The organism is Paenisporosarcina sp. OV554 (genome assembly GCF_003058165.1).
Classification (GTDB): domain Bacteria; phylum Bacillota; class Bacilli; order Bacillales_A; family Planococcaceae; genus Paenisporosarcina.
The window spans coordinates 1-50,796 of the sequence record NZ_QBUC01000026.1; the positions used below are offsets into that span (position 1 = coordinate 1).

At 38.3% G+C, this 50,796-nt stretch carries 52 protein-coding genes and 1 riboswitch; of the genes, 44 read left to right on the plus strand and 8 right to left on the minus strand.

Going from position 1 to position 50,796, the window contains the following annotated elements; all coding sequences use genetic code 11:
- The first annotated feature begins 428 nt into the window (after positions 1–428).
- The 5 genes from C8K15_RS16935 to C8K15_RS16955 all read left to right on the plus strand — a co-directional run bounded on the left by C8K15_RS16935 (position 429) and on the right by C8K15_RS16955 (position 6,383).
- Positions 429–1,652, plus strand: a complete 1,224-nt coding sequence (locus C8K15_RS16935; RefSeq protein WP_108587568.1) for a M20 family metallopeptidase — start codon at positions 429–431, stop codon at positions 1,650–1,652.
- A gap of 358 nt (positions 1,653–2,010) precedes the next feature.
- The gene (locus C8K15_RS16940; protein ID WP_108587570.1) at positions 2,011–2,211 is read left to right on the plus strand and encodes a DUF3311 domain-containing protein; all 201 of its coding nucleotides are present in this window, start codon (positions 2,011–2,013) and stop codon (positions 2,209–2,211) included.
- On the plus strand, positions 2,208–3,677 hold the full coding sequence (locus C8K15_RS16945; protein WP_108587571.1) for a sodium:solute symporter family protein: 1,470 nt from the start codon (positions 2,208–2,210) through the stop codon (positions 3,675–3,677). The genes C8K15_RS16940 and C8K15_RS16945 overlap by 4 nt, the downstream gene beginning before the upstream one ends.
- 28 nt (positions 3,678–3,705) lie before the next feature.
- Entirely contained in the window at positions 3,706–5,328 is a 1,623-nt protein-coding gene (locus C8K15_RS16950; protein WP_108587573.1) for an amidohydrolase, read from the plus strand.
- A gap of 14 nt (positions 5,329–5,342) precedes the next feature.
- On the plus strand, positions 5,343–6,383 hold the full coding sequence (locus C8K15_RS16955) for a C45 family autoproteolytic acyltransferase/hydrolase (RefSeq protein ID WP_233260545.1): 1,041 nt from the start codon (positions 5,343–5,345) through the stop codon (positions 6,381–6,383).
- A gap of 268 nt (positions 6,384–6,651) precedes the next feature.
- Here the strand turns inward: C8K15_RS16955 and C8K15_RS21210 are convergent, their stop codons facing one another.
- A complete protein-coding gene (locus C8K15_RS21210; RefSeq protein ID WP_255421137.1) occupies positions 6,652–6,783 on the minus strand; it encodes a hypothetical protein in 132 nt (43 codons plus the stop codon).
- A gap of 495 nt (positions 6,784–7,278) precedes the next feature.
- On the opposite strand from C8K15_RS21210, the gene C8K15_RS16960 reads away from it, so the two are divergent.
- The 7 genes from C8K15_RS16960 to C8K15_RS16990 all read left to right on the plus strand — a co-directional run bounded on the left by C8K15_RS16960 (position 7,279) and on the right by C8K15_RS16990 (position 16,056).
- On the plus strand, positions 7,279–8,514 hold the full coding sequence (locus tag C8K15_RS16960) for a Zn-dependent hydrolase (RefSeq protein WP_108587575.1): 1,236 nt from the start codon (positions 7,279–7,281) through the stop codon (positions 8,512–8,514).
- A 294-nt stretch (positions 8,515–8,808) separates the two neighbouring features.
- Positions 8,809–9,891, plus strand: a complete 1,083-nt coding sequence (locus C8K15_RS16965; RefSeq protein ID WP_108587577.1) for a tartrate dehydrogenase — start codon at positions 8,809–8,811, stop codon at positions 9,889–9,891.
- Positions 9,891–10,631 (plus strand): SDR family NAD(P)-dependent oxidoreductase, encoded by a 741-nt coding sequence (locus C8K15_RS16970; RefSeq protein ID WP_108587579.1) that lies wholly within the window; start codon positions 9,891–9,893, stop codon positions 10,629–10,631. Before C8K15_RS16965 ends, C8K15_RS16970 begins: the two co-directional genes overlap by 1 nt.
- 3 nt (positions 10,632–10,634) lie before the next feature.
- On the plus strand, positions 10,635–12,092 hold the full coding sequence (locus tag C8K15_RS16975) for an aldehyde dehydrogenase family protein (protein WP_108587580.1): 1,458 nt from the start codon (positions 10,635–10,637) through the stop codon (positions 12,090–12,092).
- 1,115 nt (positions 12,093–13,207) lie between these two features.
- Positions 13,208–13,399, plus strand: a complete 192-nt coding sequence (locus tag C8K15_RS16980; RefSeq protein WP_108587582.1) for a hypothetical protein — start codon at positions 13,208–13,210, stop codon at positions 13,397–13,399.
- Positions 13,400–13,730: 331 nt separating this feature from the next.
- Positions 13,731–14,801 carry a dual-specificity RNA methyltransferase RlmN gene (gene rlmN / locus C8K15_RS16985; protein ID WP_108587584.1) on the plus strand — a complete coding sequence of 357 codons (1,071 nt, stop codon included), beginning with the start codon at positions 13,731–13,733 and terminating at the stop codon, positions 14,799–14,801.
- Positions 14,802–15,798: 997 nt separating this feature from the next.
- Entirely contained in the window at positions 15,799–16,056 is a 258-nt protein-coding gene (locus tag C8K15_RS16990; protein WP_108587586.1) for a phage holin, read from the plus strand.
- A 199-nt stretch (positions 16,057–16,255) separates the two neighbouring features.
- Here C8K15_RS16990 and lexA read toward each other — a convergent pair whose 3' ends face one another.
- Positions 16,256–16,876: a transcriptional repressor LexA gene (gene lexA / locus C8K15_RS16995; RefSeq protein ID WP_108587588.1), complete on the minus strand. Its 621-nt coding sequence runs from the start codon at positions 16,874–16,876 to the stop codon at positions 16,256–16,258.
- A gap of 171 nt (positions 16,877–17,047) precedes the next feature.
- Here lexA and yneA point away from each other — a divergent pair, with 171 nt between their 5' ends.
- From yneA to C8K15_RS17025, 6 genes are all read left to right on the plus strand, one after another.
- Entirely contained in the window at positions 17,048–17,365 is a 318-nt protein-coding gene (yneA, locus tag C8K15_RS17000) for a cell division suppressor protein YneA (RefSeq protein ID WP_108587590.1), read from the plus strand.
- Complete coding sequence (locus tag C8K15_RS17005; protein WP_108587592.1) at positions 17,365–18,018, plus strand: YneB family resolvase-like protein; 654 nt, start codon at positions 17,365–17,367, stop codon at positions 18,016–18,018. The genes yneA and C8K15_RS17005 overlap by 1 nt, the downstream gene beginning before the upstream one ends.
- Positions 18,019–18,091: 73 nt before the next feature.
- Positions 18,092–18,325 (plus strand): DUF896 domain-containing protein, encoded by a 234-nt coding sequence (locus tag C8K15_RS17010; protein WP_108587594.1) that lies wholly within the window; start codon positions 18,092–18,094, stop codon positions 18,323–18,325.
- 89 nt (positions 18,326–18,414) lie between these two features.
- Positions 18,415–20,421, plus strand: coding sequence for a transketolase (gene tkt, locus C8K15_RS17015; protein WP_108587595.1), 2,007 nt, complete (start codon positions 18,415–18,417; stop codon positions 20,419–20,421).
- A gap of 136 nt (positions 20,422–20,557) precedes the next feature.
- Positions 20,558–21,013, plus strand: a complete 456-nt coding sequence (gene sirA / locus C8K15_RS17020; protein WP_108587597.1) for a sporulation inhibitor of replication protein SirA — start codon at positions 20,558–20,560, stop codon at positions 21,011–21,013.
- A gap of 78 nt (positions 21,014–21,091) precedes the next feature.
- A complete protein-coding gene (locus C8K15_RS17025; RefSeq protein WP_108587598.1) occupies positions 21,092–21,310 on the plus strand; it encodes a YneF family protein in 219 nt (72 codons plus the stop codon).
- A gap of 27 nt (positions 21,311–21,337) precedes the next feature.
- Here C8K15_RS17025 and C8K15_RS17030 read toward each other — a convergent pair whose 3' ends face one another.
- Both C8K15_RS17030 and C8K15_RS17035 read right to left on the minus strand, forming a co-directional pair.
- Positions 21,338–22,267 carry an alpha/beta hydrolase gene (locus tag C8K15_RS17030; RefSeq protein ID WP_108587600.1) on the minus strand — a complete coding sequence of 310 codons (930 nt, stop codon included), beginning with the start codon at positions 22,265–22,267 and terminating at the stop codon, positions 21,338–21,340.
- An 11-nt stretch (positions 22,268–22,278) separates the two neighbouring features.
- Complete coding sequence (locus C8K15_RS17035; protein WP_108587602.1) at positions 22,279–23,184, minus strand: hydroxymethylglutaryl-CoA lyase; 906 nt, start codon at positions 23,182–23,184, stop codon at positions 22,279–22,281.
- An 82-nt stretch (positions 23,185–23,266) separates the two neighbouring features.
- On the opposite strand from C8K15_RS17035, the gene C8K15_RS17040 reads away from it, so the two are divergent.
- Both C8K15_RS17040 and C8K15_RS17045 read left to right on the plus strand, forming a co-directional pair.
- Positions 23,267–24,454, plus strand: a complete 1,188-nt coding sequence (locus tag C8K15_RS17040) for an acetyl-CoA C-acetyltransferase (RefSeq protein ID WP_108587604.1) — start codon at positions 23,267–23,269, stop codon at positions 24,452–24,454.
- A gap of 17 nt (positions 24,455–24,471) precedes the next feature.
- A complete protein-coding gene (locus C8K15_RS17045) occupies positions 24,472–24,726 on the plus strand; it encodes a YqkE family protein (protein ID WP_108587605.1) in 255 nt (84 codons plus the stop codon).
- 210 nt (positions 24,727–24,936) lie between these two features.
- Here the strand turns inward: C8K15_RS17045 and C8K15_RS17050 are convergent, their stop codons facing one another.
- Positions 24,937–25,839, minus strand: coding sequence for an aldo/keto reductase (locus C8K15_RS17050; RefSeq protein ID WP_108587607.1), 903 nt, complete (start codon positions 25,837–25,839; stop codon positions 24,937–24,939).
- Between the two features lie 70 nt (positions 25,840–25,909).
- On the opposite strand from C8K15_RS17050, the gene C8K15_RS17055 reads away from it, so the two are divergent.
- From C8K15_RS17055 to C8K15_RS17080, 6 genes are all read left to right on the plus strand, one after another.
- Entirely contained in the window at positions 25,910–26,458 is a 549-nt protein-coding gene (locus C8K15_RS17055; RefSeq protein WP_108587609.1) for an NUDIX hydrolase, read from the plus strand.
- Between the two features lie 51 nt (positions 26,459–26,509).
- Positions 26,510–27,028, plus strand: coding sequence for a hypothetical protein (locus C8K15_RS17060; protein ID WP_233260547.1), 519 nt, complete (start codon positions 26,510–26,512; stop codon positions 27,026–27,028).
- 100 nt (positions 27,029–27,128) lie between these two features.
- Positions 27,129–27,593, plus strand: coding sequence for a ferric iron uptake transcriptional regulator (gene fur, locus C8K15_RS17065; protein WP_108587612.1), 465 nt, complete (start codon positions 27,129–27,131; stop codon positions 27,591–27,593).
- A gap of 103 nt (positions 27,594–27,696) precedes the next feature.
- Positions 27,697–28,599, plus strand: coding sequence for a site-specific tyrosine recombinase XerD (xerD, locus tag C8K15_RS17070; protein WP_108587614.1), 903 nt, complete (start codon positions 27,697–27,699; stop codon positions 28,597–28,599).
- Positions 28,600–28,683: 84 nt separating this feature from the next.
- On the plus strand, positions 28,684–29,868 hold the full coding sequence (deoB, locus tag C8K15_RS17075; protein WP_108587616.1) for a phosphopentomutase: 1,185 nt from the start codon (positions 28,684–28,686) through the stop codon (positions 29,866–29,868).
- Between the two features lie 17 nt (positions 29,869–29,885).
- Positions 29,886–31,190 carry a pyrimidine-nucleoside phosphorylase gene (locus C8K15_RS17080; RefSeq protein WP_108587618.1) on the plus strand — a complete coding sequence of 435 codons (1,305 nt, stop codon included), beginning with the start codon at positions 29,886–29,888 and terminating at the stop codon, positions 31,188–31,190.
- A 184-nt stretch (positions 31,191–31,374) separates the two neighbouring features.
- On the opposite strand, the gene C8K15_RS20425 is transcribed toward C8K15_RS17080, so the two are convergent.
- Positions 31,375–31,572, minus strand: a complete 198-nt coding sequence (locus tag C8K15_RS20425) for a hypothetical protein (RefSeq protein WP_158268346.1) — start codon at positions 31,570–31,572, stop codon at positions 31,375–31,377.
- 860 nt (positions 31,573–32,432) lie between these two features.
- On the opposite strand from C8K15_RS20425, the gene C8K15_RS17090 reads away from it, so the two are divergent.
- The 6 genes from C8K15_RS17090 (at position 32,433) to C8K15_RS17115 (ending at position 37,409) form a co-directional block, all read left to right on the plus strand.
- Positions 32,433–32,789, plus strand: coding sequence for an STAS domain-containing protein (locus C8K15_RS17090; RefSeq protein ID WP_108587622.1), 357 nt, complete (start codon positions 32,433–32,435; stop codon positions 32,787–32,789).
- Positions 32,779–33,231, plus strand: a complete 453-nt coding sequence (gene spoIIAB, locus C8K15_RS17095) for an anti-sigma F factor (protein WP_108587624.1) — start codon at positions 32,779–32,781, stop codon at positions 33,229–33,231. The genes C8K15_RS17090 and spoIIAB overlap by 11 nt, the downstream gene beginning before the upstream one ends.
- Entirely contained in the window at positions 33,228–34,010 is a 783-nt protein-coding gene (locus C8K15_RS17100; protein WP_108587626.1) for a SigF/SigG family RNA polymerase sporulation sigma factor, read from the plus strand. The genes spoIIAB and C8K15_RS17100 overlap by 4 nt, the downstream gene beginning before the upstream one ends.
- Complete coding sequence (locus C8K15_RS17105) at positions 34,007–35,461, plus strand: spore germination protein (protein ID WP_108587628.1); 1,455 nt, start codon at positions 34,007–34,009, stop codon at positions 35,459–35,461. The genes C8K15_RS17100 and C8K15_RS17105 overlap by 4 nt, the downstream gene beginning before the upstream one ends.
- A 70-nt stretch (positions 35,462–35,531) precedes the next feature.
- A complete protein-coding gene (gene lysA / locus C8K15_RS17110; RefSeq protein WP_108587629.1) occupies positions 35,532–36,857 on the plus strand; it encodes a diaminopimelate decarboxylase in 1,326 nt (441 codons plus the stop codon).
- Positions 36,858–37,043: 186 nt separating this feature from the next.
- Complete coding sequence (locus tag C8K15_RS17115; protein ID WP_108587630.1) at positions 37,044–37,409, plus strand: GNAT family N-acetyltransferase; 366 nt, start codon at positions 37,044–37,046, stop codon at positions 37,407–37,409.
- Here C8K15_RS17115 and C8K15_RS17120 read toward each other — a convergent pair.
- Positions 37,406–37,867: a DUF309 domain-containing protein gene (locus tag C8K15_RS17120; protein ID WP_233260546.1), complete on the minus strand. Its 462-nt coding sequence runs from the start codon at positions 37,865–37,867 to the stop codon at positions 37,406–37,408. The two genes, C8K15_RS17115 and C8K15_RS17120, sit on opposite strands and share 4 nt — an antisense overlap.
- A gap of 92 nt (positions 37,868–37,959) precedes the next feature.
- Between C8K15_RS17120 and C8K15_RS17125 the strand changes: the two genes are divergently transcribed.
- The 12 genes from C8K15_RS17125 to C8K15_RS17180 all read left to right on the plus strand — a co-directional run bounded on the left by C8K15_RS17125 (position 37,960) and on the right by C8K15_RS17180 (position 50,190).
- On the plus strand, positions 37,960–38,739 hold the full coding sequence (locus C8K15_RS17125; protein ID WP_108587634.1) for a segregation/condensation protein A: 780 nt from the start codon (positions 37,960–37,962) through the stop codon (positions 38,737–38,739).
- Positions 38,732–39,307: an SMC-Scp complex subunit ScpB gene (gene scpB, locus C8K15_RS17130; protein ID WP_146173672.1), complete on the plus strand. Its 576-nt coding sequence runs from the start codon at positions 38,732–38,734 to the stop codon at positions 39,305–39,307. Before C8K15_RS17125 ends, scpB begins: the two co-directional genes overlap by 8 nt.
- A 20-nt stretch (positions 39,308–39,327) precedes the next feature.
- Positions 39,328–40,317, plus strand: a complete 990-nt coding sequence (locus tag C8K15_RS17135; protein ID WP_108587637.1) for a D-alanyl-D-alanine carboxypeptidase family protein — start codon at positions 39,328–39,330, stop codon at positions 40,315–40,317.
- A 97-nt stretch (positions 40,318–40,414) separates the two neighbouring features.
- Positions 40,415–41,149 (plus strand): pseudouridine synthase, encoded by a 735-nt coding sequence (locus C8K15_RS17140; RefSeq protein ID WP_108587638.1) that lies wholly within the window; start codon positions 40,415–40,417, stop codon positions 41,147–41,149.
- 309 nt (positions 41,150–41,458) lie between these two features.
- Complete coding sequence (gene resA / locus C8K15_RS17145; RefSeq protein WP_108587640.1) at positions 41,459–41,995, plus strand: thiol-disulfide oxidoreductase ResA; 537 nt, start codon at positions 41,459–41,461, stop codon at positions 41,993–41,995.
- Positions 41,996–42,007: 12 nt separating this feature from the next.
- Complete coding sequence (resB, locus tag C8K15_RS17150; RefSeq protein WP_108587642.1) at positions 42,008–43,666, plus strand: cytochrome c biogenesis protein ResB; 1,659 nt, start codon at positions 42,008–42,010, stop codon at positions 43,664–43,666.
- Positions 43,663–44,847, plus strand: coding sequence for a c-type cytochrome biogenesis protein CcsB (gene ccsB / locus C8K15_RS17155; RefSeq protein ID WP_108587643.1), 1,185 nt, complete (start codon positions 43,663–43,665; stop codon positions 44,845–44,847). Before resB ends, ccsB begins: the two co-directional genes overlap by 4 nt.
- Positions 44,848–44,940: 93 nt before the next feature.
- A complete protein-coding gene (locus C8K15_RS17160; protein ID WP_108587646.1) occupies positions 44,941–45,657 on the plus strand; it encodes a response regulator transcription factor in 717 nt (238 codons plus the stop codon).
- Positions 45,650–47,431, plus strand: coding sequence for an ATP-binding protein (locus tag C8K15_RS17165; RefSeq protein WP_108587648.1), 1,782 nt, complete (start codon positions 45,650–45,652; stop codon positions 47,429–47,431). Before C8K15_RS17160 ends, C8K15_RS17165 begins: the two co-directional genes overlap by 8 nt.
- 50 nt (positions 47,432–47,481) lie before the next feature.
- Entirely contained in the window at positions 47,482–48,024 is a 543-nt protein-coding gene (gene sigX / locus C8K15_RS17170) for an RNA polymerase sigma factor SigX (protein ID WP_108587650.1), read from the plus strand.
- Positions 48,011–49,246, plus strand: a complete 1,236-nt coding sequence (locus C8K15_RS17175) for a hypothetical protein (protein WP_108587651.1) — start codon at positions 48,011–48,013, stop codon at positions 49,244–49,246. Before sigX ends, C8K15_RS17175 begins: the two co-directional genes overlap by 14 nt.
- A 77-nt stretch (positions 49,247–49,323) precedes the next feature.
- Positions 49,324–49,456: riboswitch (FMN riboswitch) on the plus strand.
- A 155-nt stretch (positions 49,457–49,611) separates the two neighbouring features.
- Positions 49,612–50,190, plus strand: coding sequence for an ECF transporter S component (locus C8K15_RS17180; RefSeq protein ID WP_108587653.1), 579 nt, complete (start codon positions 49,612–49,614; stop codon positions 50,188–50,190).
- Between the two features lie 120 nt (positions 50,191–50,310).
- Here C8K15_RS17180 and C8K15_RS17185 read toward each other — a convergent pair.
- Positions 50,311–50,796 (minus strand): IS3 family transposase (locus C8K15_RS17185; RefSeq protein WP_108587655.1); only part of this gene is annotated, 486 nt, incomplete at its 5' end.

The window sequence follows — 50,796 nt, forward strand, 5'->3', positions numbered from 1 at the left end:
CCATGGCTATATTTGCGGTAAACCTCAAACGAATTATGACCTTAATGAAGGAATCAGAATAAGTAATACAAAGAAAAAGGCGTCATTTCGTTCGAGTTCGAACGAAATGAGCCTTTTAAAGTTAAATCACACTTACAAAATTAAAAACGTAAGTTTTTCAGTGGCCTCTACAATACTAGGGGGCATTTGATGTTTTATAGGTGATGAAATTCAGCTGAAATGGAATCGGCGATCTTCATTTTGGTGGCAGCCATTTATCAGTTAAAAGACAAAGTATTCAAAATGATCCGTTTATTATATTTACTTTTAATGTATTATTGTAATAGTTTACTCTTGTAAGATTTTTCTTTTGTGAGTTTTAAACTTCTTAATAGGAAGTTTATTAAAAAAGGCGTGTTGAATTAAAAAAGAGTGGAGAGGAAGATTGCATGAATACAAGTGTAGAAAACGAGACGTATATGCGTGATCGAGAAGCTGTTATTAACTTAACGAAAGAACTTGTGTGTATCCCGAGTGTTTATCGAGAAAATGATCCTAATGGAAATGAAACGAAAGTTGCGATGTACGTAGCACAGTATTTAAGGGATATCGGAATCAAAACGCATGTCGAGGAAGTCGCTCCAGGAAGGCCGAATGTAATCGGGATTATCGACTCAGGAAAACCAGGAAAGACGCTACTCTTTGAAGGGCATACGGATGTTGTAACAGAAGGAGATCGGGATGCCTGGGAGTTTGATCCTTTTAGTGCACATGTAGCGAATGATCGCATGTATGGGAGAGGTACGAATGACACAAAAGGAAATTTGGCTTGCATGATTACTGCAGTCCACTCCTTACTTCGAGATGAAGAAGAGTTCTCGGGTAAAATCATTCTTTGCATTCCTGTAGATGAAGAGGGCATGATGCTTGGGGTCAAGCATTTCATAAAACAGGGTTGGGCAGATGGAGTGGACGGAGCAATTATTTGTGAGCCTGAGGAGAATAATGTTTGTATTGCACAACGAGGAGCGATGCGTGTAAGAGTGGATGTGTTTGGAAAGATGGCGCACGGAGCAATATCTTGGAGCGGAATTAATCCTAACTGGCGCATGGCCAGACTCATAGTGGAACTTGAAAAACTAGAAAAGAGCGAGCAGACTAGGTTAGGAGAAGATCCTTACTTAAAGTGGCCTTCAATAACGCCGTCCATTATACAAGCACCTGTAAAGGGTGATGCGCAGATAAATGTCATACCGGACCAATGTATGATGACACTTGATATTCGGACTGTTCCTGCTCAGGATCATGCTGAATTATTGGGTAAAATACAAACAATTATTAATAGATTAAAAGAAGAGGATCCAGACTTCAAAGTAGAATTGACGATTTTAGATAATCGACCTTCCACGCTTACTTCGAAGGAAGATCCAGTTGTAACTGCTATTTATGACGCGGTTCAATCAATTACAGGAAAAAAACCTATTTACAATGGAGTTCCGGGAGCGACGGATGGAACTTTTCTTCACATGCATGGCATTCCAATTGTAACGATTGGTGCAGGCGATCGAGATATTCCCCATCAAATTAATGAGTATATCGATATTGAAGAACTGGCCGTGACATCTGCAATTTATAGAGAAGCAGCCCTGCGTTTTTTAAATGCAAAGGAGTAATCGGATTTTCCACAAATTAAGAACATTACAGTGAACTATAGTAAAAAAAAATTGAACTAGTGTCTTTATTAGAAGATTGAAGGCTAAGTTAGAGCGAATATCTAAAAGCCCAAATATACACAGAGCCTATGGGAACTCCCAGGGACTCTCTTCATCCTCCTCGATTGTGTATGTTATTTAGACGACAGATTATAGACAATATGTGTAAAGGGTGAAGAAATGCGTTAACAAAGTGTATGAAGTATATTCTGAATTTTTAAAATAGAATATTATTATCAAAGATTAATAGAAAAATTAAGGAGGTCACTATGTAAGCGTTAACAAGGCAAGATCATTTTAATAAAAGGGGTGAATCAATTTGAAATACATTAAATTATTGATTTTGGTTCCTATTATCGGCTTTTTAGGTTTTTTACCTTTGGCGAACAGGATTGAACCTTACGTCCTAGGGCTTCCATTTTTACTGTTTTGGCTTGTGCTTTGGATGGTGCTCTCGCCAATGATATTAATAATTGTCTATAAATTGGATCCAGACAATAGGGAGGTTGAAACCGAATGAATATATCATTACTCATTATTAGTTTGTTTCTTCTTTTAGCGCTTTATCTCGGAATATCTTCGACGAGAGGGAAAGAGATGAGCATGGAGCAATGGACAGTAGGTGGCCGTGGGTTCGGAACGATCTTCATCTTCTTTCTTATCGCGGGGGAAGTGTATACGACGTTCACGTTCCTCGGAGGGAGTGGATGGACATTTACGAGAGGCGCTGCCGTTTACTACGTACCAGCATATATATTTATCGCTTATGTACTGTCTTATTGGTTCGTGCCGAAGATTTGGAAATATTGTAAGGATAACAAACTTATTACACAGCCAGACTACTTCGCTTCCAAATACAAAAGTCCAGCTTTAGGAATATTAGTTGCGATTGTAGGGTGTGTGGCGCTCGTTCCGTATATCGTTATCCAGTTCAAAGGACTCGGTATCATCGTCTCCCAGGCGTCATACGGGTCAATTTCTCCGACTTTAGCTAGTTGCATCGGGGCTGCAGTTGTCGCCATTTATGTAATGATTTCCGGTATTCATGGTTCCGCATGGACGGCAATCATCAAAGATTTCATGATTTTGATTGTTGTCGTTTTTCTTGGATTGTATATTCCGTTCCACTATTTCGGTGGCATTCAGCCAATGTTTGAAGCAGTTCAAATGGCAAAGCCCGAACTTTTGACACTGCCGGATGCAGGGTTCAGCAATTCGTGGTTCACGTCAACAGTCCTTTTCAACGCTATCGGGTTTTATATACTTCCAACCTCTTTCATGGTCATCCTTTCTGCAAAAAGTGCAAAGAGTTTGCGTAAAAATGCGATTACGTTGCCGTTGTACACAATTCTTCTTATTTTCATCTTCTTTGTCGGATTCGCGGCGATTACAGTGATTCCTGAGCTTAGTGCAGCACAGGGTGACCTTGCGCTACTATCGATTGCGATTAAGACATTTAATCCTTGGGTAATCGGGATAATCGGAGCCGCTGGTTTGCTGACAGCTTTAGTACCTTGTTCTGTCATGCTCATGTCAGCTGCAGCAGGACTTACACAAAACTTGTATAAAGTCATCGTTCCAAAAGCATCGGACAAGCATTTGCTAACAGTTTCTAAATTATTCATTATATTTATCTCGCTAACTGCTCTTTATTTTACGATTACAGGAGGAGAAGCGATGGCAGTTTTGAATATCATGTCCTATAGCTTCATAGTCCAGTTGGCACCAGCGTTGTTCCTTAGTCTTCAAAAGAACAACTTCATTACGAAACAGGGTGCATTTGTTGGTATTTTATCAGGTGTACTAGTCGTTTTGTTCATGACGTTGAAAGGGCTAGGAATCGGTGATTTATTACCGCAGGCTCCTCAATGGATTCAGGATATAAACGGATCTTTCGTTGCACTAACAGTCAATATTCTAATGATGTATGGTGTTACCATTGCTTCAAAGGTATTCGTTTCAGTGAAGCAACCAAGTTTTGAATAAATAGACCAATAGACAGGGGACTACTACCATGAATCGAAAGTATTTATTTGTTGACGGTGAAGTGATAACCGTCAATGCGATAGATGAAATAACCGAAGCGGTCGCGGTGCAAGGACGGTACATCATTGCAACTGGAAGTACTGAAGAGATTTTGAAACTGCAAGATGATGATAGTGAGATCATCAATTTGAACGGTCGGACGTTACTTCCGGGACTCATCGATTCCCATCTCCACATTACGTGTTACGGAACGAATGAGTTATCAATCTCGTGCAAAGACGAATCAGTGAAATCAATAGATAATCTGCTCCAACAATTGAAAGAGCGGGTATCTCAAACAACGGCCGGTGAATGGGTGAGGGCATGGGGATATCATGACAAGAAAATAGCTGATCGTCGTTTCCCAACAAAAGAAGAGTTGGACTCCGTTTCAATGGAACATCCGATTATCGTCGTCCGTGCATGTGGACATATTTCCGCTGTTAACAGTTTTGCGCTTAACGTTGCGTCAATTGATAAGAACACACCTGATCCGGAAGGTGGAAAGATTGATCGGAATGAAAATGGCGATGCAACAGGATTACTTATCGAAAACGCACATATGAAAATGTTCCAAGTGGCCGCATTTACCGATGATGAAATAACAAAGGCTCATGCCGTCGCATCCGGACATTTTCTCAAAGCCGGAATCACATCCATCCATGACGCTACGGGCTACGGAACATCCAATTTGCGTGCTCTTCAAAAGGACACGTTAAACGGAACCATCAAACAAAAGGTTTATGCAATGGCGGGTGCATTGAATGAATCCGAAGCAGTTGTAAAAGCGCTTCTTTCCTCAGGGGTTGTCACCGGTCTGGGCAACGAACGTTTCAAACTCGGTCCTGTAAAAGTATTTCTAGACGGTAGCAGTAGCGGACCGACGATTTGGACAAGGGACCCTTACACGAGCGATCCGTCTAACAACGGTGTCCATTATTTTGAACAGGAACAGTTGGAAGAATTATTCATGCCTGCACATGAACAAGGATGGCAAATTACGGCACATGCACAAGGTGATGCGGCAATTGATATGCTTTTGACGTGTATTGAAAAGGCGAATGAGAAGTTCCCTCGTGAAGATGCACGCCACCGTATTGAACATGCGGGTATCGCAGCTCCGGATTTGATTGAACGAATGAAAGAACAAGGAGTCATCCCGACGCCGAATCCAGCTTTCTTGTTTGAATACGGTGACGGCTATATTGAAAACTACGGGAAAAGGGCGGAACAGATGTATCCGCTCGCGAGTTATTTGGAAGCAGGAGTTCGGGCGGCAATTGCATCTGATTGTCCGGTGACTGACTTCAATCCGATGCGCGGCATTCATAGTGCTGTCACCCGACTCTCTCAAACGGGGCAGATAATTGGAGAGGACAAAACGGTGTCCTTGATTGAAGCGATCCGCATGTACACACTGAACGGGGCATATGCATCATTCAGTGAAAAAGAAACGGGATCACTCGAAACCGGGAAATTGGCGGACTTGATTATATTGGACCGTTCAATATTGAAAGCGAAAACGAATGATATTCCGTCTATCAAAGTCGAGTTTACGATGATTGATGGTGAAGTCGTCTATGAAAATGTTTCAGAAAAAATTCATGTATGACAGGAGATGGGTCATTGAAAACACTTGTGCTTCAGGGCTCATCTTTTGAAATTGGATTGGAACACGGGGAACGAGGGAGAAAAGAAGTTCACCGCAGTTTGGAAACTTATGAGGAACTTTTCAAAGGTTATGCGTCGTTGTCATGGAAAGGAGCGAGAGAGAAAGCCCTCCTGCATTTGGATGCAATTACATTGTACTATCCTGAGTATATCGAGGAAATGGAAGGTATCGCACGCGGGGCAGGAGTGGAATTCGAAGATATCCTTACGCTGAATGCTAGAAGTGAAATTGCGCTGACAAACTCCCCGGACGGTTGCACATCGTTCGCGATTACAGCACCGCGGAGTCGGACAACATGGCTCGCGCAAAACTGGGACTGGAAAGGAGAACAGTCTGACTCCCTGCTATTCCTAGAAATTAGACAGCAAAACAAGCCGGAGATTCAAATGATCACGGAAGGCGGCATTATCGGCAAAATCGGCTGCAATGATGAGGGAGTAGGAGTCTGTTTGAATGCACTTCTTACAAGAACGTGGGAAGCGAAAATCCCAATCCATCTTGGGCTACGAGCGATCCTCGATTCTTCTTCGTTTGAAGAGGCGCTCTCCTCAGTGAATGGTAACCAAATGGCGTCGCCCGCTCACTTCCTGATTGCATCAAAAGAGGAGAAACTTATGGGCGTAGAAGTGTCGCCAATCCTTACGGGGCAGATTGATCCGGAAAACGGGGTGCTATTTCATACGAACCACTTGTGCAACCAGGGCATGAAAAATGCCATTTATGAAACTCCTCTCGCCGATTCCTTACCGCGGCTAAAAGCAATCGAGAGGCTACTATATTCCGTGGGAAGTGATAGTAAGGCCACTGATCTTTTCTCCATATTGGCGGATCACGATAATTATCCGAATTCAATTTGCCGCCATAAAGATGAAGAGAAACTGCGGCACGAAAGAATGGAAACAGTTTTTAGTGTGGTCATGGATTTGACGCATAATAAGTTATCCTATCTTTTGGGTAATCCATGTTTTGAAGTGGATGGAAATGTTAAGAATTGACTGTCCAGAGGGAATTTTTAATTGATTGATTAATAAAACGGAGATTTATGAGTACCGAAAGATTCCGGACGCTGTCTTCTTGGAATGTGCTATGCGACACTGGTTTTTTCTGTTAAGTGATTATGGGGGCATTCGTCACATATTAATTCATAGGGACTAACTTGAAACATCGTGAGTACGTAACGATAGAATTGCGGGTCGTATGGACGGTACTCCGCTGCAACATAACCGAAAGAACGAAAAAGACGATTGAAGTGATGCTGTCACTTCAATCGTCTTTTAATCTTACGGCAGGTGTGCGTTCGTCGCTCCCCTGGAAGGCGGCATCCGTAATAATTAATGGGGTGTCATGTAAATTAGAAATCGTATTACTTTTGTTATAGAGATATATGCGAATCATTTATGTCTTCGCCCCAGGGCATCCCACTGAGTTTTGGAAAGAGTAGATATTTGGTTTGTTTACTCATTAAACTTTTAATGAAAGTCTTATTATTATTTAATCATTATTACATGGAAAGGCAAAGGTAGAACCGATATCATTTGTATTTTCTAACCAACACTCAGATACCGTTTTGCTTTTGTGAAGAATCGTGCTTGGTCTGGACCAAACATGTGACCTTCTCCACGGTAGTTTTTGGTAGCTAGTAAAAGCAATGATAAGTCGATAAGCTCCCATTTCAATTAGACCATAAGGTCAATAAGTGGTGGGTAGTTTTCGGAAGCAAATATCATATAATAATATCTCTTGTTTTACACTTTGTCTGATTATTTATAAGAGTATTTTACTGATTGTTAAGTATCACAATAGCTCATCTCATGTTATTCTAACTTAAATTACTAGTTTTCTCCATTTTAAAATGTCAGAATTTTCAAATTATAATAAGGGGGAATTGCGATGAAAAAATGCAATCATCAACGTTTACAACAAAATCTTGAATTATTTAGTACCTACGGTAGAACGACACATCATGGTGTCACCCGTCTTTCTTTATCTCGAGAAGATATACAAGCACGCATAAAATTTAAAGAAATGTGTGAACACCTTGGTTTAACGGTGACAACCGACGATATGGCGACTATGTATGCAACATTACCAGGTAAGAAATCTTTACCATCAATAGTAATCGGTTCACATTTAGATTCTGTTGTGAAAGGTGGTCGTTTTGATGGGGTTTTAGGCGTTTTGACGGCACTTGAAGTTGTCCAATCTATCCAAGACCAAAACCTCGAATTAGATTATCCTATTACAATCGTTAATTTTACAAATGAAGAAGGTGCACGTTTTGAGCCTTCTATGATGGCTTCAGGCGTGCTATCCAACAAATTTGATCGAGTCAAAATGCTTCAATCTACAGATAACAACGGTGAGACATTTGAGGAAGCACTAGAAAAAAGTGGTTTTAAAGGTAGCGAGGAAAATCGTTTAAAAGAAGCATCTGCGTATATCGAGCTGCATATCGAGCAAGGACCTATACTTGAACACCTTGGTCATGAGATTGGTGTAGTAGAAGGAGTTTTAGGTATGGTATGCTATGAAATCTCTCTACATGGGGAGGCTAACCATGCAGGTACAACACCTATTAATATGAGAAAAGATGCGATGTTTGCTACTGCAAATATAATTGTTGAATTGCAAAAAAAATTAAAAAAATTAGACGATGAGCTTGTGTATACGATTGGTCGAATTAATGCCTATCCCAACGTACATACAGTTATTCCAAATCAAGTAACATTCACATTGGAATCACGTCATAAAAATTCAGCAGTTATTAAACAAGTTGAAAATATTATCAAAAACTTACCCAATGAATTAGAACACTGTCAGCTGTCTTACGAGAAGTTATGGGATAGAGATACTGTTGTCTTCAAGCATGATGTGTGTAATGTAATCGCCGAAGCCTGTAAGGATCTAGGTTATAGCGCTCATCATATGTATAGTGGGGCAGGGCATGATGCGCAGTTTATCGCAAGTTATATTCCGTCTGCAATGATTTTCGTATCAAGTTCGAAGGGCTACAGTCATCGAGAAGATGAATTCACTTCTTATGAAAATTGTGCAAAAGGTGCAGACGTTTTGCTCAATGCAGTGCTTCAATTAGCTAAACATGATTTAGGGGAAGCAGCAATTTAGAATTAATTAAAAGCAATATGTGAACGCTTTCCTTTTTTAATCGTTATACGTGAATCGATTTCATAATGTTAATAAATCATAGAAGAACAGAATCGTGGATGATTTTTTTAAAAAAAGAATGAAATGGCGGCATGACTGAACCGGTGTTGAACAAGTTCCTGGGACAAGTGTTGGGAAAAACGGTTTCTTATTTATCCTGATGCAGATACGAAAATTAGCATTTTGGGGGCTACAAAGCGTGTTACCCTCAATGAAATTGAAGACTATATCAAAAAATAAGAGGAGTAAAAAAATATGGTTAATCATCGGATTGCTGTTATACCTGGGGATGGAATCGGCCCAGAAGTAGTGAATGAAGCAATTAAAGTGCTAGAGCTAATCAAAAAGCTGGATCCGTCATTCAAAATCGAATTTGATACATTTGATTGGAGCAGTGAGTATTACCTAAAGCATGGAAAAATGATGCCGGAAAATGCCTTACAGACATTAAAAAAATTCGATGCGATTTTATTCGGAGCGATTGGCGATAAACGTGTACCTGATGATGTGACGATATGGGAGCTAATTATGCCAATCCGTAAGCAGTTTAAGCAATACATTAATTTTCGACCGGTTAAATTACTAAAGGGAGTGTCTTGCCGGTTTACTGGTGAAGATATCGATTTTGTCATTGTCAGGGAAAACGCTGAGGGGGAATATTCCAATAGTGGCGGGAGATTGTATCAGGGTCATGAACAGGAGATTGCCGTTCAAAACTCCATTATTACGCGATCAGGTACCAAAAAGGCTGCAAGATTTGCTTTTGAGTACGCAAAGAAGCATGGAAAAGAGACGGTCACAAGCGCAACAAAATCCAATGCGATCATCCATTCAATGAAACTATGGGATGAGGCTGTGCTTGAGGTTGGACAAGAATTCCTAGCTATTAACCTGAAAAGTTACTATATCGATGCTCTTGCCGCTTATTTCGTTTCTAGGCCAGAGGATTTTGAAGTTGTTGTTGCTTCCAATTTATTTGGGGATATTTTAAGTGATTTAGGCTCAGCGGTTGTAGGAGGACTTGGGCTTTCACCATCTGCAAACTTAAATCCTGAAGGTGAGTTTCCTTCCATGTTTGAGCCTGTTCATGGTTCTGCTCCTGATATTGCAGGTAAAGGCATTGCAAATCCAATTGCCCAGATTTGGTCGGCAGCACTTATGCTTGAACATTTAGGAAGAAAGGATTTAGCTTCAGTTATATTGGAATCTATTGAACAAGTTCTTGTAAAGAAAGAAGTACAAACACCTGATTTAGGCGGCAGTTCAACGACAATCGAGATGGGATCAGCGATACGTGGTGTTTTACAACAATTACTATTAGTGAAAGAAGGCCGATAATGAGATTAGAAAATGAAGTATATGTTGTTACAGGTGCACTGGGCGGAATGGGAAAAGAAACAGTGAAACGATTTTTAGAAGAAGGAGCTTTTGTCGCAGCTGTTGATCTAAATGTTGACGGTGTAGAGGAAAGTGATCGTTTTTTGCCAATTGCAGCTGATTTAACAAAGGAAGAGGATGTTGAGAAGGTTTTTTCAGCTACAAATGAGAAATTTGAGCGCATAGACGGGCTCGTTAATATTGCGGGCATCGCACAGTCGGCAACACCAATCGAGGAAGTTAGCTTGGAGGATTGGGAGAAAATTATGCGCGTAAACTCAACAGCTCCATTTTTAACATGCCGTGCAGCCGTACCTTATATGAAAAAACAAGGCAATGGAGTCATTGTAAATATTGCTTCAATATCCATGGTGAGACCTCGTCCTGGATTGAATGCTTATATCGCTTCAAAAGGAGCCACCGTTTCTTTTTCGCAAGCATTGGCCATTGAATTAGCCGAGTATGGAATCCGGGTAAATGTGGTGAATCCAGGTCCAGCAGATACGAATATGCTAGCGCAATTTTCAGCGAAAGAAGCAGATGTTGAAGCAACGAAGGATTCTATTTTCAAGAAAAGTGTTCCATTGGGAAGGTTAATTAAACCGATTGATATTGCCAATTCTCTAGTGTATCTATGTTCGAAGGAAGCTGCCATTGTAACAGGTTCAGTTTTAAATGTGGATGGCGGAAGGGGGATATAAAAATTGAAATTAGTCGATGTGCAAGTTCAAGGATGTTTCATAGGCGGAGAATGGAAGGTCCCGCAAAAAGAGAGATTAATAGAAGTGAAGAATCCAGGGGACTGCTCTGTTTTAGCTTTTGTTCCAAGAGGGGATAAAGAAGAAATCGACCTTGCTGTAACAGCAGCCAAAAAAGCATTTCTTTCAACAGAGTGGAAGACATTTAAGCCTTATAATCGCGGAAAGTTACTTTATCTGGCTGCAGAAATCATTCGTGAGAATAAGGAAGAATTAGCTAAATTAGAGACGTTAAATGTCGGAAAGCCACTGGCACAATCCGCTGTGGATGTAGAGATAGCCGCACGTTATTTTGAATATTATGCAGGTGTCGCAGATAAAATTCTTGGAGAAACGATTCCAGTTGAACCAGGAATCATCAATTATACTGTTCGCGAACCGATTGGGGTTGTTGGACATATTATCCCGTGGAATTATCCGCTACAAATTGCAGCAAGAAGCATTGCAGTTTCTATAGCAACTGGAAACGCAGCTGTCTTGAAGCCAGCAGAGGATACACCGTTAACGACGTTAAAGCTTGTTGAATTAATGGAGCCATTAGGGCTGCCGAAGGGGATTGTGAATGTTGTAACCGGTTACGGCCATGAAGCGGGTGCCGCGCTTTCGGCTCATCCGGATATTAACCATATTACTTTTACAGGTTCGGTAGAGACGGGGAAAAGAGTCATGGAGTCGGCAGCAAAAAATATAGTTCCCGTTACCCTTGAGCTTGGCGGAAAGTCGCCGAATATCGTCTTTGCTGATTGTAATGAGGAGCAGGCTCTTGAGTGGGTTCTTAAGTCTATCGTGCAAAATGCAGGTCAGACTTGTTCTGCGGGATCCCGCTTGGTAATTGAAAAGTCAATTAAGGAGGCTTTTGTAGGCGAGCTTGCAGCCATGATGGATAAACTGTCGATCGGCTCTGGAATTGATAATCATGATCTAGGACCGGTGCTATCGAAAAAGCAATTTGAGCGTATTAAAAGCTTTATTGATCTGGCAAAGAAAGACGGAATTAGAATTGCAACAGGAGGAGAACGTATATTAGTAGAGGGTTCTGAATCAGGCTACTATTTGCAGCCAACCATTTTAGATAGCGTCCCTGCAAGTCATCACCTTGCACAGGAGGAAATCTTTGGTCCTGTATTGACAGTTACCACCTTCGAAACAGAAGAAGAAGCAATTGAAATCGCCAATGGCACACCGTACGGCCTCGTTGCAGGCGTATGGACTGAAAACGTCGGCCGTGCTCACCGTGTTGCCAGCCAACTCCAATGCGGTCAAGTATTCATCAACCACTATGGAGCCGGCGGTGGCATCGCCCAGCCATTCGGTGGATACAAAAAAAGCGGCTTTGGCCGGGAAAAAGGGCTAGAGGCACTGCGGAATTATACTCAAGTAAAAAACGTGGCGCTGAAATATTAAGGTAGTACAAAGGGTTAGGTTTAACAGAATCTTTTAAACCTTTTGGCTATTATTGAATTTATTCGGTCTAACTGTTATGAAATTAGTTTTATTTGATTCGAGCGGAATCGAAGTAGAGGAAACATGTTCTTTCTTGATAGTAATGACCAGCAACAAGTTGATGAAAAGGACTAGACTAAGAAAATATATCGCGTTCCCATGGGTGTACAGATGTTCTGATTATGTTTCTATATTTAATAGGAAGTAATGGAGCGTTTTGAGTCTCTTAAAACAGGGGTTTTATTATAATAAGGACGATGAAAAACTATAAGGAATTATTAATTCGTGGTAACATTTGTTGGTCACTCGTGGTAGTAGTTTCTCCAATTAGATGAATTGAAACTACACTTTAATTCCTTACTTGTTTTTAGAACATCATGCCAGCCAGAAGTCCTTTCTTATATAACATAATTAACGAAAGTGCATTCAACCGATTAACGCGCGATTACAAGCGTTTCCGCTGGATTTGATTAGAATATTTTCACCCTTTTCACCTCAAGATAATGGCTTTAACGGGGTTATTTTACCCTGCCTTTATGGCTCTTTATTATTGCTGTTTCCGTATAAGGTTTGATCTGTTGAGTACTAATACTTTGCAAAGCATAGTCTTAGAAGCCTTAGAATCCTTGTTAATGAAGGTTTTAGGGCTTTTTCTTTTTATTTGGTAATACAAGTTAAAGCATTGAAAACAGGTTATTGGGGCTAAATTGGGGCTAATGAAAAAAATGTCGGCGTATGTACAGGAATGTGTAAGTGGGATTAGGATAAAGAAAAAGGCACCTCGTAAGAGATGCTCAAAGTTTTTTAAACAGTAGTGAGAATACAATTTTCTAATTAACAATATTTGAAAATGTATTAATAAGAAAGCGTGTGAGCCAATTGGTTCACACACTTTTTTTATGGAATCCTTACACAAGAAATTCTATCCATTTAAAGAAATCATTTTTTATAAATAAATGAAATGAAAGGATTAAACGTTTGAAATGCGGGTATAAATTAATAGGATTAATTATTTAGTAACTATCACTAAACTTTCTTTGATAAGTAAACAAGGAGAATTTAGTGGAGGAGATTAAATGAGAAAAGTCCAAGGAGTTAAAAGATTAATTGCTTATTTTGATTCAGTCAATTACCCGATGACTGACTCTGATGTAATGAATCTAATGTCTCAAAAACAAATACCGCATACCAGTCCATTAAACACCATACTAATTTTTGATCTAAATCATATTGACTGGTGGATAAAAGAACAAAAGAAAGCGAAATAAAGCCAAAACCCTACTTTTAAGTAGGGTTTTGGCTTTTATATAAAAGCTATGTTAAAGAAAGCTGTTGATATTGAAGACTGAATGTTCTGTAAACTATTCTAGTTTTACAACAGCTTAATAAAAGTAATTACTATTACTTAAGGAATAAACAATTCAATTGGGTTCATAATGAAGGTAAATGCTTTACTGTTGCAGTGTGATTAAAGTTATTTATGTGAAATATGCGTATTATTAACAGTGAAATACGACTTTGAAAATTCAATCAGTTGTTATGTGTGCGGGTTTCTAGTAGAATGAGTACTGATTTTGTTTTATGAAAAGAGGATATCAAATGAAAACATCTATTTTTGGATTAACATTAGAACAGCTAACTACATGGCTTCTAGATAATGGACAAAAAAAATACCGTGCAGAACAAATTTGGGATTGGTTATATATAAAGCGTATTACTGATTTTGCACAAATGGCAAACGTCAGTAAAGAATGTGTTCAATTATTAGAAGATAACTTTGTTCTATATACCCTAGAGCAAAGTGTTAAACAAGAATCAGCAGACGGAACGATTAAATTCTTGTTTAAAATGCAAGATGGGAATTTAATTGAAACAGTATTAATGAGATTCAAATACGGCTTATCAGTCTGCGTGACAACTCAAGTCGGCTGTAATATTGGCTGTAGTTTTTGTGCAAGTGGATTATTGAAAAAGAGTCGCGATTTATCTTCAGGAGAAATCGTGGAACAAATTATGAAAGTTCAACAACATCTTGATGAAGTGAAAAAAGAAGAACGTGTGAGCCACATTGTTGTAATGGGAATTGGTGAACCATTCGATAACTACACGAACTTAATGAGCTTCCTTAACGTTGTAAACTCTCAAAAAGGACTTGCAATTGGAGCACGTCATATTACGGTTTCGACGAGTGGAATTGTGCCTAAAATTTACGATTACGCTGATGAAGGTCTTCAAGTGAATTTAGCTATTTCTATTCACGCCCCAACAAACGAATTACGTACACGCATAATGAAAATCAATAAAGCCTATCCAATTGAAAAACTGATGGACGCTATTGATTATTACCTAGAAAAAACAAACCGACGAATTACGTTTGAATATATCCTACTGCGCGATGTGAACGATCACGTTGAAGAAGCGGTGAAGTTAGCGAAGCTGCTTGAAAATAAACGTCACCTTTCATACGTCAACTTAATTCCTTATAACCCAGTTGATGAGCATGGTCAATACCAACAAAGTACTCCTGAAGCAATCAGTGCGTTTTACGATGCACTAAAGAAAAAGGGTATCAACTGTGGTGTACGCCATGAACAAGGTGCAGACATTGACGCAGCATGTGGTCAATTAAGAAGTAAGCAAATTAAAAAGGCTGATAAAGCAACCGTATAATTTACCCTTAATATAACGAAAAACGTTTCTCATAACGAGAAGCGTTTTTTGTTTTAATATTCCGGGTAAAGAATTTATTTGACTATTATAAGCAGGCCAACCCCTAGATGCGGAATCACTCCACAATTTGTTATGGGGAGATGTTTCCAGTGAGCTGGGGAAGCGCAATGCTGTAGCTCTACCAAATGAGTAAATAAGAGGGGGATGTGACTTTATTTGTCACACACCCCCTCTTACTACTACTAAATATATATTCTCTTGAGTGGAAGTTAAATCCTTTATTTACATAGATTCATTTTAAATATTTGATGAGCCGACGTAGTCCCAAAATAGCGGAAAAGTCATTTTGTACAACCTGGGACAGCAAAACGTCAACCTGGACCTGACTTCTCAACAGTCCCATCGTTTCATATTGGAAAATCAGCATGTGACTGACCTTGATTGTTCTATAGAAAAGATGCAGCAGAGGAAACGTCCGAAGCTCAGTAGAAACCTTCTTGCATCAGAGATGAAATTATCACACAGACTCATATTCCTTAATGAGAGGTCTGAAATAAAATAAGCAGAAAGAGACCAAAATATCATCTTATTATTTACATAAAAGCAGGAACGATTCTCTCGTAAACCAAACAATCCTAACTGTGATCGTCCAGGTGCACACACGCGGCAAGATGATCTAAAAAAAGAGAGTTGGGCGAGTGACACAGTCACAAGACCAACTCTTTATTCTATAGAACAAATGTGCAGCAAATGTCGCATCCGAAGCGGACTGGAAACCTTTTTGAGTAAGACTAATCTTTTTTCTGTAGACCAACGTAAAGCAGAGGACGCGTCCGAAGTGGACCTAAAACCTTATCGTTGTTATCAGCTAAATGCTTATTCTGCATAGTGGAGGAAGAGTGTCGTTAAATATTAAAAATTAATCCCGGATTAAATACTAGTTCATATCACTTATACATAAGATGAGGTAACACCAGATTAAAAAGGAGGTATCAAAGTGAGCGAAACGAATAATCAAGCACCTTTTAACAAGTTGATGATAATTCGGACGGTCGTTCTTTTTTTAGCTTGGATTAATCAGTATTTGGTCATGAAAGGATATAGTCCATTACCATTCAGTGATGGAGAGTCTGAAGTTACAGCAACAGCACTCATAACGTTCTTAGCTTCTTTGTGGGCATGGTGGAAAAATAATGATGTGCGCTTTAAAGCTCGACGCAATACGCAGTATTTAAAAGATAAAGGGTTAAAATAAATCAAATTAGACAGAGCGAAGATAGAACCGTATAAAAAAGTATACAAAAAGGCCGACTGAAGATGAAAATGTCAGTCGGCGTGATATCGGCTCAAAATCAGTATAGCATACTATTGAATTCTGGTAAAGTACTGAATTAATATCTAGCAAAAATTTTTAAAAAAGTCCCTTACACAATGTGTAAGGGCTTTCTAGTTACTTAATGGATGTGACGGTAAACGCCAACTACTTTTCCTAGTATCGAAACTTTCTCAACGATAATTGGCTCCATAGATGAATTTTCTGGTTGAAGACGGAAGTAAGATTCTTCTTTAAAGAAGCGTTTAACTGTCGCTTCGTCATCTTCAGTCATAGCAACGACGATTTCTCCGTTATTAGCGGTTTGTTGCTGTTTAACAACAACATAGTCACCGTTTAATATCCCGGCTTCAATCATACTATCTCCCATTATTTCAAGCATAAACAAGTTGTCTTCATTAGTTCCAAACGTTTCTGGTAGTGGAAAGAATTCTTCTATATTTTCAATGGCTGTTATGGGTAATCCAGCTGTAACTTTCCCGATTAAAGGTACATTCACTACGTTCGGACGAAATTCAACCAAGTTATCAAACTCTAAAATTTCAATCGCACGTGGTTTAGTAGGATCCCGTCTAATTAACCCCTTGCTTTCTAATCTAGCTAAGTGACCATGAACTGTAGAACTAGAAGCAAGTCCTACCGCTTCTCCAATTTCTCTCACGGATGGTGGATATCCTTTTTTTCGAACTTCATCTTTTATAAAAGCCATTATATCTTCTTGTCGTTTCGATACTTTTTTCAACTAGTTCACCTCTTCACCTAATGGTTTTTCTCTTACTAACTACGTTTAGTATATCAATTCGAATATTAAAATGCAAACATAGGTTCTAATTATTGTTGACAAGAAACATGTGTTCGGTTTATAGTGAAAACATAAGTTACGAACACACATTCTATTAGAGGGGGAATTAAAATGAATTGGTTCAAAAACAATCCATTTATTTCATTATTATTAGGTGTAATCCTTAGTTGTACATTATTTTTTGTGCTTACTGCTAATGAGCAGGAAGAATCTCACAATGAAATTTTTATAAAAGATGGAGATACACTTTGGACGTTGTCTGATAAATATAGAGGAAATACACCAAAGCAAGATTGGATTTCAGAAGTAATGTTAGTAAACAATTTAAATACTCAAATGATTCATGCAGGAGACTCACTTGTAATTCCAACTTCTCTTGATCAGTATGCCCCTGACCAAGGAGTAGAATATGCTGGAGACTCAGAATAATGGCAAATTCTAATGAAGCTGTTCTTTATTGTCGTGTAAGTACTGATAAAGAAGCACAAGAGACTTCTTTAACTCGACAAGAAGAAGAGTTACGAAAGTTTGCACTGGATCAAAAATACTTTGTAAGAGATGTTTTTCTTGATCAGCATAGTGGGTATTCTGTTGAACGAGAAGGGTTACTGGATATGCTTGATTATATAAAAATTCATTCAATAACAAATGTTTTTATACAAGATGAAACTCGACTCGGCAGAGGGAATTCACGTATGGCAATCTTACATATGTTGAAAAAACAAGAAGTAGAAGTAATTTCTTTAAATGATGGTGGGTCTATTCGATTAAATGAAATGGATACGATGATGCTCGAAATTTTAGCCCTTGTAGAAGAGTATCAACGTAAATTGCATAATGCCAAAATACGCAGAGGGATGAGAAGAGCTGTGGAACACGGCTTTAAACCAGAAAAAAATCTTAAGGATCAAGGTAATCCTGAAGGCAGAGAAAGAAAAGAAATTCCTATTGATGAAATCGTGAAATTACGAAATAATGGACTAACATATGCAGAAATCGCCTCAACTTTAAGAGGATTTGGTTTTCCTGTGAGTAAAGCCACAGTTCATCGTAGGTATATAGAATATAAAGAAAGACTTTGAGGCTAAATACTTGCGCTCTGAGTCTTTTTTGCATACCTTTTAATAAGGTTATTAGAAGAAGGGTGTGAAATTTATGTTATCTCCAGAAAAAATAACTCGAATTAACGAGTTGTCAAAAAAATCCAAGTCAATTGGTCTAACAATAGAAGAAGCTAAAGAGCAAACGTCTTTACGTAAAGAATATTTAGAAACGTTTCGTTCTTCAATGAAAGACACCATAGAAAATGTGAAAGTTTTGGACCCAGAAGGCAATGATGTTACACCCGATAAAATAAAAGCCATAAAAGAAAAGAAATTTCTGAATTAAATCAACATTTCGCAAACCATTGTCAGTTGGCCAAAAGTTGACTACACTAAATGGAGAAGAAAACTTTTGTTTCAGAGAGGAAGTTATATATGTCTCAACACGTAGATCAGTTAGCTATTAGTACCATCCGCACATTATCAATCGATGCAATTGAAAAATCAAATTCAGGTCATCCAGGTTTACCAATGGGTGCAGCTCCTATGGCGTACTCATTATGGACGAAACATTTAAGTCATAATCCAGCAAATCCAACTTGGTTCAATCGTGACCGTTTTGTTCTTTCAGCTGGCCACGGTTCAATGTTACTTTATAGCTTATTGCACTTAGGTGGATATGATTTACCAATGGAAGAGATTAAAAACTTCCGCCAATGGGGTTCTAAAACGCCAGGTCACCCTGAGTTTGGTCATACATCAGGTGTCGAGGCTACCACGGGTCCACTTGGACAAGGAATCGGGATGTCAGTTGGTATGGCTATGGCTGAGCGTCATCTTGCAGCAGTCTATAATAAACCAAACCATGAGGTAGTTGATCATTACACATATGCATTATGTGGTGATGGAGATTTAATGGAAGGTGTCGCAGCAGAAGCTATTTCTCTTGCAGGACATTTGCAATTGGATAAATTAATTGTTCTTTACGATAGCAATGACATTTCTCTAGATGGAGATTTAAATAAATCCTTCTCAGAAAAAATTCAAAAACGTTTTGAATCTTACGGTTGGAACTATCTACATGTAGCAGATGGAAATTCGCTTGAAGATCTAACAAATGCAATTGAATCAGCTAAAAACCATAAAGGTCAACCTACACTGATCGAAGTTAAAACTGTTATTGGTTTTGGATCTCCAAATAGATCTGGAAAATCTGATGCTCATGGGATGCCGTTAGGTAAGGATGAGGCATTATTAACAAAAGAAAGTTACAATTGGACATTCGAAGAAGATTTCCATGTACCTGAAGAAGTATATGCCGAGTTCAAAAAAGCTGCAGAGCAACTTGGTGGAGCTAATGAAGCATCTTGGAATGAACTATTTAGCTCATACAAAGCTGAGTATCCTGAACTTGCAGAACAATTAGAACTAGCAATAAAAGGACAACTTCCTGAAAATTATGATGCGGAAATTCCTGTTTACGAAGCTGGGAAGTCACTTGCAACTCGTGCATCATCAGGAGAAGTGTTGAATGCCATCGCTAAAACTGTACCATCATTCTTTGGAGGAAGCGCCGATCTTGCTGGTTCGAATAAAACGACTATTAAAGGTACTGGTGATTTCTCTAGCGACTCTTATGAAGGCCGTAACATTTGGTTCGGTGTTCGTGAATTTGCAATGGGTGCTGCCTTAAACGGGATGGCTCTTCATGGTGGTTTACATGTGTTCGGTGGAACATTCTTTGTATTCAGCGACTATGTAAGACCAGCTGTTCGTCTATCGGCATTAATGGGACTTCCTGTAACATATGTATTTACACATGACAGCATTGCTGTTGGTGAAGATGGTCCAACACATGAACCTGTTGAACAATTAGCTTCATTACGAGCGATGCCGAACTTATCAGTTATCCGTCCTGCGGATGCTAACGAATCTGCAGAAGCTTGGAAGTTGGCTGTATCTTCTAAATCTATTCCAACCGCATTAATATTATCAAGACAAAACTTGCCTGTACTTGAGCACTCTGCAGAGCTTGCAGCTGAGGGTGTTGCTAGAGGGGCTTATGTGGTATCTCCTGCGAACAAAGAACAAGCAGATGTATTATTGTTAGCAACAGGTTCTGAAGTTTCTCTTGCTGTAGATGCACAACATGCATTAGCTGAAGAAGGAATTGATGTTGCAGTAATCTCTATGCCTTCTTGGGATCGTTTTGAAAAACAAGATGCTGAATATAAAAATAGTGTATTACCTAAAACAGTGAAAAAACGTTTAGCAATCGAAATGGGTGTTTCATTCGGTTGGGAGCGTTACACAGGAGATGAAGGTAGTATTTTAGGAATCGACCGATTTGGAGCAAGTGCACCCGGGGAGATTGTTATGAAAGAGTTTGGTTTCTCACAAGAAAACGTAGTAGCACGCGTGAAATCTTTATTAAATAAATAACTATTAAAAACAAGTAGTGCGTATTCGGCACTACTTGTTTTTTTTCGTCAATAATAGTGATAGGGAAAATTCGCAGTTCGACAACCTTAGCGACATGGCCGCTTTATACTTAAATAAAAAAGTGGGGGTATATCAAATGCGTACATACAAAATTTTTCATATAAAAAAAGAATACCAACCTTTCGTTTTGGGCCGTGAAAAAATGTTGCAAGAAATACTTGGAAGAGATCGAACACAAAGTGATAATGATAATAATGAAATGACCTATGTATGTGAGAAAATTGATGAAAGCTTTGTTAAGCAGACTTTGGAAAAAAAACTAAGTCGCTTATTTGAACATAAAGTACAAGAACCAAAGAAACTAGTACTGGAACATCCATTAAAAGGATCTATTCGAATAAAATTCGAGCCCTATTGTGTACATGTATGGTGTAAAGGATCGCATATGCTAGATTTGGATCTATTTGCAGGCTTGTCTGATTCAAGTGACTGTTATATGGCCTTTCAACAAGAAGAGGCTTCATTTGGCTGGTTGAAGCCTATTAAGATAGGGTCGATTCATTCATTTACAGAAATTCTAGACTTCGTCTAGCAAGGTCAAAGGTTTTGTTGTATAATCCTTCTTGGAGATAAAAACTCAAGATAAACACCACGAAGGAGGAAAACTACTATGTCAACTGGTCTTTGGATTTTATTTATTGTCTTAGCATTACTAGCTGGAGCTGCAATTGGTTTCTTTGCTGCCCGTCAATATATGATGAAGTACTTAAAAGAAAACCCACCAATTAACGAACAAATGCTTCGCATGATGATGGCTCAAATGGGACGTAAACCGTCTGAAAAACAAGTAAAACAAATGATGAACCAAATGAATAAAGCACAAAAATAAAAATAGCACTCGCTTGAGTGCTATTTTTTATTTGGGCAAAAGTTGATAGGTGTGTAAAAATTCTGCGACCGTTTTTTCATATTCTTCTGCATTCTGATTAAAAGATTGTGCATGAGCTCCTATTTCAAAGAGTTTCATATGTTTAGGACCTTGTTTTAATTCATAAAGTTCTTTAGTCATTTCCGGTAAAATAAAATCATCAAGTAAGCTGTGAATAAATAAGACCGGTTTCTCGATATGTGTAACAGCTTCTCTTGGAGACACGAGTTTCATGGAATAACCATCGCGTACACGTAAAAATACATCGGCTAATTTTAGAGCATAAATGGTTCGAAGTGGAGTTTCTTTTTTCATTAAATACATGAGTTGATCAGTAAAGTCGGAAAAAGCGCAATCAGCGATATAAAAGTGAGCATGGTCTTCAAGTGTACCAGCATACAAAATTGTGGTTGCTGCTCCCATGGACTCACCATGAATTCCGATAATAGCCTCTTCACCAGCATACTCATTTACTGCCTTTACAACTGCTTGCAAATCCTTTTTTTCGTAATGGCCAAAACTGGTCGTTTTTCCACCAGAATCACCGTGTCGTCTGTGATCGTATACAACTGAATTAAAACCTAATCGTTCAAACAGTCTTGCGTATTTCACTGAATTTATTTTGTTTTCAGTAACTCCGTGACAAATCACAACAAAGTTATTAGTGTTTAGTGGCTCTAAAAATATAGCTTTCACTGGATATCCATTTGGGCTGTCAATCCATTTTTCGGTTTTTTGAACAGAATTAAACCATGCCTCATCAAATCTCTTCGCAGTAATTTCTCGATTTAAAATAAATGCATCGTCTTTTTTCTTCATATACATCAAGCGGCTTGTTAACATGAAACCAAAAATCGCCGCTCCTGCGGTCATAATACTCGAAAGAATACTGGTGATCCAGAGAATACGGCGCTTCATGGGGATTCCTCCTATGCCTGTTGTTGTATTTGATATAACCTAAACATGCCCGTATCAATCGGTCTTGATACGAATGGAGCGATAATAGCTACCGCTTTACATAGTAAGTTCTCATCAATTCCTGTTTGAACTCCCATTGTATGTAGCATATTCACAACATCTTCAGTTGATACATTACCTGTTGCTCCGGGAGCAAAAGGACATCCGCCCAGTCCGCCAGCAGATGTATCGAAGCGCGAAACACCCGCAAGTAAGGCTGCATAAATATTCGCTAATCCCATTTTTCTCGTGTCGTGAAAATGGGCTGTCATTAAAACAGTCGGAATTTCACGAATTAATAGTGAGAACAAAGCATGACTTTCTTGTGGATTTGCCATGCCGATTGTATCTGCCACGCTGAGTTCATCAACACCCCAAGTTGCGAACTCTTTACAAAGGGAAAACGTGTCTTCAACTGCAATTTTTCCTTCATAAGGACAATAAAAGGCAGTAGAGATACAAGCGCGGACAAAGTATCCTTGCTGTTTTAGGTTTATAATTAGCGGTTTTAATTCTTCCATGCTTTGTGCTGTTGTTTTATTAATGTTTTTCATGTTAAAAGTATTACTAACCCCTACAAAAACTGCGACACTTTTTGCTCCAACATGTAATGCTCGTTCCATACCTTTTGAGTTGGGTGTCAATACGAATTGTCTGCCTTGCTTGTGAACCCGTTCCACAATATCAGCAGCATCGGACATTTGTGGTACCCATTTAGGTGAAACAAAAGAAGTGATTTCCATTTCTTGAATTCCAGATGCTTGTAGAGCATGTATAAACGCAAGCTTGTTTTCGGTTGAAACCTCATTTTTTTCATTTTGTAAGCCGTCGCGTGGACCTACCTCGATAATTGTCACATTGTTTGGTAAACTAAACATATCATCCCTCCTTCATTCTATTGTAATGATGATATAGGGGTGCTAGCAAATATATTTTCATATCGGACTAGGGGGAGTTACATTGTCAACAAGAGAAGTAGTTGTCGTGAGTGCTGTTCGTACAGCAATAGGTTCATTTCAAGGGTCATTAAAAGACGTACCTGCGACTAAGTTAGGTGCGCTTGTCATAAAAGAAGCATTAATAAAAGCAGGTCTTGAACCAAATCAAATAAGCGAAGTAATTATGGGGAATGTTTTACAAGCAGGACTGGGTCAAAATCCTGCACGTCAAGCATCGATTTTTGCTGGTCTTCCTGAAACGATTCCTTCGATGACAATTAACAAAGTGTGTGGATCTGGATTGAAAGCGGTTCATTTAGCTACACAAGCTATCCTTGCTGGAGATGCTGACATTGTTGTAGCAGGTGGATTTGAAAATATGAGTCAAGCACCTTATTTATTAAAGAATGCACGTGAAGGATACCGCATGGGCGATCAAAAAGTAGTGGATAGTATGGTTTCTGACGGTTTATGGTGCGCATTTAATGATTATCATATGGGGCAAACGGCAGAAAATTTATGTGATCGTTACGAAATTTCTCGTGAGCAACAAGATGAATTCTCTGCTCGTTCTCAAGAACGCGCAGTTCAAGCAATCGATGCAGGTAAATTTAAAGAGGAAATTGTTGCTGTTGAAATTCCACAGCGAAAAGGGGATCCGATTATTTTTGATACAGACGAATACCCAAAACGTGGAACAACAGCTGAGAAATTAGGTAAGTTACGTCCAGCTTTCAAAAAAGAAGGTAGCGTAACAGCAGGAAATGCCTCAGGTATAAACGACGGTGCAGCAGCTGTTATTGTCATGTCGAGAGAAAAAGCGGACGAATTAGGCTTAACTCCACTTGCAACGATTGTCGCAAATGCATCAGCAGGCGTTGATCCATCAGTGATGGGGATTGGTCCTGTGCAAGCTGTTAAAAATGTTTTTGCAAAATCAGGCCTTTCAATGGAAGACATCGATTTAGTAGAAGCAAATGAAGCTTTTGCAGCTCAATCGATTGCTGTTGACCGTGAACTTGCTTTCAATCATGAAAAACTAAATGTAAACGGTGGAGCTATTGCATTAGGTCATCCAATAGGAGCTAGCGGTGCGCGTATTTTCGTATCGCTTCTACATGAAATGGCCAAGCAAGATGCAAAAACAGGTTTAGCAACATTATGTATTGGTGGCGGACAAGGTGTCGCTACAATCGTTAAAAGAGCATAGGTAGAAGGTGAATAGAGATGGCAAAAAAGAAACAACTCGCTCGTAAACAACCTGAGCGCCAAGAAAGAGAGCAAGGGAACACGTTAGCTGACCAACTTCAAAATGATGTAGTAGAAAAATTAAAATTAGCAAAAAGACAGTTACAAGATGTTGAGCGTCATCAAGAAGAAGAACGTCAAGCACAAGCTGAATTCGACAGAAAACAAAAAGAAAAGAATAAATCATTTGCCGAATTGCTAGATGAGTATGACATGAAGGGCAATAAGTATTAAACGAAAAAGCGTCAAAGAGTATAAAACCCCTTTGACGCTTTTGTGTGCAAAAAAATTGAAGATATGAAAGCAGAATGAGACCGACTAGATGACGATTGTCGCAACTTTTCGCTACATCGTCGCAACGTTGAATGTGATTGGCGCAATGTTTGGATTTAATGTCGCAACTAACCAAGTACCTCCTAATTCTCAATCATGAGAAATCGTCACTTATATACGATGTCCTGTGTATTGGTCTTTTCTAAGTAAATCCTTTACTTGTTCTATACTTTCAGTAGAAACAGATTGATGGTATGCATTCATGGTACTTTTGATTTGATCTTGTGAACTAGCACCGGCTAATATAGCTGACACCTGTTTATGTTGTAAAACAAATGCTAGAGCCATACTAGTCAAATCTTCTACGTTTTGATCGAGTTTTGATACAGTATTGATTAACTCTTCTTTACTATAGTCTCCGTATCCCTTAGATTGTTCCAAACGTTTCATTGCTTCAGCGGTAAGCAAACCCTTAGCAAGTGAACCACGCGTTACCACTGAAGCTTCATTGCCCTCAATAAGATCGAACCACTCTTCTGGTCTACGGTCTAACATACTATATTGCATCATGACTGAGCATGCTTCGCTCGTTGATAAGAAACGATCAATTACATTAGGACGAATAGAGGAAATTCCATAAGACCGAATTAGACCTTCTTTTTTTAACGATTCAAAAGCATCGACTGCTTCTTCCAAATCATCTTCCATTGTTCCTCCATGTAATTGGTACAAATCGAGATAATCAGTTTGTAGTCGGACTAAACTTTCTTTTACTTGGGTTGTAATATAAGTTCTCGATGAATCCCAAACCCACCCGGAGCCATCCTCGTTCCACTTATTTCCTACCTTGGTGGCAAGGAAGATATCTTGTCGTTTGTCTTTTAAGGCATGACCGACAACTACTTCATTTGCACCCTTATCATATAAATCTGCTGTATCAAAATAGCTAATTCCAAGGTCGATAGCAGTATCAATAATTTTTTTAGCTTCTTGCTTATTTGTGGGAAGAGACATACATCCTAGCCCGATTTCTGAAACAAATAGCCCGCTTTGTCCTAGTTCGCGTTTTTTCATCTGTCAGCCTCCTCATTTCATTCATGGTACAATTGTGGGTGAAAATAAACAAATGGAAAGGGTGGTATACATGAAAAAATACGAAGAAAAATCTATTGCTTCTACACCTATTTATGAAGGGAAAGTCATTTCCCTTAGAGTAGATGAGGTGACGTTACCGAACGGTAAAACATCGAAAAGAGAATTAATCAAACATCCTGGAGCAGTGGCAATAATACCAATTACTGCAGAAGGAAAAATCGTCTTTGTTGAACAATACCGAAAAGCACTTGAACGCTCCCTTATCGAAACTCCAGCTGGCAAATTAGAGCCTGGTGAAGAACCAGCTACTACAGCAAGAAGAGAACTGGAAGAAGAAACCGGCTACTCTTGTGAAAAATTAACCTATATACAATCATTTGCGACTTCACCGGGATTTGCAGATGAAATCATTCATATCTATGTGGCAGAAGACCTTTCTAAAATTGAAAATCCAGCAGCACTTGATGAAGATGAATTTGTTGAAATTATTGAAGCAACCGTTGAAGAAGCTGAAGAAATGATGAAGAACGGACAAATTTTTGATGCAAAAACAGCTTATAGTGTTTTATGGGCAAAAGAATATTTACTAAAAAGATGAATGGATGATACTGGGACACGCATAAGTTAATCTATGAAAGGTAGGTGGCGAATGTTGACTCGGTCATTCCCATTATTATTTTTACTAGGTTTGCTTGTTATAGGATACTCAGGTGGATTGTGGTTGTATTCGAAAATGCCTTATGATCAAGTTGAAAAAGTCATCAAATGGCTCGACCCCAGGCTATTAAACGACTCTGTTCCCAGTGGATTTGATTCCATTCTCCCTCAACTCGTTACTATATTGCTTTTTCTCTTGTTTGCGACACATCTTATCCTGAAATATATGATTCTATTAATCGGGACAATGAGAGCTGTCTTTTGGGGAATATCTTCTGGCTATTTAATTGCACAGGACACGGAATTTTGGGCTTATGCTCTTTGGTGGTTCCCATTCCAATTATTTTATTGCTCTTTACTATTACTAATTGGATTTTTGCTCGTCCCACCACCATCCTCTCAGCATCTTGTTAAAAACCGCAGTTTTAAAGGAATAGGTTTGCTTAGCCTTGTCTATATTGTATTAACTGGGCTTGAATTATTTGTCCTCCCATACATTCATGGTTTATAATTGATTTCTAGATTATAATAATTATTAAGTGGTGAATTTCTCTATCTTGTAAAGAGAAAGTCCCTTTTGGTATAATGAAAGAAGTTTGGGGGGGCGTCACATGGAGAGCCGTATTGACCGGATAAAAAAGCAGCTTCATGGTGCGAGTTATAAACTGACGCCACAACGTGAAGCGACAGTTAGAGTGCTGCTTGAAAACGAAGAAGATCATCTAAGTGCAGAAGATGTGTACCTTCTTGTTAAAAATAAAGCACCTGATATTGGACTTGCAACAGTATATCGAACACTTGAACTGCTTACAGAACTAAAAGTCGTTGATAAAATTAACTTTGGAGACGGTGTTTCACGTTACGATTTGCGTCAAGAAGGAGCAGCACACTTCCATCACCATCTCGTATGTATTGAATGTGGAGCCGTGGATGAAATCCAAGAAGACTTGCTTGAGGATGTAGAAACAATAGTTGAAAAAAGGTGGAATTTTCAAATCAAAGACCACCGCTTAACATTTCATGGAATCTGTTGGCGCTGCCATGATAAACATGACGAAAATGAATCGTCTGATTGAACATAGACAACCAACAAAAGGATAGCAGATTGCTATCCTTTTTTTAATTGCATTTAACAGTATAAGTATATACAACAACTTTTTTTCTAAGGAGGGTTTTCATATGAAAGAAATGCAAGACGCCGTAGCAGATTATCTCCATTTCCTAAGAGTTGAGCGACAATTATCCTCGAACACGCTGACTTCGTATGAAAGAGATCTTCAAGTGTACATAAAGGATTTATCAAAAGTTCAACAAATAACTACATTGAATGAGGTTGAACGAATTCATATTCTTTCTCATTTACAATTGTTGAAAACTAAAGGGAATTCGTCACGATCGTTAGCGCGACATATTTCTTCAATTCGCTCATTCCATCAATTTCTTTTACGCGAGAGAGTGTCCAATACTGATCCAACTGTCCATTTAGAAATGCCGCAAATGGATCGAACCCTTCCGAAAATATTATCGATTGAAGAAGTTGAGGAACTGATAACCTCACCCAATATAGCAAAACCTCAAGGACTAAGAGACCGTGCATTGTTAGAAATACTTTACGCAACAGGTATGAGAATTAGTGAATGTATTTCATTGAACATGGATGATTTAAATTTAACAATGGGATTTGTAAGATGTTTCGGTAAAGGTGGAAAAGAAAGAATCATTCCATTAGGATCGACAGCTTTGGCTGCTTGCACCGAATATTTAAAAGAAGGGCGTCCAAAATTGATTAAGCCGACCCATAGAACTGATGTTATTTTTGTTAATCAACGAGGAAAAGGTTTAACAAGACAAGGTGTTTGGAAACTAATGAAAGAACATGCAAAGAAAGCGGGAATTCAAAATGAAATAACGCCTCATACATTGCGACATTCATTTGCCACCCACTTAATAGAAAATGGGGCGGATTTGCGAGCTGTACAAGAAATGCTTGGGCATGCAGATATTTCTACAACCCAAATTTATACGCATGTCAGTAAAACACGATTAAAAGATGTGTATAAACAATTTCATCCACGCGCATAAGTTTTTATATACATGTCAGATGTCTGACGTGTAATTTCACCAAACATTTGATAAGATACAGGTAGAAGTTGAAGGAGGATATGTATGTCAAACAAATCATTTAAACGTATTCACTTAGTCGTGATGGATTCAGTAGGAATTGGCGAAGCTTCAGATGCCAAAGCTTTCGGAGACGAAGGTTCTGATACATTAGGTCATATTGCAGAAAAAATGAATGGTCTTAACATGCCAAACCTTGAGAAAATGGGACTTTCAAATATTCGCAAGTTCCAAGGCATACAACCTGTAGAAGCACCTTCATCCTATTTTGGGAAAATGCAAGAAGCATCTGTAGGTAAAGATACAATGACTGGTCACTGGGAAATTATGGGTCTGAATATTACTCAGCCATTTAAAGTGTATCCAAATGGATTCCCGGATGAATTAATTAATACGCTAGAAGAAAAAACTGGACGTAAAGTAATTGGCAATAAACCAGCAAGTGGTACAGAAATTTTAGATGAGTTAGGTCAAGAGCATATGGAAACGGGAGCAATCATCGTTTATACATCTGCGGACCCTGTCCTGCAAATTGCTGCTCACGAAGAAATTATCCCATTAGAAGAATTATATAAAATCTGTGAAATTGCACGTGAATTGACATTAGATCCAGAATTTTTAGTAGGACGTGTAATTGCCCGTCCATTTAAAGGTCAACCTGGAGCCTTCAAACGCACAACAAATCGTCATGACTATGCGTTAAAACCTTTTGAACGTACTGTGATGAACGAATTAAAAGACGCCAATTATGGTGTTATTGCAATCGGCAAAATCTCAGATATCTTTAACAATGAAGGAGTAACTGAATCTTTACGTACAGTAGACAATATGGACGGTATGGATAAGTTATCACAAGTTGTTACGAAAGATTTCCAAGGAATTAGCTTCTTAAATCTTGTGGATTTTGACGCATTATTCGGTCATCGACGTGATCCAATTGGATACGGCAATGCTCTAGAGGCATTTGATGCTCGTTTACCTGAAGTTTTAAATGCATTAACCAATGAAGATTTATTAATCATTACAGCTGATCACGGAAATGATCCAACTTTCCCAGGGTCAGATCATACGCGTGAATATGTACCATTATTAGTTTATTCGCCTCGTTTTGCAGAAGGTAAAGAGCTTCCACTAGGTGAAACATTTGCTGATATAGGGGCAACAATTGCAGAAAACTTTAATGTGTCAATGCCGAAATTTGGACGTAGTTTTCTTTCTCATTTAAATTAAAGGATAGGTGAACATTCATGAGAATGGTCGATTTAATAGAAAAAAAGCGTGATGGAGAAGAACTAACATCGGAAGAAATCAATTTCTTCATCGAACAATACACAAACGGAAATATTCCTGATTATCAAGTAAGTGCTTTATTAATGGCTATCTATTTCCAAGACATGACAGACCGTGAACGTGCTGATTTAACGTTAGCAATGGTTGAATCAGGCGATCAGATTGATTTATCCGGTATCGAAGGAATCAAGGTAGATAAACATTCAACTGGTGGTGTTGGCGATACAACAACACTTGTTCTTGGACCTTTAGTTGCAGCTTGCGGCGTTCCTGTTGCGAAAATGAGTGGACGCGGTCTAGGACATACTGGTGGTACAATTGATAAATTAGAAGCAATCGAAGGTTTCCACGTGGAATTAACGACTGAACAATTCACAAAACAAGTAAATGAATTAAAGTTAGCGGTAATTGGTCAAAGTGGAAATTTAACGCCTGCTGATAAAAAACTTTATGCACTTCGTGATGTTACGGGAACGGTCAATAGCATTCCGTTAATCGCAAGTTCAATTATGAGTAAAAAAATCGCTGCAGGTGCAGATGCCATTGTATTAGATGTAAAAACGGGCGAAGGCGCATTCATGAAAACAGTTGAAGACGCACGTTCACTTGCGCGAGCAATGGTTCAAATCGGCAACAACGTAGGACGCCAAACAATGGCTATTATTTCTGATATGAGCCAACCTTTAGGGTTTGCGATTGGAAACTCGTTAGAAGTCAAAGAAGCGATTGATACACTTCGTGGTAAAGGTCCAGCTGACTTAACAGAGCTTTGTTTAGTTTTAGGAAGCCAAATGGTCGTTGTTGGCGGTAAAGCGAAGGATCTAGATGAAGCTCGTGCAATGCTTCTTAAAGTAATTGAAGATGGTTCGGCGATTGAAATTTTAAAAGGTTTCATTGAAGGCCAAGGTGGAAATCCAGCAATTGTAGATTCACCGGAATTATTACCACAAGCTAAATTCACGTTTGAAGTTCCAGCTAAAGAAAGTGGATATGTATCGTTCATTGAAGCTGATGAAGTAGGTACTGCTGCGATGTTGTTAGGTGCAGGCCGTGCAACAAAAGAATCGGAAATTGATTTAGCAGTCGGAATTGTCCTCCATAAAAAAGTGGGCGACGCAGTTAAAGATGGAGAGTCACTTGCAACAATCCATGCAAATACTGAGAATGTTGATAACGTATTAGCCATTCTTTACAAATATATTGAATTCTCTAAAGAACCAACTAAAGCACCAAATTTAATCGAAGAAATCATTACTGAATAAATTAAACAATCGAAGCGGTCTCTCCGGAGATCGCTTTTTTTGTGCGAAGAATTCAAGCTTTGCCATGCAACTTAGCGGTATGGCTCCTATATAAGGTTTTTTTAATGGTTTTGTTTTCGCTGCGCTATTGTTTGAACCTAAAGTGTTACTTCCGACACTCAGGCTTCCGGTGAGCTTTGGAAAGCTACCAGGCTGCACCTTTGCCTAATGAATAAGTAAGAGGGTGATGTGACTTTGTCACATCCCCCTTACTACTACAGGTAATCCTGCGGCTTGGATGCTTTCGTCGCTCCCCTACAACCTTTGGGCAAGGTGCTATATGATTTTGGTTTACTAGAGAATCGTCACTATCTTCAATGAACCCAGTCGCCGCAGATGCCATTTCGGCGACTGGCTTTCATTCACTAGCCCACGAGAGTGGATAGTGTAGATGAGAGCATTGTGTTTTCTTCTAAAGTGAGCGCAAACTCAAATCTTGAAAATAAAAGATGCAGAAAGAGGTAGAAATATCATCTTCGGCCGAATATCTACTTAAAAAGAGCATCAAGTCTTTAGTAAACCAAACGATTAAATTTGTGGACGTCTAGGTTGTAAGGGAGCGGAGGATGCACACCCGCCGCAAGATGATCTAGAGAAAGAGGGGGCGAAGTGACACAGTCACAAGCCCCACTCTTTGTTCTCTAAACCAAGGTGCAGCTGGTAGAGCGTCCCGAAGCGACCTGGAAACCTATCCGCACGAGAGAATAACACCAGGTTTTGTTCAACTTGATTTCTAATTCATCCGAAGAGGTCTGAAAACTTCTTTGCATCAGAGTGGAATCTTTTAATACTGGTTTATATTTCTTTAAAGAGCGGTCGGAAATAATAAAGTATGAAGGAAGAGACCGAAATTTCATCTTCCGGCGAAAATCTCTTTACAGTTAGCATCGAGTCTTTAGTAAACCAAACAATCATAACTGTGTGCATCCAGGTTGAAAGCGATCTGAAACCCTTTGCATCAATAAATCAGGGACTAAAGGCAGGAAGTCACAAAATAGTGAAGGGAAGTGTATAGCACAATCTCCTGAAAAAAAGTAAAACCTTTTTATATTTAATGTTTAAAGAGATGAAAGATTTTCCATACTACTAATGAATAGAATGATGCGTATTATGTCGATAAATAAGATGTTTACCCTTTATTTGTCAACGACAAGGAATAATGCTAACTCGCCTCGAATAGTCACGGAAAGGAGGAGTTACTTTATGAAGCATCAACTACTATTTGTCGAAGACGGTATAGCAATTATTCGTTTAAAAGGCGAACTTGACCACCATGCAACACAACTAATCCGTGACGAAATTTCAGAATCTCTATACAGAGGAACTCTTCGGGCCATCATTTGGAACTTAAAAGACTTACAGTTTATGGACAGTGCAGGTATTGGACTTATCCTAGGAAGAATGAGAGATTTTGTTCCTACAAATGGCCAAACAGTCATTTTACATCCTTCTGAAACGATGAAAAAAATATTCCAATATTCAGGACTAGGTTCATATGTATGGCCAACAACAGAAGAAGAAACAATCGCAGAGTTAGGGGGTATTTTAAATGGACAATGAAATGACGCTATCGTTTATTGCCATAAGTGAAAATGAAGGCTTAGCACGTATGGTGATGACGAGTTTTATTGCATCTCTTGACCCAACCATTGATGAGTTAGCAGAATTCAAAACAATCGTTTCTGAAGCAGTGACGAATGCCATCATTCATGGTTATGAAGAGGATGGCGAAGGTATTATTACGATTCGAGCAAAGCGGAATGGACAATCGATAACGATGACCATTACCGATGAAGGAAGAGGCATACCAAACGTTGAACAAGCGATGGAACCTCTTTATACGTCAAAACCAGAAAGAGAACGTTCTGGAATGGGCTTTACCATCATGGAAAGTTTTTCAGATCATTTATCGGTATGGTCAGAGCCTCAGAAAGGAACTGCGATTACCTTTACGAAAGAGTTTTTACCCATTCAATCCAACTTCGTTCTAGGTGAACGATGACGACGCCTATTGGACAACAGCCCGTGTTGTTGACACAAGAAAAAATGCGCGAACTAATCTTTTTGTCTCAAGAAGGAGACAAAATAGCCCGACAAACGATGGTGGAAGGGAACACGCGTTTAGTCTGGTCGATTGTTCAACGATTCGCTTCGCGGGGAGCGGATTTAGAAGACTTATTTCAAATCGGTTGTATCGGATTAATGAAATCTGTAGACAAATTTGATTTGTCTTATGAAGTAAAGTTCTCAACTTATGCAGTACCTATGATTATCGGAGAAATTCAACGGTTCTTGAGAGACGATGGAATGGTAAAAGTGAGTCGCTCAATTAGAGAGTTAAGTTTCAAAATTCGTCATGCCACCGATGAATTTATCCGCGTTCATGAACGACAACCATCGTTAACGGATCTCGCAAAGACGTTAGATGTCACAATGGACGAGCTTGTATTAGCATCTGATGCCTTACGAGATCCAGCTTCACTCCATGAGCAACTCTTTGAGAGCGAAGGGGATGCATTGACATTAATGGATCAGCTGCGAGACGAGCGATCTGAGAGGTCATTTGACCACATTCCACTACGTGACATATTATCAAAACTTGGAAAAAGAGAACAAACGATTATTTATCTACGCTATTACCTAGATTGTACGCAAAGTGATATAGCGGAAAGACTGGGCATTTCTCAAGTACAAGTATCAAGATTAGAGAAAAAAATACTGAAGCAACTGAAAAGTTGGATGTTGCCTAAGCAAGCAACATTAAAGGATGGATCGCAATAAATAAGTCACTTTTCACCAATATACTAGATGCTGAATCCTTTGTTTATTCGAAATTTGGAAAAGGAGAAAGTTTTGATGTAGGCGTCAAGAACGCACATATCTGGTCGATTCCAACTTTATTTGTCTATATGAACGGCTTGATTGATTCTACAACACTTACTCAAATCTTAACTTTAACTCAAAGCACGCAATCCAATATGAAACGGAAAAACGAGATTGATGAAATTGAAGCAATGAATAGTTATTTTCCCTATCACTCGGTTACCGTTTTTGATTCAAAAGATGCCTGGCTGTCTGCAATTTTAAGCGGTCAGCTAGGCATTGTTACTAATGGTGGATTTGTTTTCACCATTGATGTACGGTCCTATCCAGGTAGACAACCCGAAGAGCCTGACAATGAAAAGGTAATTCGTGGATCTCGTGATGGATTTACTGAAAATATCCTTCAAAACACAGCATTAGTTCGCAGAAGAATACGCGATGTTTCACTTCGCTTTGAATTAACTCAACTGTCAACACGTGGAAAAACAGATACGGTCGTCGCTTATATCAAAGGACTGGCGAATGAAGAACATATCGAATATATTCGCGAACGAATGAAAAAAATCCATCATGATGGATTAACGATGACTGATAAGTCGCTTGAAGAGTGGTTATTCAAACAAAATTTCCATCCGGTTCCGTTTGTACGTTATACCGAACGAGCAGATACATGTGCAGCTCATTTGTTAGAAGGACACATTGCTATTATAGTGGATACATCTCCTTCCGTTATCTTAATTCCAACAACAATCTTTCATCATTTACAACACGCCGAAGAATATCGTCAAGCACCACTGATTGGAACGTTGGTTCGTTTTATGCGTTTTTCTGGATTTCTCTTAAGTTTAATACTCTTGCCTTTTTGGTATTTACTTGTCAAAGAAACAGGACATACACCGCAGTTTATGTCCTATATAGGTCCAAAAGAAATGGGGAATGTTCCGCTTTTCGCTCAAATCATGATTGCTGATTTAGGTCTTGAATTCTTGAGGCTTGCTGCCATTCATACCCCCACACCTCTTTCTACTGCTATGGGACTCGTCGCAGCAATTGTTATTGGTCAAATTGCAATTGATGTTGGTTTGTGGATACCAGAAGTCGTGTTGTATACAGCTGTTTCTGCGATTTTCACATTCGCCTTGCCTTCTTATGAATTAAGTGTTGCGGCTAAAATTTTCCGTAATATGCTTTTGGTTGCCACCTTGTCTTTTGGGAGCAATGGATTTTTCATCGGATTGTTACTGACATTTATGTACCTTGTGTCAATCAAGCCTATGGGCGTGCCATATTTATGGCCACTTGTACCGTTTTTCCCAAAAGCATTGGCTCGAATACTTATCCGCTTTCCATCGTCTAATGGAGCAGTTAGACCGTTCATTGTTAATTCACCTCAACGTAACCGTTCGTAATCCTTCCATTGCATCGTAGTCTTTTCCTATGGTAAAGTTCATATATTGAAAACCACTAGGAGAGATGACGATGCATTTATATGGAACACAATCTATTGACGAAGATGGTCAATTAACGATTGGTGGAACGTCTGCAATGACTTTAGCCAAAACCTATGGGACGCCTTTATTTGTCTACGATACTGCTCTAATAAAAGAGCGTGCACAAGCTTTCATACAAACATTTGAACGTGCAGGTGTGAAAGCTCAAGTAGCGTATGCAAGTAAAGCTTTCTCAAGTATTGCTATGTATCAACTTGCTGCAAAAGAAGGTTTATCTTTAGATGTCGTGTCTGGAGGAGAATTACATACAGCTATCCGAGCAGGTTTTCCTGTTGAACGCATTCACTTTCATGGCAACAATAAAAGTGATGATGAATTAATATTCGCACTAGATTCAGGGATTGGTTGTATTGTTGTCGATAATTTTTACGAAATTGAACAATTAAAAAGATTGACAAAGTATAAAAAAATGAATATTAATATATTATTACGTGTTACTCCTGGAATTGAAGCTCATACGCATGATTATATTACGACAGGACAAGCCGATTCTAAATTTGGCTTTGACTTAAATAATGGTCAAGCGGATCAAGCGTTCCAATTAGTAAAAGATGACTCCTTTATTCATTTGTTAGGAATGCATTGTCATATCGGTTCGCAAATATTTGATACCGTAGCTTTTTCATTAGCAGCCAAAAAATTAATTGCTAAAATGATAGCTTGGAAAACACAGTTCGACTTTATTTGCCCCGTGTTAAATTTAGGCGGTGGTTTTGGTATTCGCTACACTGAAGAAGACAAACCTCTTGATCCGGCAGTCTATGTAGAAGATATGATGAAGTCGATTCAATCTGAAATTGGTCAACTCGATTATCCAATGCCTGAAATTTGGATTGAACCAGGACGTTCTCTAGTAGGGGATGCGGGGACAACCTTGTATACAATTGGTTCTCAAAAAGAAGTTCCAGGTGTTCGTAATTATTTAGCTGTTGATGGCGGTATGTCGGATAATATCCGTCCAGCCTTATATCAAGCAAGATATGATGCCGCAGTCGCTAACAAAATGACATCCCACTCCAGTACTTCATATACGGTAGCAGGGAAATGTTGTGAATCAGGTGATAAATTGATTGAAAACATTTTTCTACCGGAAGTTGAAGCGGGGGATACGTTAGCCGTATTTTGTACAGGGGCATATGGATATTCGATGGCGAGTAATTATAATCGACTTCCAAGACCTGCTGTTGTATTCGCTGAAGATGGAAACCATCGTATCATTATCAAACGAGAAACTTATGAAGATTTGGTTCGATTAGACTGTTCTCTAGAAGAAGAGTTAGGTGAAAATAATTGAAGAGAGCCAACGGTAAGCTATTTATATTCATACTAGTAATGGGTGTTTTCTGGGGATTCTTATATTGGAAATTTTTCGCGCCAAACCTATGAGATGTTAAAATATGGGTTTTTAGTTGAAGTTTTTTAACATATGAGGTAGGATAGTCATTGGTGCTGAAGCGGAAACAAAAATGAGGGATTTATTATGTTAGTTCGATTTAAAAAAAATTGTGAGAAAATAGCGATGGGATTACTGTCGTTTATGCCACAAGAAAAAAACTTAAAAAAATTACAAGAAACGATTCAAACCTATGAAAACAATCCTAACTGGCATTTGTTTATGTGGAAAAAAGATGAGGATTTCGTTGGTTTAATTGGTATCGAAACTTCAGATGACGTGTGTTTGGTTCAACATATTTCCGTTACTCCCTCTTATAGAGGTGAAGGTATTGGAAAAGAAATGGTCTCTAAAGTACAACAATTTCTTCCGTGTGCCGAAATCTATGCAGCAGAATCAACAAAACCATTTATAGATAAGTGCTTAACAGAGAAAGAAGGAACAGACGCTTAATGTCTGTTCCTTCTTTTTTCTTCACGTGCTTTAAGTATTTCTGAGCGATCTCGAAGCATATGCTTGTGTATAAGATGATCTCCTGTTAGAGGTATTATTGGTGGTTGTGTGTCGATGGCATCCTTTAGATCTTGAGAAACAATCTGAATTTGAAACGGTTCAAATGATTTTTTTTGATGAACGCATTCAAGAGCATGTTGAATATTTTTCACTACATGGTGAATGTGAATTCCTTCAAAAAAAGCACTTTCTTCATTCACTTGAATCCTGTCGATTGATTTAGAAAGAGATCTTTCGGCACCGCTGAGATTGTCTCTCCGCCAGTGATACATTCCAGTTGCAAGCAATATCAATGCAGTAAGTGGATGTGTTTTATCTTTCGGTGCAATTTCTTTCCAATATTCTTCTAACACTTCATGACATTCAAAATAATCTTCGTGCTCATTAAAATATGTCACAAACTGTGTGAAAAGTGGGTGAAACAACGGATGCATTCTTCTCTCACTTCCTCTATACTAAAATTTGAATCTATTTGATCGGGTGATCTAACATGTCTTATGAAGTAAAATTGGACGCTTTTGAAGGTCCTCTCGATTTATTATTACACTTAATTCATCGTTTGGAAATTGATATATATGATATTCCGATGGCTGACTTGACCTTACAGTACATGGAACATATTCGTGCAATGCAAGTTCTAGAGCTAAATGAAGCAAGTGAATATTTAGTAATGGCAGCATCCTTACTTGCTATTAAAAGTAAAATGCTTCTCCCTATTCACGAAGGCGAGTTTGATGAAGACGATTTGTCAGTTGATATGAATGACCCTCGTGACGAATTAGTCAATCGACTTATTGAGTATCGAAAGTTTAAAGAAGCGGCTGAAGTGTTACAACAACTTGAGGAACAACGTGCACAAGTATTCACAAGGGCGCCAAGCGATTTAACAGACTATCAAACAACTAAACAGCTGTCGGCATTTGATGAACAATTAAATGTCTATGATATGTTAGGTGCATTTCAAAAAATGATGCGAAGAAAACAACTAAAAGCCCCGTTAGCCACTAGAATTGCTCGGCAAGAACTATCTGTAAAAGACCAAATGAAAAGTGTCTATCATACTCTTAAATCAAGAGGGGGTAGTTGTTCATTTTCCGAGCTGTTTCCTTCAGAAGATAAACCAACTTTAGTTGTTACTTTCCTATCTTTACTTGAGCTAATGAAAAGACAAATGGTATTTGTCGAACAACAACATAATTTTGATGATTTAACAGTCAAACTATTAAATGGTCGATGGGAGGAAGAGTTATTTGAGCCTATTGATGAGTAAAATCGAAAGTTTACTCTTTGTCACAGGTGACGAAGGGCTATCAAGTAAACAAATTGAGAGTTTAACAGATGCTTCGGCTAGTGAAGTGAAAGAGGCATTATTGAGTCTTCAAGCAGATTATATAAAATCTAAGATTCGCGGTATTGAATTAAAAGAACTAGCTGGTACATATCAACTAATTTCAAAAAAGAAAAATGCAAGTACAATTCAACGCTTAGTTGAGAACCCCACAAACCAACCACTTTCTCAAGCATCTTTAGAAGTATTGGCGATTGTTGCATATAAACAACCGATTACACGAATCGAAGTTGAAGAGATTCGTGGGGTGAAAAGTGAGAGACCTTTACATACGTTAGGTTTGAAGGGCTTAATTCAAGAAGTGGGTCGTGCGGAAGGAACTGGTCGTGCTATTCTTTATGGCACTACGAAAGAGTTTTTGAATGTTTTTGGTCTGAATGATACCAAGGAATTGCCTTCTTTACCGGAAGTACAAGACTCTGAAGAAGAAGAGCAAACTGATTTATTTATGACGAAGTTTCAAGAAGCCTTTGGAGAACAAAAAGAATAACATACGAAAGGTGCTAGTGCTTGAGAAAAAAAATCGCGTTACTGTTGGTATTGCTTTTAGTAGGTATGATTTACCCTCATTTAACACAAGCCCAAGGATCCTCTTATGCGGTTATTGATGCAAAGACAGGGCGTTTATTGGAGGGAAGTGGAGAACATATTCAATTACCGATAGCAAGTCTTACAAAAATGTGGACTGCAGTTGTCGTGGCACAAGAAGTGGATTTAAAAGAACATGCCAAAATCACACCAAATGCTTCAACCCAAGAAGGATCATCCATTTACTTGAAAAATGGAGAAGATATACAAGTAGACGTTCTTTTATATGGCTTAATGCTGAGATCGGGTAATGATGCAGCAGTCGCTCTTGCGGAGCATGCTGGTGGATCTGTTGAAGGTTTTGTGAAATTGATGAATGAGAAAGCAAAACTAATGGGATTAAACGATACCAGTTTTCAAAATCCATCCGGGCTACACCATGAAGAACATCTTTCCACAGCCTATGACACAGCGCTTATGTTAAAAATTGCGATGGATATCAAGGAGTTAAAACCGATTCTAACCGCTTCCCATTACAAAGGAAACGGCAAGTCTTGGGAAAATAAACACAAGCTCGTGCGCTCTGAAACTAAAGCAATTGCAGGTAAAACAGGATTCACAAAAGCTGCTGGAAGAACACTAGCTACCTATTTCAAAGACGGTGAAAAAGAAGTCATTGTGGTCACATTAAATCAATCAAACGATTGGCAGATGCATCAGCAACTTGCGCAGAATGTCTTTACGCAATATGATAGAGTTCAAGTCATTGAAAAAGGTTTGTATGACCTACCAGGTGGTTTGGTTATTAAAACCGAAAAGCCTGTATATGTCTTAATAAATAAAAAAGATCAAGTTTCTCATCTTCTGATTTTAAACCGAAAAAAATCATTACAAAAAGTTGCGAGATGGGAAGTACAAATAAACGGTAAAACTATACTTTCACAAAAAGTACATATTGAGCGGAGTGAATGATGAAGACTGCTTATTAAATAAGCGGTCTTCTTTTGTTTTGAGCGAAAGTGTGACATAATTTTCAACAGAGTATAGGACTAAACGAAGAGGTGAAAGTATGGAAAGATTACAAAAAATGTTAGCACATGCTGGGGTGGCATCACGAAGAAAATCCGAGCAGCTAATTTTAGAAGGAAAAGTAAAAGTAAATGGAAAAGTAGTAACAGAACTTGGTACGAAAGTGTCGTCAACTGATACAGTTGAAGTTGACGGTGTGAAACTTGAAAAAGAACAAAAAGTTTATCATTTGTTATATAAACCAAGAGGTGTTATTTCAGCTGTTACAGATGATAAAGGTCGCGAAACAGTTGCTGATTTATTTCCTCACATACAAGAACGATTATTTCCAGTTGGACGTTTAGATTATGACACATCTGGTCTTTTAATCATGACCAATGATGGAGATTTATCATATACATTAACTCATCCTAAATTCAAGATTGATAAGACTTATGTGGCACGCGTAAAAGGTATCCCGGGTAAAGAACAACTTCGTATACTTGAGCGTGGTGTGGATTTAGAAGATGGCAAAACAGCTCCTGCTCGAGTGAAATTATTATCTGCAGATGCAAAACAAGGCAAAGCAATTATTGAAATCACGATTCATGAAGGTAAAAACCGTCAAGTTCGACGCATGTTTGATGCGATTGGTTTCCCAGTTCAAAAGTTGAAACGTGAACGCTTTGCATTCTTAACACTTAACGGATTAAACGCTGGTGATTCTCGTGAATTAAGCTCCCATGAAGTGAAATTATTGCGTGTAATGGCTGAAACAGGAAAAATCGGTTCATAATTAATATATACCTGTTCAAATAGGAAAATAAATAGAGCCTTTTAATGGCTACAGTCTTAAGCAGTAGTTCGTTTCCTTATAAACTTTGAGGAACGGAGAAACAAGCCACACGAAGGGGTATACAGCCGGGAATTCACCATATCCAGTGGCTGAGGCTGTATAACCCGCATAGTGTTGGCTTTTGCTGTTTAGTAGATTATTTATCCACCTTATCCAAACGTTCACAAACCCTTCAAAAGTGCGGACTTACCAACCACTTTTCTTTGTTATAATAAAAAAGGATTATTTCGTCATTTAGGAGGTCGGAAAATGGCTCAGACGAAACAAAAAAGATTTATTTTGAGAACTATTATTTTATCTGTTCTTGTATTTGCAATTGTCTACACCATATACAACAATGCCACCAAAGAAAAAGTAGAAGTACTCGGCATTGGTGATGAGGCACCTGATTTCACATTGGTTGATTTAAATGGAGAAGAGCATCGCTTGTCAGATTATAAAGGACAAGGTGTCTTTTTGAATTTCTGGGGAACATGGTGTAAACCATGTGCTAAAGAAATGCCTGCTATGGATCGCCAATATGAAACGTTTAAAGAACAAGGCGTTCAAATTTTGGCTGTCAATATTGCACAGTCTGATTTCGAAGTACAACAATTTGCGAGTCAGTATGGATTAGATTTCCCAATTGTCATTGATAAAACGAAAAGTGTAATGGAAGCCTACAACATTGACCCGCTTCCAACAACATTGTTAATCAATCCTGAAGGTAAAATCGAGCAAATTGTACGCGGAGAAATGACAGAACAGGACATTGCTGGTTTTATGGAGCAAATACGTCCTGAATAAGGAGTCAATCATATGAACAACATCATTTGTGCTTGTGGGCATGAAAATCCAGAAGGAACAGTGCTATGTGGAAACTGTGGTAGGCCCCTCACGAAAGAAGCAAAGAATCAAAAATTAGCGGACATGCGTTACGAAGGTACTGCTCGTCGTTCGCAAACGTATAACAAATCAATTATTGATAAAATTTGGAATTTTTTCTCGAGCGTGAAAATTGGAATAACAATTATTGTTGCGATATTAGTAGCTGCTGCAATCGGAACGATATTGCCTCAAGTATTATATGTTCCAGCTACTACAGAAGCAGACATTGCAGCTTATTATGAGCGAGTGTATGGTACATTCGGAAAAATCTACTATGAATTAGGTTTATCCGATTTATATGGTTCGTGGTGGTTCCAAACCTTGATTGGTATGCTTGGCATTTCACTAATTGTTGCAAGTTTAGATCGATTTATTCCATTGTATAAGTCCTTGAAAAAACAACGTACGAAAAGACATGAAAGCTTCATGAAACGTCAACGTCTTTATGCTCAAGGTGAAAATATCTTAGGTGAAAATTCTCTAGCGAAAAGCGAAGAAAAACTCAAAGAACTTCGCTATAAAGTAACGCGTGAAGATGGAGCATTATTAGCTGAAAAGGGACGTTTTGCAAGATGGGGCCCTTATGTTAATCATGTAGGACTGATTATTTTCTTGTTTGGTGTCATGTTACGTGCTTTACCTGGATTTTATGTGGATGAAACAATGTGGATCCGAGAAGGAGAAACACGTGCCATTCCAGAAGCACCTGGTTTCTACTTGGAAAGCAAAGAATTCATTTTAGAAACATACGACAAAGCTACAGAAGACGAAGTGTTTGGTGAGGCAATCGATCGAGTAGGAACCATTGCATCCAACTATCAAACAGATGTCGTGCTTTATAAAAAGCCTGAAGAAGCTTTACCAGGTCAGACGGATGATTTGAAAGAAGTAAAAAAAGAGTCTATTCAAGTTAATCATCCATTGAAATTTGAAGGCTATTCTGTTTTCCAAATGGATTTCCGTCTAGATGAGCTAAAAACGATGCACTTTAAATTATCAAATAAAGCGTCTGGAGAAACACTAGGTGATTTAGCAATAGACCTTGTTAATCCTGAAACGTCATATGATGTTGGAAAAGGGTCAAAAGTAGAATTACTAGGCTATTATCCTGATTTTTCTGGATTTGAAAATGGAGAGCCTCAAACAAAATCTCCAGTTCCAAACAATCCAGCTTTCTTAGTGAAAATGTTCACCCCTGAAACTCCCGAAGGTGAAACTAGTTTTGTAGCAATCAAACAAACTGTAGAGCCACTTGGAGACAATGAATTTAAACTTGAGTTCCAAAACGTTGATACTCGTGATGTTTCAGGATTAACGATTCGTAAAGATAAGACATTGTGGATTTTGGCATTAGGTGGCTTACTCTTTATGATTGGAGTTGCCCAAGGTTCTTACTTTAACCACCGTCGGATTTGGATTCACGAATCAACAGAAGGTCATTTAGTAGTAGCTGCCCATACCAACAAAAACTGGTTTGGAGTTAAAAAAGAGTTAGATCAAGTTACGGAAGCGGCACAGCTGCCACCTTACATTGATCAACACGATACAGAAGGTCAAGAGCTGAAAGAGGATGGTGAGAAATCGTCATGACATTAGTATCAATTAGTAGCAATTTATTGTTTGTTGCATTTGTTTGTTACTTAATCGCAACCATGTTTTTCGGTGGAGCAGTAAAAGTATCTGGTTCTAAAACTTCCGCATCTGAAAGAAGATGGGGGCGCATCGGAATCATCGTTACGATCGTTGGTTTTATTGCGAACTTAGCGTACTTTATTACTCGCTGGATAGCGGCGGGACATGCTCCCGTAAGTAATTTATTTGAATTTACAACGGCGTTTGGCATGATGGTTGTTGGGGCCTTTATCTTAATTTATTTCATCTACAAAACACCATTACTTGGGTTGTTTGCATTGCCAATTGCCATTATCATTATCGGCTTTGCTAGTATGTTCCCTCGTGATATCAATCCATTAATTCCAGCACTTAAGAGTTATTGGTTAACTGTACATGTAACTACTGCTGCTTTAGGTGAAGCGATTTTAGCAATAAGTGCGGTTGCAGGGTTGATTTATCTCTTGAAAAATGTAGATATTACAAAAAAAACAAAGCAACGTTTTTGGTTAGAAGCAGTAATGTTTACTCTTGTTCTCGTTTTAGGATTTGTAGCTTCAACTACAACATTTAGCGTAATGGATTACGAAGCAAAGTTTAATTATGTAGACAAAGAACAAAAAGAAAAAGAAATTATTTACAATACACCACCAATTTTCGGAATGAACGAATTTGAAGCTTTGACACCAGGAACTATGACCCCTCTTGCTGAAATGCCGTCTATTGTTAATGCTAAAAAATTAACAACGGTTACGTGGTCTTTACTTTTTGGTACTGTACTGTATGTTTTATTACGATTAATTACGCGAAAATCTATTTCAGCATTATTAAAACCTTTTGCTCAAAAAGCAAATTCGCAATTGATGGATGAAATAGGCTATCGTGCAGTTTCAATCGGTTTCCCAGTATTTACACTCGGAGCACTGATATTTGCCATGATTTGGGCACATGAAGCGTGGTCAAGATTCTGGGGATGGGATCCAAAAGAAGTTTGGGCTCTCATTACGTGGTTATTCTATGCAGCGTTCTTACATCTTCGTTTATCTCGAGGATGGCATGGTGAAAAATCTGCATGGTTAGCGGTAATTGGCTTTATCATAATTATGTTCAACTTAATTGCAGTTAACTTAATTATTGCCGGTTTACATTCATACGCATAATACACAAGCCTTTTCCTTCCGAGGGAAGGGCTTTTCTTTCAATTTAAGATATGTAATTGTACAATAATTGGTAAGACGGAAGGGGTAACCATAATGTCAGAACATATATCTGTATTAGTAGTAGATGACGAAGATCGTATTCGTAGATTATTAAAAATGTATTTAGAGCGCGAAGGATATGAAGTAGATGAGGCTGAGAATGGTGAAATAGCTTTAGAAATGGCACTGGAAAAAGATTATCATTGTATCTTACTAGATGTCATGATGCCTGAAAAAGACGGCTTAGAAGTTATTACGGAGCTTCGTGAACATAAAGCAACACCTATTATGTTGTTAACAGCTAAGGGTGAAGAAGCAAATCGTGTTGAAGGATTTGAATTAGGTGCCGATGATTACATCGTAAAACCGTTTAGTCCTCGCGAAGTTGTATTAAGAGTTAAAGCGGTATTGCGACGTTCAGTAACCATTTCACCGATTTCAACTTCATCGGTATCTAAGGACTTAGTTGTATTCCCCCATTTAATAATAGACCACGACGCCCACCGTGTAACTGCGGATGGGACAGAAGTGAATTTAACACCTAAAGAATATGAACTTCTTTACTTTTTAGCAAAAGCACCAGACAAAGTGTTTGATCGCGAACAATTGTTAAAAGAAGTATGGCACTATGATTTCTTTGGTGATTTGCGGACAGTAGATACTCACGTTAAACGATTACGTGAAAAATTAAATCGTGTATCCGAAAAAGCAGCTAAAATGATTGTGACTGTGTGGGGCGTAGGATATAAATTTGAGATTGTCAATGAATAGAATATGGAACAGCGTCGTCGGGAAGCTATGGGTAACCATACTGCTTCTCGTTTCGTTTGTATTGTTTATCATTACCATCTTAATGCTTGAGTTTTTAGGGAATTATCATATTGAACAAGCAGAGGCCTCGTTACGCAAAGAAGCGAATACAATTGCGCGAATAGTGAATGAACATGACCAGGTGGAATCAGCAATGTATATTATTTCTGATATTTTAGGACCTGAGACGAATGCGCTTATTGCAAAAGAACCTCGTGAAGTTTCATTAACATTACATGAAGGCCAAAATGAAGAAAAAATAAAAGAGCGCATCATGAATGATAGAAGCCTAGTAAAAGTTTTTGAATCTTCTCAACCTATTATTAAAGAAATGATTTTACCTTCCCTTGAAAATGATAATCAAATGGAGTCTTTTATTGTCTTAGCATCTCCATTAAATATTGAAAATGATTTACATGGCGCAGTATTTATCTACCAAAGTTTAGATGTCATTCATAAAACAACAAAAGAAACGACAAATATTGTGTTTTTATCAGCATTCATTGCATTTATGTTAACAACGTTTTTCGCTTTCTTCTTATCCACTCGAATTACTTCCCCTTTACGGAAAATGCGAGAAGCTGCTTTTGAATTGTCAAAAGGAAACTTTGATACAAAATTACCTGCTCTTCAAAATGATGAGATTGGTCAATTAGCTACAGCATTTAACCAAATGGGACGACAATTAAAACATCATTTAGAAGTAATTAATCAGGAAAAAGAGCAATTATCAAGCATACTAACATCAATGACAGACGCTGTTATTACCTTTAATCGAGACCATACAATTTTACTCAGCAACCCACAGGCTGAAAAATTGTTGCAAAAATGGTTTTTCCGAATTGGGACGAGTAAAGGCCAACCTATTCCCATTGAAATGGATCATATGCTCGACCATGTTCTTCATTTGGAAGAAGAAATAAATGAAGAGTTAGAAATGGAAGGGAGTTATTACGCCATTACCTTCAGCCCATTATATAGCGGAGATTCGATTCGCGGGGCAGTTGCGGTACTTCGAGATATGACAGAACAAAACCGGTTAGACCGATTACGTTCTGATTTTATCGCAAATGTATCTCATGAACTAAGAACTCCTATTGCGATGTTACAAGGCTATAGTGAAGCCATAATTGATGATGTCGTGTCTACAGATGAAGAACGAGATGAAATGATTAAAATCATTTATGAAGAATCAAAACGTATGGGGCGTTTAGTAACCGATTTACTTGATTTAGCTCGAATGGAATCAGGTCGTATGCGTCTATACAGAGAAAGTGTAACTATTGCTCAAGTTATTGAACGAATCACACAAAAATTTGCTCAAGTAGCTAGAGAATCAAATGTTGAATTAAAATTTAGTACAACAGTGACTCCAGAGCTAACTGTTGATATCGATGAAGATCGAATTGAACAAGTGTTGACTAATTTAATTGATAACGCAATTCGCCATACATCAAATGAAGGAAATGTTTCGGTTCGTGTCGAACAACACAATGCATTCGTTAAAATTAGCGTTGAAGACACAGGGTCAGGAATCCCAACTGAAGATTTACCTTTTGTATTTGAACGTTTTTATAAGGCTGATAAATCCAGAACAAGAGGTAAAGGTGGAACAGGTTTAGGTTTAGCAATTGCCAAAAATATGGTAGAAGCTCATGATGGTACGATTACAGTTAAAAGTGAAGAAACCGTTGGCACCATATTTACCTTTACGTTACCCATTAAAAATTTGTAACTTTATTGAAGACTAAAACGACTACTTTAAAGAACGGGAGGAGTTGTTAAATGAATGACTCCGTTTTTCACAGGCTTTATGACCAGTATCATCAAGATGTTTTTCAATTCTTGTTGTACATGGTGAAGAATAGACAAACAGCCGAAGATTTAATGCACGAAGTATATGTAAGAGTGTTAAAAGCTTTCAGCCGTTTCGAAGGCAAAAGTTCTGAAAAAACGTGGTTATTTTCAATTGCTAAAAATGTAGCAATTGATCATTTCCGAAAATCTTCGGTACGTAAACGACATTCATTTGACTTTTTTGATTGGGAAAAACAAGAATTAAGATCCACAGAAGCTCTTCCTGAAGAATTAGCTGAAATGAATGATGAAATGAAACAATTGTTAAACGCGTTAGAAGAATGTACAGGCGATCAAAAAATGGTTGTTATTATGCGATACTTCCAAGAATTATCAATCTCTGAGACAGCACAAGTTCTGGGATGGACGGAGGGTAAAGTCAAGACCACTCAACACCGAGCAATTAATAAACTTCGGGATCGCTTATCTGGGCATTCGGATAGGAGGAAAGTTCACGATGAGCAACAATAAATGGAGTGAACAAAAAATCGATCAGTTACTTAGCCAGGTGCCCAAACTTCAAGACACTCGTTCTAAAGACGAAGTATTGAAACGTTTACAGCAGGATCAAAGACTTTCAGAAGGTTCCAAAGTGAAACAGAAACGATGGATACCAGCAGCTGTAGCTATAGCTGCCTTGATTACATTAACATTTTTAGGTGCGACACTTATCAACAAGCCAAATAACTTTATGCAAAGTGCATTTGACAGTAATTCAGAAAGTGCTAAATCTACTGATATGGATGCCGTAACAAATGATGAAAATAAAACTTCCATGGAAGAAGAGGCAACAATTTTTGATAGTGCGTCAGAAAAAGCAACTCCTGAAAGTGAGATGTCTGTTGCAAAAGCTCCAGCTGAATCAAATTTAACAACTGTTAATTCAAGTGATGTAGAAAATCATACAGCTTTTCAAATTGGTCTAGTTTCTCAAGATGCACTTGTAATACCTGTTACTTTTTTAATACCTAACGATCAAATTCAACAGGATTTTGGGGGTCAGTCTCCAAATACGTTGCAATTATATGAGCAATATGCGGATGACATTGATGAAGAAGAACTCGGCTTTATTGATTATCACCCTTTTAAGGGGACTTTTGAAATTGATCAAGATCAACTAAATCATCAGTTACCTAAAGAACACGATTATGACTTATCAAGTACCGCTCTAGAGGTATATGATGAAGCACTTCAATACACATTTGAAGGCTATACTCAAGTAAATCATCAGAATGAGGATGGTAGTCAAGCTGAATTTAATCAAGTAGGTGAAAAAATACCTACAGTTCTATCTAATGGGTTATACAAAACGGCTGTTTACCCATACACAGATCCAACAGGTCAAGTCTACTTGGTGCCGAGTCTAAATGAATCGTACGACGATGTGTCTGAAGCAATGGATGCCTTAAACACGCCTCCAAATGATTTTTTTGCAAAGGCGATACCAAGGTCAGTTACTTATACAGTTGAAGAAATTAAAGGAATTGTCCACATCAGGTTTACTAAACCACTTGAGCTGAATTCATTTTCACAAGAACAATCATCTCAAATGATTGAAAGCTTTGTCTTAACTGGAGCTACTTTCGACGTCCAGGTTCAATTCGATAATGTTCTTGAAGAACAGTGGAACGATATTAATTTAACCCAACCAATTGAACAACCAATTGGACTAAATAAATTTAGTTGGCAATAAAAAGAATCATTTTGTAGGCTCAAGTAGTTTACAAATGATTCTTTTTTTCTTATAGTAGAGAATGTAAGTTAATAATGATTCATCTTCGGGGCAGGGTGAAATTCCCGATCGGCGGTAATGGAAGAACGTTTTCTTGAGCCCGCGAGCCGAAAGGCAGGATTTGGTGAAATTCCAAAGCCGACAGTATAGTCTGGATGGGAGAAGGTGAAGGTGCGGTCGTTTTTCGTTCTGTCATTTAACGAGACGCCTATTTAGGTGCGCCTTTTTACTCCCCTAAGCGATAACGGCTTAAGGGGTTTTTTAATGGAACTGGAACGAACAAACTTTTCTTCTTGTGGAGTGAATCGACAAAGGGAGAGAGTCATATGAAGAACAACAAATTGCGAATTATGATTGCAGTCGCGATGTTAAGTAGCATTTCATTTGTTTTAATGCTATTTAATTTTCCATTACCAGCATTACCAGCCTTTTTGAAAGTCGACTTTAGTGATGTACCGGCATTAATCGCTGCAATAACAATGGGTCCAATAGCTGGCATATTAGTCGCTCTTTTTAAAAATGTCTTGTACTGGATGTTCAGTGGAAGTCCAACTGGAGTACCGGTAGGAGAAATAGCGAATTTTGTTACGAGCATTCTATTTATGTTACCTGTTTATGCAATTTATCGTAAAATATCGACTACTAAAGGCTTAACTTTTGGGTTAATTGCGGGAGTTTTTGCAATGGCTATCGGAATGAGCGTCTTAAATTACGCAATATTTTTACCAATGTACACATACTTCTTGAATATGCCTGAAATTACAGGTACTGCTTTACGCAATACAATTTTATTAGGTATTCTGCCATTTAATTTAATCAAAGGTCTGTTGCTATCTGCCGTGATCATTTTATTGTTCAAAACAATGAAAACGTGGTTAGATAAACAACGAGCGATTTTCTCATAAATAGAATCATAGTTAATAATAGTAAATTTTTATAATTTCAAGCTAATAAGAAAAGACCTGAATCGCCTAATGAACTGAGCCCTTATTAACGGACAGTTTAATAAAAAGGCACCTTAAAATTCATGTTGCGATTAGATGACTTCGGTATTGTTCCGGAGTCATCTTTTTTAAGTTCCATTGTTTACGTGTTGTATTGTAATGTTCCATATATTCATCAACCATGACCTTAAGGTCAAACAAACTCAGGGCGTCCTTATTATCTACATCATCCTTAAAATGTCCAAAGAATGACTCCATAGGGGCATTGTCTAGACAATTACCACGACGTGACATAGATTGAACTAGACCCATTTCCTTCACGATTTCTTGATAATCTGGGTGTGTATAATGGAACCCTTGATCCGAGTGGATTATAGCTTCAGGATGAATGTTTCCTCCTAATGATTCTTCTAATTTAGCTAGAGTACGGTAAACAATTTTCATACTTAAACTAGTTGAAAGCTCATATGCGAGTATCTCCCGTGTGGCAACGTCTTTTACACATGATAAATAGGCTGTTTGACCACCTCCATAGGGAAGGTATGTGATGTCAGTCAGAAGTACTTT

Bases quoted from the DNA above. Each gene is read 5' to 3' on its own strand.
- C8K15_RS17115 (WP_108587630.1), top strand. From the start codon at position 37,044: ATGTTAGTTCGATTTAAAAAAAATTGTGAGAAAATAGCGATGGGATTA.
- yneA (WP_108587590.1), top strand. From the start codon at position 17,048: ATGAATTGGTTCAAAAACAATCCATTTATTTCATTATTATTAGGTGTA.
- C8K15_RS17010 (WP_108587594.1), top strand. From the start codon at position 18,092: ATGTTATCTCCAGAAAAAATAACTCGAATTAACGAGTTGTCAAAAAAA.
- C8K15_RS16945 (WP_108587571.1), top strand. From the start codon at position 2,208: ATGAATATATCATTACTCATTATTAGTTTGTTTCTTCTTTTAGCGCTT.
- C8K15_RS17125 (WP_108587634.1), top strand. From the start codon at position 37,960: ATGTCTTATGAAGTAAAATTGGACGCTTTTGAAGGTCCTCTCGATTTA.
- C8K15_RS16950 (WP_108587573.1), top strand. From the start codon at position 3,706: ATGAATCGAAAGTATTTATTTGTTGACGGTGAAGTGATAACCGTCAAT.
- C8K15_RS17100 (WP_108587626.1), top strand. From the start codon at position 33,228: ATGACGACGCCTATTGGACAACAGCCCGTGTTGTTGACACAAGAAAAA.
- C8K15_RS16965 (WP_108587577.1), top strand. From the start codon at position 8,809: ATGGTTAATCATCGGATTGCTGTTATACCTGGGGATGGAATCGGCCCA.
- C8K15_RS17140 (WP_108587638.1), top strand. From the start codon at position 40,415: ATGGAAAGATTACAAAAAATGTTAGCACATGCTGGGGTGGCATCACGA.
- C8K15_RS17080 (WP_108587618.1), top strand. From the start codon at position 29,886: ATGAGAATGGTCGATTTAATAGAAAAAAAGCGTGATGGAGAAGAACTA.
- C8K15_RS17035 (WP_108587602.1), bottom strand. From the start codon at position 23,184: ATGTTTAGTTTACCAAACAATGTGACAATTATCGAGGTAGGTCCACGC.
- scpB (WP_146173672.1), top strand. From the start codon at position 38,732: ATGAGTAAAATCGAAAGTTTACTCTTTGTCACAGGTGACGAAGGGCTA.
- C8K15_RS17055 (WP_108587609.1), top strand. From the start codon at position 25,910: ATGAAAAAATACGAAGAAAAATCTATTGCTTCTACACCTATTTATGAA.
- C8K15_RS17025 (WP_108587598.1), top strand. From the start codon at position 21,092: ATGTCAACTGGTCTTTGGATTTTATTTATTGTCTTAGCATTACTAGCT.
- fur (WP_108587612.1), top strand. From the start codon at position 27,129: ATGGAGAGCCGTATTGACCGGATAAAAAAGCAGCTTCATGGTGCGAGT.
- C8K15_RS17090 (WP_108587622.1), top strand. From the start codon at position 32,433: ATGAAGCATCAACTACTATTTGTCGAAGACGGTATAGCAATTATTCGT.
- C8K15_RS20425 (WP_158268346.1), bottom strand. From the start codon at position 31,572: ATGGCATCTGCGGCGACTGGGTTCATTGAAGATAGTGACGATTCTCTA.
- C8K15_RS16960 (WP_108587575.1), top strand. From the start codon at position 7,279: ATGAAAAAATGCAATCATCAACGTTTACAACAAAATCTTGAATTATTT.
- deoB (WP_108587616.1), top strand. From the start codon at position 28,684: ATGTCAAACAAATCATTTAAACGTATTCACTTAGTCGTGATGGATTCA.
- C8K15_RS17030 (WP_108587600.1), bottom strand. From the start codon at position 22,267: ATGAAGCGCCGTATTCTCTGGATCACCAGTATTCTTTCGAGTATTATG.
- rlmN (WP_108587584.1), top strand. From the start codon at position 13,731: ATGAAAACATCTATTTTTGGATTAACATTAGAACAGCTAACTACATGG.
- C8K15_RS17045 (WP_108587605.1), top strand. From the start codon at position 24,472: ATGGCAAAAAAGAAACAACTCGCTCGTAAACAACCTGAGCGCCAAGAA.
- C8K15_RS16970 (WP_108587579.1), top strand. From the start codon at position 9,891: ATGAGATTAGAAAATGAAGTATATGTTGTTACAGGTGCACTGGGCGGA.
- xerD (WP_108587614.1), top strand. From the start codon at position 27,697: ATGAAAGAAATGCAAGACGCCGTAGCAGATTATCTCCATTTCCTAAGA.
- sirA (WP_108587597.1), top strand. From the start codon at position 20,558: ATGCGTACATACAAAATTTTTCATATAAAAAAAGAATACCAACCTTTC.
- tkt (WP_108587595.1), top strand. From the start codon at position 18,415: ATGTCTCAACACGTAGATCAGTTAGCTATTAGTACCATCCGCACATTA.
- C8K15_RS16935 (WP_108587568.1), top strand. From the start codon at position 429: ATGAATACAAGTGTAGAAAACGAGACGTATATGCGTGATCGAGAAGCT.
- C8K15_RS17165 (WP_108587648.1), top strand. From the start codon at position 45,650: ATGAATAGAATATGGAACAGCGTCGTCGGGAAGCTATGGGTAACCATA.
- C8K15_RS17180 (WP_108587653.1), top strand. From the start codon at position 49,612: ATGAAGAACAACAAATTGCGAATTATGATTGCAGTCGCGATGTTAAGT.
- C8K15_RS17050 (WP_108587607.1), bottom strand. From the start codon at position 25,839: ATGAAAAAACGCGAACTAGGACAAAGCGGGCTATTTGTTTCAGAAATC.
- spoIIAB (WP_108587624.1), top strand. From the start codon at position 32,779: ATGGACAATGAAATGACGCTATCGTTTATTGCCATAAGTGAAAATGAA.
- resA (WP_108587640.1), top strand. From the start codon at position 41,459: ATGGCTCAGACGAAACAAAAAAGATTTATTTTGAGAACTATTATTTTA.
- lysA (WP_108587629.1), top strand. From the start codon at position 35,532: ATGCATTTATATGGAACACAATCTATTGACGAAGATGGTCAATTAACG.
- C8K15_RS21210 (WP_255421137.1), bottom strand. From the start codon at position 6,783: ATGATTCGCATATATCTCTATAACAAAAGTAATACGATTTCTAATTTA.
- C8K15_RS17160 (WP_108587646.1), top strand. From the start codon at position 44,941: ATGTCAGAACATATATCTGTATTAGTAGTAGATGACGAAGATCGTATT.
- resB (WP_108587642.1), top strand. From the start codon at position 42,008: ATGAACAACATCATTTGTGCTTGTGGGCATGAAAATCCAGAAGGAACA.
- C8K15_RS17060 (WP_233260547.1), top strand. From the start codon at position 26,510: ATGTTGACTCGGTCATTCCCATTATTATTTTTACTAGGTTTGCTTGTT.
- C8K15_RS17005 (WP_108587592.1), top strand. From the start codon at position 17,365: ATGGCAAATTCTAATGAAGCTGTTCTTTATTGTCGTGTAAGTACTGAT.
- C8K15_RS17175 (WP_108587651.1), top strand. From the start codon at position 48,011: ATGAGCAACAATAAATGGAGTGAACAAAAAATCGATCAGTTACTTAGC.
- sigX (WP_108587650.1), top strand. From the start codon at position 47,482: ATGAATGACTCCGTTTTTCACAGGCTTTATGACCAGTATCATCAAGAT.
- ccsB (WP_108587643.1), top strand. From the start codon at position 43,663: ATGACATTAGTATCAATTAGTAGCAATTTATTGTTTGTTGCATTTGTT.
- C8K15_RS16980 (WP_108587582.1), top strand. From the start codon at position 13,208: ATGAGAAAAGTCCAAGGAGTTAAAAGATTAATTGCTTATTTTGATTCA.